Raw genomic sequence first — 56,738 nt, 5'->3', positions numbered from 1 at the left:
CCGAGCTGCGGGCGGTGGCCGCGGACCCGGGTGCCGGGCAGCTCGTGGTGGTGGAGCACGACAGCGCCGACGTGGCCCGGTGGATCGCGCTCGCCTGCACGGTGCTGCCCCGCGAACAGGCGCACCGGCTCACCTTCACGACGTACACCCGCGATCCCCGGCAGGCACGCCAGCAGCTCGTCGGCGTGCTGCCGTCCTCCGAGTCCGTCGGCGACGACGGGCGCTACCGCGTGCACGACTGCACCGGCCGCCGGCCGGCCGGGCCGGTCGCGGACACCTGGGCCGAGGTGTGCGCCCGCGTCTGGCGTGCGGGGCGCCCGGACCTGTTCCACAACAACCCCGAAGACCTGGGCCCGTTGGCGGTGGCCGCCCTCGTCGCGGGCATCGACCTGCGCACGGACGCCCGTGCGGTCGCGGCGAGTTGGGCGGCCGAGCAGGCGGGGACGCTGCCGGACGACACACTGACGGCGTTGGTCGCCGGGCTGTGCGGCGGCCCGGTGCCACATCTGGGCTCCCGCTCGACGACCCTGCCCGGTGAGGCCGAACAGGCCGCTCTGGCAGTCCTGTTGGCCCGGCTGGACGGGCGCGTACCGGCCTCGGTGTCGGCGCCGCTGGCCGCGCGCGTGCTGGCGTCGGCGGTCCTCGCCCGGGGACCGGTGCCCGTGCTGCGTGCCGGGTCCCTCACCGCGCGGGCCCATGACGACCTGGCCCGCGATCTCGCGCCCGCGCTACGGGCCGGTATCGCGGACACGGCCGAGCCGGCCGCCGGACGACCCCTCGCGCTGCTGCGCGCCGCCGACCTCCTCGACGTCGACTGCCAGGACGAACTGCCGGAGCTGGCCGAGCGGTTGGGGCGGGAGTTGGTGGACACCCCGGCCACGCACGCTACGACCACAGCACCGTCGGGCGGCGGGTCTCCCGCCGATGGCTGCCCGCCCGCGCTCCTCGACGCGGTGCACACCCACCCCGGGCTGCGGGTCGCCCTGTTCGGCTCGCTCAACACGCTGGCCGCCGCCGAACCGGCGGCCGTGGCACGGGTGTTGAAGGGTTCGGGGCTGCCGCTCGACCTCCAGCAGTCCGGTTTCCCGCATCTGCGGATGTGTGTCGTGCCCGCCGGATCGGACGACGACCGGCTCGACCGGTTCCATGGCCTCCTCCGCACAGCCGGGGTCTCGCCGCACGCCGATCCGGCCGTGCTGCGTACGGCTCTCCGCCTCACCTGGCCCGGTGGCGAGCTGCCGACCGGCCAGGAGGCGAGCCTGCTGCTGAAGGAGCTGGGTTCCGACTCCCACCGTGCCGCCGGTACCCGGGAGTTGCTGATCGAGGCGGCACTCGCCGCTTCCCCGGACGACCGTGACATACCGGCGCTCGCCGCCGACCTGCTCCGCTGCTTCAGCATGGAACTGGGCCCAAGTAGGCGTACGGCCCTGCTCCTTCTGGAGTTCACCGGAGTGCTCGGCACCGGGAGCGAGGGCGAGGAGTGGGTCGGCCGGGTGCTGGACCGGATGGCCGGTGCCGCCGCCGATCCGGTACCGGAGACCGTCGCCGAGCGCGCCTTCCAGGCCCTCGCGTGGCGGCTCCTGGAGGGGACGGCACCGGCGAACGAGCTGTACGCGCTGGCCCGTTCGGGCGAGCCGCGCCTGCTCGCGGCGTACGAGCGGGCGGCCCGCTCGGAGCGGGTGGGCGAGCGGTTGCGGACCGGGCCTGCGTATGTCGCCGACCGGTTCTGCGACTGGAGCGCGTTCCCGGGAACGCATCCGGCCTGGGACGAGACACGTACGGTACTGCTGGCCAAGGTTCTGCGGCCGGCCGTGCGGGCCCTGTCCGTCGAGCAGCAGGGCGAGGTCGAGGCAGCCCTCGACCGCGCGGGCCGCGGCAAACTCGACGCGTTCCGCACCTGGAACCGCCCCGGCGCACTGGGCCGCCTCGCGGGACGACTGTCGGGGCGGGGGCGGCGGGCCGAACAGCCCGACACGTGACCGCCGTTGCCCAAGACACGGCCGAACCCCGCCCGACCGTACCGACCGAGAAAACCCGACGCGTCCGCACCTGAAACCAACCTGGTGCACTGGGACGCCTCGCGGGACCTCTGCCGGGGCCGGGCCGACGCGCCGAACACCCCTACGGGTGACCGACGTCGGCCAAGACACGGCCGAACTCCGCCCAACCGCACCGACCGGGAAAACCCGACGCGTCCGCACCTGAAACCAACCCAGTTCGTTGAGCCGACCCGGGACACGGGTGAACATCCGGACGCGTGACCGGCGTTGGCATGACGCGGTCGACATCTCACTCCACCATGCCGACCGGGAGAAACCCGGCGCGTCCGCGCCTGAAGCCATCCCGATGTGCCGGGACGGCTGTCCGGGCGAGGGCGTCGAGCCGAACAGACCGGCGCGTGACCGGCCCGGCGGAAAGAACGGAGCGCGCCGTCCGAAGTCCGGCACTCCCCTGTGATGTCGGACCCGGACGGCCCGTCCGCAGCACGGCCCCCGCCGGCGTGAGCCTTGTCGCGGGGGTCGCTCTATGTACTGCGTCTGTCGCCGCGTTTATGTCACTGCGCGACGTCAACAGGCCCCGGTGTCCGTGTCCGGAGGCTCAAGTGCGGGTCGTCGCCGTGACCTTGACCGCGGGACTGGTGCCCGCCGCCGTGACCGTCGCGACGGTGACCGTGTACGCCGTACCGGGTGTCAGCCCGCCGATCACCCGGAACATGCCCTTCGCGGACGGCTGTCCGACCAGGACGTCCCGCCCGGTGACGGAGATCGGGTCCCGCCCGTCGGAGACGGTGACCACGTACCCGACGACCTTCGCGTCCCCCGTCGCGGTCGGCGGGGTCCAGGCCAGGGTGGCGGCCGTACGCGCCGTACGCAGCTTGGGACTTGAGGGCGCCGCGGGCAGTGCGGTCGCGGCGGTCGGCGTGAGCGGCGACGAGGCGAGGGAGGGCGCGCTGCTGCCGTGGGCGTTGGCCGCGGTGACGGTCACCGTGAACGGGCCGCCGGTGAGTCCGCCGATGCGCACGAGGGCTGTCTTCTTGAACTCCCCCGCGGTCACGGCCTGTTCGCCCACCTCCTGGCCCCCGGCGTCGTAGGCCCGAGCCGTGTACCCCGTCACCGGTGAACCCCCGTCGACGAAGCTCGGGTTGAAGGTCACGTACAGGGCGTCGGCACCGGCCGTGCTCGTCCCCACCCGCGAGGGCGCCTCAGGGACGGACACGGAGCCGATACGACGGTCCAGCAGTCCCCCGTACTGCGACTCAAGTCCGGCGTTCTCCAGCACACTTGACGGTACGTCGGACAGTCCCGCCATGATGGTGTTGCCGGTGGTCACCAGCCCCTTGTTGTCGCTGTCGGCCGTGCCCTCCTCCCACCAGTTGTCCTTGACGAGGGTCGGGTCGTTGTTGCCGAGGCCGTCGCGGTAGTCGGTGTGGCGGGAGGCGACGTTGGCGTAGGAGGCGTTGTAGAGGACGTTGCCCTCGACGGTCTCGTAGGTGCAGCCGTTGTCGGTGTAGACGTTCTTGCCGAGACCCCACTGGTCGTGGATGACGTTGCCGGTCACCTTCTCCCCGTCGGTCATCGAGGTACCGGTCAGGCCCTGGGTGTAGACGCCGCCGCCGTCGTCCAGCATCTGCATGTAGTCGAAGACGAGGTTGTCGGTCACGGCGTTGTCGTGGCTGGAGTTGGGGGTCGCCGGATCGCCGATCTTGTCGGGCCAGCCGCCCCAGCCCAGGGAGACGGCGCTGTAGCCGACGTGGTCGATCTGGTTGTGGGCGATGGTGTCGTGCTGGGTGTAGCCGTTGAGGACGGCGACACCGCCGTGGAACTCGCGGGGCAGGCCGTAGAGGTGATTGTCCGTCACCTGTACGCCGGAGGCCGGGGTTTGGCCGTCGACGCCGCCGATCTCCAGTCCGTTGCCGGAGATGTCGGTGAAGATACTGCCGTTGACCGTGGAGTCCTTCGTACCGGTCCCCAAGTCGAGTCCGGCGGCACCGAGATGGGCGAAGACGTCGTCGCCGAACTCGATCCGCTGCCCGTACGCGAACGACACGTTGCCGGGCATCTTGGTCCACGAGGCGAAGGGACAGGTCCCGCCCTCGACGTACTGGCACAGTCCCTGTGTGGCCCAGCCCTGGGCACCGGTGACGGTGTAACCGGCCTGGATCTCGGAGAAGCCCTCCGGCTGCGACGGGGTCAGCCAGGTGGCGTAGCTGAACTGCAGCCCGCGGAAGGCGACATCGTGGACGGGCGCGTCGGCCGTGCCCCGCCCGTCGATCAACTTCTCGGCGGCGGCGGCCTCGACGTCGGCGCGCGTGAGGTTCTCGCCCTTGCGCGGCAGGTAGTAGACCTTGCGGGCAGCCTTGTCGAGATACCACTCGCCGGGCTGGTCGAGGAGTTCGTAGGCGTTCTCGATGTACGTCGCCTTACCGCCGTTGGTGAGCTTGCCGGGCCCGACCATGCCGACCGTGCGGCCCGGGATGTCGGGGAACTCGACCCGCTTGTTGGAGTTGTCCCAGCAGGGCTGGACCATCGTGATCGTGGTGCCCTCGGCGGAGGCGATCCGGCAGCGCGGCTCGGTCCACTGCCCCAGGCCGTTGCGCTCGATGTTCCAGAGGGCCTCGCCGCTGGTGTAGACGAACTCGGCGTCGGCGGGGTGCTTCCAGTGCGCGAGGGTGTCGGAGGAGGCGGTGTATCCGGTGTCGGTCCGGGTGAGTTGGACCGGTACGGCTCCGCGGGCCCGTTGGGCGCGGACCCCGTCGACGTACAACTGCCGTGTGTCGGTGAGGCCTTGGGGCGCGGGCGCGGACCAGAGTCCCTTCCGGCCCGGCACTTGGCTCCAGTCGGTGACCTGTCGGCCGCCGCTGATGACGGCGGTGCCGTTGCCCTGCCACACGATCCGGTGGCCGTTGGTCCCCGAGTCGCGGGCGTCCAGGACCAGGGGTGTCGTCTGGCGGTAGGTGCCCGGCGCGAGGTGGACGGTCAGGTCGGCCGTGAGATGCGCGGCCCGGGCGCGGACCAGGTCACGGGCGCGTCGCAGGGTGCGTACGGGGTGGCGGGCGGTGCCGTCGGTGTGATCGTTGCCGAGGACAGGCGAGACGTAGAGGTCGGATGACGAGGCGGCGTAGGACGGGGTGGACAGAGGTGAGGTTCCTAGGGTTAAAAGGGCAGAAACGATGGCAACTAGGGCAGCTCTTTGACGTGCGGGCATGATCCCCTCCCGTGGGAAGTCGGTGCCGACACGGGAAAGGTTGGATGACTGGCGGGGTAGCGTCAATGAATCGGACCAGGTTCGCCGGTTCGCCCACGTCACCCGGTTCAGTCGAAGGACAGTCCGCCGGTGCGCGTCCGCTTCAGCTCGAACAGATCGGGGTGCGTGGCCAACACCCGGAAACTGTCGAAGAGTTCGGCCGCCTTCGCACCGCGCGGGATGGCCCGCAGCACCGGGCCGAACCACACCGTCCCGTCGACATGCAGGGTGGGCGTCCCCACGTATCCGCCCGACTCCTCCTCGACGCCCGCCTCATGACTGCGGCGCACGGCGTCGTCGTAGGACGGATCGTGGGCGGCGGCGGCCAGTTCGGCGGGGAGGCCGAGTTCGGCGAGGGATTCGGCGATGACGGCGTCGAAGTCGTCGTAGCGCCGCTCGTGGATGCGGATGCCGAAGGCCGTGTAGAGGTCCCGGAGGACCTTGTCGCCCCGCTGTTCGGCGGCGGCCACGGCGACGCGGACGGGGCCGATCGACTTGTCGACCAACTCCCGGTACCAGTCGGGGAGTTCGTTGCCGATGTTGTGGAGGTGGAGGCTCATCGCGTGGAAGCGGAGGTCGAGCGGGCGCTCGCGCTCGACCTCCAGCAGCCAGCGGGAGGTGATCCAGGCGAAGGGGCAGGCGGGGTCGAAGTAGAAGTCGATGCGGACCGGGTTGTCCTGCTTCGTGTCGTGGCTCATACGGAGAACGCTAGCCGCCGATTGGGCTGGCCACTCGACCCAATCGGCCCCTTTCTCACTGGTCCACTTTGCCCGTGGCCTTCTGTCGCGGGTCCCGTCCGCTGGACGCGAGGGCGCGGTCGAACACGGGGGCGTCGTCCGGCACGGGCACCGGGTCGGCGAAGCCGTCGTACTGGCGGTAGAGGTCGCCGTGCTTCTCGACCACGTCGAGGACGAGGCGCGCGGCGCCGTCCGAGACCCGGTACTCCTGGCCGGTGGCCGTGGCGACGTCCCAGCCGTGCACCGCCAGCTCCTTGATGATCATCGAGGCGAGTTCGTCGGCCGGCATCTTCGCCATGCCGAGGTCGACCTCGCCCTCCCACACGGCCGGGTCGGCCCAGGCGGCGACGGCCCGGTCCAGCTGGGCGGCGTACGCCTGAGCCCAGTCCGGATCGGCGGTGAAGTCGCGGGCGGTCAGTTCCTCGGAGAGCTGCTTGCGCAGGGCGCGGTGCTCCAGGCCGTGCGAGGTGTAGAGGACCCAGTGGTTGACCATCGCACGCACGTCCCAGTCGGGGCAGTGCGTCGGGTCGTCCAGCTGCGCCGTCGTGACACCGCGTGCGACGCGGGCCGCCTCGGCGGCGCATTCGATCATGTACGGGTGCAGGTCGTGGTTGCTCATGCGTCCCACGCTAGGGAGCGCGCCGTCAGGACTCTTGAACAAACGCGACAGCCTCGTCGGCGAGCCGGACCAGCTCGTCGAACGGCAGCGAACCGGCCGCCCTGCGCTCGCGGGCGAAGCCGTTCGCGAGCCGTTGCAGCAGGTCGTTGAGGGGGGTGGGGACGCCGTACAGCCGGCCCAGCAGGGCGATCTCGCCGTTGAGGTAGTCGGCCTCGATGGTGCCGGTGCCCCGGTTCAGCGACTGCCAGGAGGAGCCGCCGCCGCGCGGGGCGCCGTCGATCTCCACGAGCCGGATCCTGCCTCCGCTCGCCTCCTTCTCCTCCTCGGCGCTCGCGTACGCGATACCGGCCGCGTCGAGCACGGCGGCGCCCTCGGCCCGTACGCGCCGGTAGAGGGCCAGTCCCTCCTCGCCGCCGAGCGGTCCCGCGACCGCCTCCAGCGCGTTGACGAGGTTGCCCAGCAGTTTGGCGTACTGCCAGCGCGTCACGTCGGGTACGACCGGCGCCTCGAACCTCGACTTCTCCAGGTCGGCGGCGATCAGCCGGGCGGTCTCGTCCGTGCCGTGCGGATAGCGGCCGAGGTGCAGGATCCCGGTGAGCGGGGCGCCCTCGGCGGCGGCGACGCCTGGTTCGACGAAGGTCGCGGGCAGCCGGACGCAGACGCCGTAGACCCGGCGGAACCGGCGCAGCGCCAAGCGCTGGCTCTCCACCCCGTTCTGCGCGCAGACGACCGGCAGCCGCTCGGCAGCGCTACCGCCACCGGCCACCGGCGCCGGCCCCCAGACCGCGAGCGCGGCCTCGCTGTCCTGCGTCTTGACGGCGAGCACGAGGACGTCGCGGGGCTTCAACTCCCCCAGCTCGGCGGGTTCTTCGACCACCGGCAGCCGATACGTCGCCTCGCCGTCCGGCACCTTGAGCCGCAGCCCGTGCTCGGCCAGCGCCGCCCGCTGCGCACCCCGCGCGACCAGTACGACCTCGTGCCCCGACTCCGCCAGCCGGCCACCGATCGCACTGCCGACGGCCCCTGCTCCGATGATGATGTAGCGCATACCCGGGAGCCTCGCACAGCTGTGTGCAGCCCCCATTGACAATCTCGTGAACTCTCCACGGGCCGCTCACGGGCGCCTCGCCGGGATCGCGCTCAACTACCCGTCATCTCCACGAGTTTGAGAACCGTGTTCCAGTTGCGGGTGGTGGCGATCAGCCCCTTGTTCAGGCGCGGCCGGGACAGTTCCACGGCGAGCTTGGAGCGGCCGAGGCCGTCGGGGGCGTAGAGGTACAGGGCACGGTCGCCGAGGCGGAACTCCTCGGGGAGGTGGGCGGCTTGGTCGAGTTCCGCGAAGCGGTCCTCGCCGGGCGGTGCCGAGTAGTACGTGACGTGGAGCTGCTTGGCCTCCAACTCGGCAGCGGGGTATGGACAGTTCTCGGCGATCGCCTTCAGGTAGGCGTGGTCGCGGACGATGACGTCGACCGTGAACCCGAACCGCCCCTCGATCGCCTGCGCGAGTTCCACCGCGAGCGACTCCTCGTCCCCGCTGCCGCTCGCGAACACGGCCTGCCCGCTCTGCAGATAGGTGCGGACGCCGTCGTGTCCGAGGCCTTCCAGGAGCGTGCGCAGCTCGGCCATCGGGAGCCTCTTGTTGCCGCCCACGTTGATTCCGCGCAGGAGCGCCGCATACGTCGTCGTCATCCGCACACCATAGGGCGGCCTTCGTGCCCCATGGGGGTGGGCACGAAGGCCTCGGAAACTCTGTCCGATGAGGTGGGCGCGGATCAACACCCACAGGCACACCTCCAGGCACCTGTGACTTGTTCAACAAGGTTTCGTAATAACAAAGCGGGCCCAGGCCGACGCATCGGACACCCTGATCACCACCCCCGAGCCGCCCGGATAGATGTAAGGGGCCGCGGTCCTCCCCAGTGGTGAGGGCCCGGGGTCCGTGCGGAGGAGCCGCGCCCCCGGTACTTCACCGGTCAGCACGAGGAGACGTTCTTATCCCGCGCATACCTTCGAACCATGAGGTGGCGGCAGGGGGCTGTCACCGTGCACAAGGGGGCAAGCCCGTCATGGGGAACGGAGATTCGCGGGTGCGGGGCCTCGCCGCCCGAGCCGGCGGCTGGAGCGCCCGGCACCGGTGGGCCGCGGTCGGCATCTGGGTGCTGTTCGTGGTTCTGGCGATGGGAATCGGTTCGGCGGCGGGCCGTGTCGATGTCAACGAGAGCGACCAGCTGAAGGGCGAGACGCACACCGCCGCCACGATCATCGACGACGCCGGGATCAAGGAACCGGCCGGTGAGACCATCCTGATCCAGTCGAAGGACGGGTCGGTCACCTCCACGGACAGCGAGTTCCGCACCGCGGTCACCGCCGTCGTCACGGCCGTCGAGGGGACCGGCAGGGTCACCGACGTGACCTCGCCGTACGACACGAAGACGATCTCGAAGGACGGCCGGAGCGCGCTCGTCCAGTTCGACATGCGGGGCGACGCGGACACCGCCGGTGACCGGGTGGAGCCGGTGCTGAAGGCCGTGGCCGGGGTGCAGAAGGACCATGGCTCGCTGCGGATCGAGGAGATCGGCGGCGCCAGCATGGCGAAGCAGTACAAGGACGCGTTCGGCGACGACTTCAAGAAGGCGGAGTACTCCGCCGTCCCCGTGGCCCTCGGTATCCTCCTCATCGCCTTCGGCGCGCTGGTCGCGGCGCTGCTGCCGGTGGCGCTGGCCCTCACCGCGATCATCGCGACGATGGGCCTGATGGGCATCGTCAGCCATGTCCAGCCGATGAGCGACACCGCCAACTCCGTGATGCTGCTTGTGGGGTTGGCCGTCGGCGTCGACTACTGCCTGTTCTATCTGCGCCGCGAACGCGAGGAGCGCGAGGCCGGCCGCGACGCCGGGGCCGCGCTGCGCGTCGCCGCCGCGACCAGTGGCCGCGCCATCATCGTCTCGGGTGTCACGGTGTGCGTGGCGATGGCGGGCATGCTGTTCACCGGGCTCGCCCAGTTCGAGGCGATGGGCCTGGCCTCGCTGATGGTCGTCGCGGTCGCCATGGTCGGCTCGGTGACCGTACTGCCCGCGCTGCTCTCGCTGTTGGGCGAGCGGGTCGAGAAGGGCCGCATCCCGTTCCTGCGCCGGCGCAGCCGCCGGGGCAACGGCGAGAGCCGGTTCTGGACCGCCGTCCTGAAGGGCGTCCTCGCCAAGCCGCTCGTCTCCGTCCTCGTGGCGGCCGGCGCGCTGCTCGCGATCGCCGCGCCCGCGGTCGACATGAAGACCCAGAACCTCACCCTGGACCAGGAGTTCGGCAACTCCCTGCCGATCGTGGGGACTTACAACCGCGTCAACGACGCCTTCCCCGGCGGCTCCGAACCGGCCGAGGTGGTCGTCAAGGCGAAGGACATCAACGCACCCGAGGTCAAGCAGGCGTTGGCCGACTTCAAGGCCCAGGCGGTCAGTTCGGGTGCCTCGCGCGGCCCGGTCGACATCAAGCTGCACGACACGCAGAACGTCGCCTTCGTCTACGTCCCGCTCGTCGGCGGCTCCGACCAGGACAAGGCCGCGAAGAGCCTGGAGAAACTGCGCGACGACGTACGGCCCGCCACTCTCGGCAAGGTCGACGGCGTCCAGGCGCCGATCACCGGACAGGTCGCCGGTTCGCAGGACTTCAACGACCAGCTCCTCGGATCGGTCGTCCCGGTCTTCGCGTTCGTCGTGGTCTTCGCCTTCCTGCTGATGCTGCTGTCGTTCCGCTCACTGACGGTCGCGATCACGTCGATAGCCCTCAACCTCCTCTCGGTGGGCGCGGCCTACGGCATCCTCGTCGCCGTCTTCCAACACGGCTGGGGCGCCTCCCTGGTGGGCGCGGAGGGCGTCGGCGCCATCGTCACCTGGCTGCCGCTGTTCCTCTTCGTCATCCTGTTCGGCCTGTCGATGGACTACCACGTGTTCGTCGTCTCCCGCATCCGCGAGGCACACCTGCGGGGCCGTACGACACAGGACGCGATCCGGCACGGCGTGGTCACCACGGCCGGCGTCGTCACCAGCGCCGCCGTCATCATGGTCGCCGTCTTCGCGATCTTCGGCACGCTGTCCATGCAGTCCATGAAGCAGATGGGCGTCGGCCTCGCCGCCGCCGTCCTCATCGACGCCACGGTCATCCGGGGCGTCCTGCTCCCCGCGGTGATGGCCTTGCTCGGCGAACGCAACTGGTACCTCCCGAAGTGGCTCCACCGCCTCCCCGACCTCACCCACGACGAGTCCCCGGAGCCGATCCCGTCCGCGGTGGCGGGTGAGGGCGAGCGCCTGCGGGTGTAACTCCCTCCGACTGAGGGCCTGTTGGTATCCCCGGGGGAACCAACAGGCCCTCACCCCTGTCCTACGACTGTTCTACGACGCCTCCTACGACGTCAGCACCGCGTGGAGCCGTAGCCAGTGGTCCGGGGACACCTCGCCCACCAGGACGCGTGGATCGAGGCGCGCCGTACGGAACGCGGTGTCCACGTGCCGCCTCGGGTGTGCCCGGCGCAGCGAAGCGTGCAGCGAGCCGCCCAGCCCCGAGAACCCCAGCTCGACCAGGTGCCGCCAACTGCCCAGCGCGGCAGGTTCGATCAGCGGTGTCCGGCGCCGCTCGATCCGTACGATCCCGGCGTCGACGCGCGGCACGGGGCTGAACCGGCGCCGGTCGACCCGTCCGACCAGCCGCCACTCGTGGCGAGGCCAGCTGCGTACCGTCAGCAGGGTCCAACTCCCGTAGTCCCCGGTGCGTTTACGGGCGTACTCCAGCTGGGTGAGGAGGGTGGCGTCGGTGAGGGTGGGGGCGCGCAGGCACCAGTCGACGATGTCGGCGGTGCGCGAGAAGGGGACGTTCCCGGCGACGGAGAACGGGGTGCGTGGGGGCTGAGTGTCCATGAAGTCCCCGGCGATGACCTGGACTTGGGGTGTCGTGGCGAAGCGGGTGCGGAGCTTCGGGACGAGTCGGGGGTCGATCTCGTGGGCGTGGAGTTCGTGGCAGCGGGGGGCGAGCCTCGCGGTCAACGCGCCTTTCCCCGCGCCCACTTCGAGGAGGAGCGGTACTTGCCGTCCACGCGGGACGGCGAGGCGGGCGACGTATTCGGCGGTGGCGCGGTCGGCGAGGAAGTTCTGCGAGAGCGCGCGGGAAACGTGGGTGGGGCGGGCCATGGCCTGCGGTCCTTGTCTTCCGTGAAGGGCATAGGGGCAGACGAAGGCCCCGACCGGAAGAACAGGGAGAAGAGTCAGCGGGCGTGCGCGCCCGGGCCGGTCAGGGCACCGGGGCCGCGGCGCATGCGGATCGCATACGTGCAGCTCCGGCCGAGACCGGAGTTCGTGATCGCGTTGGCGGCTGACATGCGGGGAACGCTAGGGCGTTCGCGTGGGGTGTGGCAACGGGATTTCGTACTGGGAGGCGCCGTCCGGGGAGGGTGGTGCGGTTGTTCGGCGGGTGCGGGTCGGTGGGGGCTGGTCGCGCAGTTCCCCGCGCCCCTAAAGGCCTCATCTCACCGTTGGTATCTCGCCAGTACCAAGTTGCCGTCCTTCTGGAGGCGTTGGCGCAGCTCGGTCAAGGTGATCGCGCCGCTGTAGTACTCCTGGAACGCCGGAGTCGCCACCTTGTCCTTCCACTCCGGGTAGCCGCGTACGGACTGTGCGGGTGCGGAGGTGAGGTCGTCGGCGAGGGCGGTGCCGGTGGCCCAGTCGTCCTTGGTGGTGTGCAGGGCGGGGTCCTTCAGTGCCTCGGTGCCAGTGGGGAGCATCCAGTCGCCGAGGGCCAGTCGGACCATGTTCTTGGGCTGGAGCAGGAAGTCGACGAACTCGGCGGCCTCCTTCTTGTGCGGGCTGTCCTCCGCGATGGACAGGGTCTGCGGGCTGACGCCCTGGGTGAGTCCGTCGGCGCCGGCCGGGGCGGGCAGCACCTGCCAGCCGAAGCCCTTCGGCGCCTGCTGCACGATCTGCTGGCGGTAGGAGAAGCCGAGCGGGATCATCGCGTACTTCCCGCCGAAGAACCCGGGGAGCGTGTCCGAGCCGCCGCTCCCGAGGGTCGTGGGCGAGGCGCTGTGGTCCACGTCCACCTGGTCGTGGATGGTGCGCGGTACGACCTCGTCGGCCGCGTCGAAGCGGACGGTCACCTTGCCGTCCGCGCCCCGGTGGAAGAGTTCGCCGCCCGCCGACAGCGACAGGTTGAGCGTGGCGGACACGGGCTCCTTGAGCGGCCAGGCCACGCCGTACTTCCCGTCGCCGCTCAGCTGTCGGGTGATGGCTCTGAACTCCGTCCAGCTCCAGGGGTGTTCGGGGGTCGGGATGCGGACGCCCGCCTTCTTGAGCCAGGTCGCGTTGGCGATCAGCACCCTCGGCTCCTGGAGGAACGGCACGCCGTAGATCCCGTCCCCGAAGGTCGCCGTATCCCAAGTGCGCTGCGGGATCTCCGACTTGAGCCGGGCGGGGAGCAGGTCCCGAAGGTCGGCGAGGTAGCCGCCGTAGGCGAAGTCCGCGAGGTCGTCGGAGGCGTCGTGGATGATGTCCGGGGCCTCACCGCCCTCGAAAGAGGTGAGGAGTTGGTCGTGGACGCTGTCCCAACTTCCCTGTACGTACTCAACCTTGATGTCCGGGTGGGTCGCGTTCCACTCCTTCACCAACTCCTTGTTGGCGGTGACGGACTCCTCCTGCCAGGCCAGGGACTGGAAGCGGAGGGTGATCCGGCCGTTCGCCGAGCTGTTTCCGCCGCCGCCCGTGCAGCCGGCGAGGAGCAGGGTCAGGGTGAGGGCGAGGATCCATCGGGGGCGCATCAGCTCTTCACCGCCCCGGTGAGCATGCCGCCCGTGATCCGGCGTTGGATCAGCGCGAAGACGATCAGGGAGGGCAGGGTCGCGAGGAACGCGGCTGCGGCCAGCGGGCCGAGGTCGGCGACGCCCTCCGCGCCGATGAAGTGGGTGAGGACGACCGGCAGGGTCTGTTTCTCCGGGGTCTTCAGCAGGACCAGGGCGAAGAAGAACTCGTTCCACGCGGTGACGAACGCGAACAGTGCCGTCGCCACGATTCCCGGCGCGAGCAGCGGTGCCGTCACCGACACGAGGGTGCGGAGCCTCCCGGCGCCGTCGACCGCCGCCGCCTCCTCCAACTCGGCCGGTACCGCCCGTACATACCCGACGAGCATCCACAGCGCGAACGGCAGCGACCACACCACGTAGACCATCACCAGTCCGGCCAGGGAGTCGATCAGCCGCAGGTTCTTCAGCACCAGGAACAGCGGGATGATCACCAGCACGAACGGGAACGCCTGGCTGACCACCACCCACCCGGTGGCGGCCCGCGCGAGTGCCGTACGGCTGCGGGCCATGACCCACGCCATCGGTGTCGCGATCACCACGGCGATCAGCGCGGCCCCGAGCGCCGCGAGCAGGGAGTTCAACGCGGCGCGCAGCAGCGGCTGTTCGTCGAAGGCCTGGCGGAAGTTGGCGAGGGTGGGATGCCGGGGGATCCAGGTGGGGTGCAGACTGCCCAGCTCCTGCGGCGATTTGAAGGCCGTGGAGATCAACCAGAGGAGGGGGAAGGCGAGGAAGACGAGATACGCGAGCAGGGCTGCGTACTGTCCGGCGCGGGCCGTGACACTGGTCTTCACGAGTCCTGTCCTCCCCTCAGCCGGCCTACGAGGAAGACGGCCAGGAGCACCGAGATCACCGCGACCATCACGCATCCCATCGCCGCCGCGTACCCGAACTGGCCGTAGCGGAACGCCTCTTCGTAGGCGAAGAGCATGGGCAGCCGGGTGCGGCCGCCGGGTCCGCCGTTGGTCAGGACGTAGACCAGGGCGAACGAGTTGAAGTTCCAGATCAGGTTGAGCGCCGTGATCACCAGCGCCACGGGTCTGAGCGCGGGCCAGGTGACCGTGCGGAAACGGCGCCAGGCGCCGGCGCCGTCGACGGCCGCCGCCTCGTGGAGTTCGCGCGGGGTGTTCTGCAGTCCGGCGAGCAGGGCGACCGTCGTCTGGGGCATGCCCGCCCAGACGCCGACGACGATCACGGCGGGCAGCGCGGTCGTCAGGCTGCTGAGCCAGTCGCGGCCGTTGCCGAGGCCGAAGTCGTGCAGGGTCTCGTTGAGGATGCCCGCGTCCGGGTTGTAGACGATCCGCCACATGATGCCGACGACCACCTCGGGCATCGCCCACGGGACGATCGCCAGCGCCCGGGCGAGCCATCGCAGCCGCAGGTCCTGGTTGAGCAGCAGGGCGAGGCCGAGGGCGAGCAGGAACTGCGGTACGGTCACCCCGATCGCCCACGCCAGCCCGATGCGGAACGACTCCCAGAACAGCGTGTCGTGCAGCAGGTCCCGGAAGTTGAGACCGCCGATCCACTGGGTGGGCGCGGTGCGGCCCGACTGGGAGTCGGTGAAGGCGAGCAGGACGCCGTAGAGGAGCGGGCCGACGCTGAGCACGAGGATCGGGATCAGCGCGGGCAACACCAGGAACCAGGCCGCGTGGTCGGAGCCGTGCCGCTGCCGGCCCCGGCCCGGCGCGCGGCTCGACGGCCTCCTCACCTCCGTCACCGATACCCCCGTCACCGATGTCATGGAATCAGCCCCTTTGCGCGACCCGGTCGGGCCCCGTCATGGTCGTGAACCCCTTGTGCCTCGTCAAGGCACCTCGCATGCCGTCCCACCTGTGCGAATGGGACACTGGCCGTCGGATGGCGGGAACCCGACGCCGTACGCAGACGCACAGGAACCACACGGAGGCGGACGATGGACGAGGCACGGGCCCGGGACGTACTGGCCGCGGCGGACGTACTGCCCGGCCCGGCACGGGACGCGCGGCTCCTCGCCCTCGGCGAGAACGCGGTGTTCGCCGCCGGTGACCTGGTCGTCAAGGTGGGCCGCGACGCCGAACTCCTCGACCGCGCCCGGCGCGAGCTGGATGTCGCGCTGTGGCTGGCCGACGCGGGCGTGCCGGCGGTGCGGGCCGCCGACCCGAACCCGCGGCTGGTCGAGGGACATCCGGTGACCGTGTGGCACCGACTGGCCGATTCCGTACGCCCCGCCGAGGCCCGGGATGTGGCCGAACTGCTACGCCTCGTCCACGCGCTCCCCTCCCCCTCCTTCGAACTCCCGCCCCGCGAGCTGCTGGGCGGTGTGGAGCGCTGGCTGCGGCTGGCCGGTGACGCGATCGACCCGGCGGACGCGGCGTATCTGCGGGAGCGGCGGGACGGCTTCGCGGCTGCGGCAGCCGCCCTCACGCCGCACCTGTCGCCGGGGCCGATCCATGGCGACGCGTTGCCCCGCAATGTGCACGTCGGGCCGGACGGTCCCGTCCTGGTTGATCTGGAGACCTTCTCCGTGGATCTGCGCGAGCACGATCTGGTGGTGATGGCTCTGTCCCGTGACCGCTATGCCTTCCCGGCCCGGGCGTACGACTCGTTCACCGAGGCGTACGGGTGGGACGTGCGGGAGTGGGATGGTTGCTCAGTGCTGCGTGGCGCTCGGGAGACGGCCAGCTGTGCGTGGGTCGCGCAGCATGCGCCTGGCAACCCCGAGGCGTTGGGCGAGTTCGAGCGCCGGGTGGGGTCTTTGCGGGACGGGGACGAGACGGTGCGGTGGTTTCCGTTCTGAGCGCCTACTGAACAGGGATCACCTGTATTCGGGCGACCGCGGGTCCGTTGTGGCTGGTCACGCCCACGCGGCGGAGCCGCATATCGATACAGCCCCGCGCCCCTTTGGGGCGCTGCCCCTCGGGGCGCTCCCAGAAGGCCCCGGGTTCAGACCGTCTCGTCCGCCAACTCCCGCAGCGGCCACGTGCCGTCTACCACCGCGTCCTGGTCGCCCTTGCGGCGCAGGAAGCTCTGGAAGTCGGCGGCCCATTCCGCGTACCACTCGATCTGGCGGCGGTGCAGTTCCGCCGGGCCGAGGGCCGCGACCTTGGGGTGGCGGTCGGCTATCGCGCCGGCCAGCCGGGCGGCGGCGAGGGCGTCGGCGGAGGCGTCGTGCGCGGAGTCGAGGACCACGCCGTACTCCTGGCAGACCGCTTCGAGGTTGCGCTTGCCTCGGCGGTAGCGGTCGACGGAGCGGTCGATCGTGTACGGGTCGATGACCGGGGCGGGGTCGATGCCGCCCAGGCGGTCGCGCAGGGACGGCAGTCCGTGCCGGCGCAGCTCGGCGGAGAGCAGGGTGAGGTCGAAGGCCGCGTTGTAGGCGACGACCGGGACGCCCGTCTTCCAGTACGTCACGAGGACGTCCGCGATCGACTCGGCGACCTCGTCGGCGGGGCGGCCCTCGGCGGTGGCCCGCTCATTGGTGATGCCGTGCACCGCGACGGCGTCCGCCGGGATCTCCACGCCGGGATCCGCCAGCCACTCCCGGCGGCCTATCTGCCGTCCGCCCCTGACCTCGATGACCGCGCCCGTGACGATGCGCGCCTCGCGCGGCTCGGTCCCCGTCGTCTCCAGGTCGAAGCCGATGAGCAGCTCCTGGTGCCAGGCCATGACGGCCCCCCTTCTCGGTGGTGCTTTCCCCCAGTGGTCTCCACGATCGCATGAGCCACTGACAATCCGAGGACCGCGTTCCGCTTACGCCGGACCGGGCCCGGGACAGGTCAGGACACCGGTCGCGAATCCGCCCACATCTGCTCGAACTCATCGCGATAGGTGGGGAAAAGTGCGCTGTCATCCATTTCGTCCGACTTCACGAGCCGGCTTCCGTTCCGGAGCACGAGCACCGGCGCCTCCATGCCGCGCGTGCGGCGCAGATAGGACTGCACGACGGCTATGCCGTCCGAGCCGTCGCCGTCGACGAGGTACGCCGTGAAGCGGGGTGTCTCGTCGAAGACCTGGATCTCGAAGGCCCCGGGGTCACGCAGCCGGGACCGCACCCGGCGCATGTGCAGGATGTTCATCTCGACGGCGCGGCTCAACTCGCCCCGCTTGATGCCGAGTTCACGCTCGCGCCGCTTCACCGCGCTGGAGGCGGGGTTGAGGAACAGCAGGCGTACCCGGCAGCCCGACTCGGCGAGGCGGACCAGCCGGCGGCCGGAGAAGTTCTGCACGAGCAGGTTGAGGCCGATGCCGATGGCGTCGACGCGACGGGCCCCGCCGAAGATGTCCTCGGCCGGGAACTGCCGCATCAGCCGCACCCGGTCGGGGTGGACGGCGACCACGTCCGCGAACCGGTCGCCGATCAGCTCCTCGACGGCGTCGACGGGCAGCCGGCGCGCCGAGGGCACGTCGCTGCCGGCGCCGAGGGTCTCCAGGAGCTTCGCGGAGGCCCGCTCGGCCTGGTTGAGGACGGCCTCGGACAGGGCGCGGTTGCGGGAGACGACGTTGCGGGTCACTTCCAGTTCGTCCAGGGCGAGTTCGACGTCCCGGCGCTCGTCGAAGTACGGCTCGAAGCACGGCCAGTGCTGCACCATCAGCTCGCGCAGCTGCGGCAGGGTCAGGAAGCTGATGACGTTGTCGTCGGCCGGGTCGAGCAAGTAGCCCTTGCGGCGGCTGACTTCGCGTACGGCGACCGCGCGCTGCACCCACTCCTGGCCGGCCGGACCGGCCGCGGCGACCACCCACTCGTCGCCGTGGACGGGTTCGTAGATGGGACGCAGGACGGCGGCCACGACCGCGCGCAGCCGCTGTTCGACCAGGTTCAGCCAGATGTAGGCGCGGCCGGCTCGCTGGGCGCGCGTACGCACCTCGCGCCAGGCGTCGGCGTCCCAGTCCAACTCCGGCCCAATGGAACCAGCCGCGTCCATCGGACGTGCCAGGGACACCGCGCCGGGCGGGACTTCTGCGGAGTTCCCCTCGTGACCCTCGTCACCAGGGGGCAACTCCAGCCCTCCCGAGCCCACCCGTGCACCGCCTTCCGCTCCCCCGAGCTCTCCCCAGTCTCAACGATCAAGGAAGGGTACTCCGGGACCGGTCGGCGGTGCAGCCGGATGGACAGGGTCGTTTCTCAACTTCCGCCGTTCACATTGCCGTTCTGGTTCGCGAGCGCGGCCGGAGTGAGCGGATTCATAGCGGTGACGTCACGCGGGGCGATGGAGAATCCCTGCCAGTGGACCGGCATCGGCTGCTGGTCCTCGTCGCGGGCGATGTGGTGGAAGCCGACGTTCACCCAGACCACGGGCTGGGTGAGGGTCTGTCCGTCGACCCACTTGTCGACCGACTTCGGGTGCCCCGCACCGCAGTTGGGCAGGTTGTCGCTGGCGAACTGCTCGCACTTGTTGTACTGGGTGAAGTACACGTCGTGCTGGGTGAAGCTGCGGCCCGGGTACTTGGTGGTGGGGCCGGGGACTATCTCGTAGGACCGGGCGTGGTTGTCCTTGTTCTTGCCGGTCGCGCTGACAATGCGCCACCAGCGCATGTTCTTGGCGTCGCCCGCGAGTTCCTTGGTGACCTTGGTCAACGTGGTCTTGTTCGTGGGCGTGTTGGCGCCGTGCGTGGTGACCGCGGAGTCGTACTGCTCGACGCGGCCCTTGGAGGAGCCGTCCAGCGCGAAGTCCAACTTCCAGAAGACGTCGTGCTGGTGGCTCGTCGCGTACGCCGTGGCGCCCTTGCCGAGCGGCCAGCCGCGGCCGTCGCCCGCGTCGTAGTCGTAGGGCGAAAGGCTGCCGGTGGCACCGACGTTCATGTTGATGGTGCCGTCGTCCTGGAAGCGCCACTCGGTGATGTACTCGTACCAGCCGACCTGGTTGACGGTGTAGACGAGGAAGTCCTTGCCCTGGGTCTGGTAGACCTTGTTGGCGCTGTCGCCCTGCATGCGGAAGGCGTGGCCGCGCGAACGGGTCGTCGTACAGAGGCCCTTGACGTTCGGGTGGGCCGGGTCGATGGCGTCGGGGACCTTCACCGTCTTGACGGTGCCGCCGGGACACTCGCCGGGCGCCATGTTCATCAGGCCCGTGCCGAAGCCGTACTGGGTGAGGTCGCTGTACTCGTTCTTGCCGTCGTCGTACGGCACATGGATCTGGGCGAGCTTCGCGTCGGCGAGCACCTTGATGGGCGCGGCCTCGCCGGGCGGCTGGTAGGAGATGTTCTCCAGGACGAGGCCGGCCTCGCGCTCGTAGTGCCAGCACATCCGCCAGGTGGTGCCGGTGGAGAGCTTCTGCTCGATGGTGTAGGCGGCGCTGCAGCCGGGGGCGGCGGCGCTCGGGGCGGCCTTCGGCTGGGCGACGGCCGGGCCCGCGCCCGCGGTGGCACCGGCGGCCAGGGCGGCCACCGTGAGGGCCACGGCCCCCCGCCTGCGGGCACGGCTGACTCTGTTGACGCGCATGAAGAAGTGACTCCCTTACAGGAGAAGCAAGTTGAGAAGAAAGTGGACGGAGAGGTCGGCCAGTTCGGTGCGGCCGGATCGGTCGGCTCAGCCGGTGAGCTTGCCGACCTTGCGGGCGCTCAGGTCGATGACGAAGTCACGGGCGTCGATCCACGGCCCGTTCTTCACCTTCGGGAACAGCCGCACGCACCGGTGCTCGCCGCACTGGTCGAGGACGCCGGACTGGGCCCCAGGAGTGGCCTTGTAGATCATGGCCGTCAGCAACAGCTGCTCCGGCGAGGTGAGTTCGTTGCCGGTGGCGTCCTTGTAGTCCGCCTTCAGGCCCGCGCCCAGCGGGTCCGCGAGCAGCAGCTCGGCCGCCTCGACGTCCTCGGCATGACTCGCCGGCGGCTGCACTCCGTGCTGGGTGCCGGTCTGCTCGACCTTGCCGGTGTCGAGGTTGACGGTCTTGGTGACGACCGTGTCGTCCTTGTAGTCGTAGAACGTCACGTCCGCCCGCCGCGGCGCGTTCGGATTGTCCAGCTCATCGGGGTTCGGGTCGGCGAGTTCGATGTCGAGGCGCTGCGGTCCGCGCTTTCCGTCCACGTTCTCACTGGAGTTGAGGAACTGCTGGTTCACCGCGATCCGCTCGACGCGCTGGGTCTCGTCGTCGGTGAGCGGGTCGCGGCCCTTGCCCTTCTCGCCCTCGGCCGGGGCCTGTTGCACCACTCCGGGTGCCGCGCCCTGCCCGTCCGCCGCCGCCTGCTGGGCGGACCCGGCCGCCTGGCCGGTGCCCCCCGACTCGTCGGCCCCCGCCGTGCCCGGCAGGGTGACGGCGACCATCACGGCGGTCCCGGCCACCGCTATGGCCGCACCCGCCACCACTTTGCCCAGGTGGCGGTGCACTGTCTTCCGCACTTCTCCCCCTACTCCCCCTGGATCCTTCTCCCCGGATCGCTGGGAGTGGTGTCTGTCCCACTTGGTTCGGCATACGGCATACGTCGTATCCACTGGTCATTTGGTAAGAGGGATGTAAGTCATAGGTGGTTCCCTCACTTTCGGGGAGACTCAGGAGCAAGGCGCCCCGGCAGCGGGGCCCGGCTGAGAGAGTCGTGACCATGCAGGTCTGGCCTGGAGAGGCATATCCACTCGGTGCCACGTACGACGGCGCCGGCACCAACTTCGCGGTCTTCACGGAGGCCGCGGACCGAGTAGAGCTGTGTCTGCTGCACGACGACGGCTCGGAGACGGCGGTGGAGCTGCGGGAGAGCGACGCGTTCGTGCGGCACGCGTACGTGCCCGGCATCATGCCCGGACAGCGCTACGGCTTCCGCGCGCACGGCCCGTACGCCCCCGAGCGCGGCCAGCGGTGCAACTCCGCGAAGCTCCTGCTCGACCCGTACGCCAAGGCGGTCAGCGGAGCGATCGCCTGGGGCGAGGAGGTGTACGGCTACCACTTCGACGCCCCCGACAAGCGCAACGACCTCGACTCGGCGCCGCACGCCATGTCGTCGGTCGTGGTCAACCCGTACTTCGACTGGGGCGACGACCGGCTGCCCCGGCACGGGTACCACGAGACGGTGCTCTACGAGGCGCACGTGAAGGGCCTCACGATGCGGCACCCGGGGCTGCCCGAGGAGCTGCGCGGCACGTACGCGGCACTCGCGCACCCGGCGGTCATCGAGCACCTCGTGGGGCTCGGGGTGACCGCCCTGGAGCTGATGCCGGTGCACCAGTTCGTGAACGACCACCGGCTGGTCGACCTGGGTCTGAACAACTACTGGGGCTACAACACGATCGGTTTCTTCGCCCCGCACAACGCGTACGCCTCCTGGGGCGACCGCGGTCAGCAGGTCCTGGAGTTCAAGTCGGCGGTGCGCGCGCTGCACGAGGCCGGCATCGAGGTCATCCTGGACGTCGTCTACAACCACACCGCCGAGGGCAACCACCTGGGGCCGACACTGTCCTTCAGGGGCCTCGACAACCCCTCCTACTACCGGCTGGCGGAGGACCCCCGCTACTACATGGACACCACGGGGACGGGCAATTCACTGCTCATGCGGTCCCCGCACGTGCTCCAGCTGATCATGGACTCGCTGCGCTACTGGGTCACCGAGATGCATGTCGACGGCTTCCGCTTCGACCTCGCGGCCACCCTGGCCCGGCAGTTCCACGAGGTGGACCGGCTGTCGTCGTTCTTCGACCTCGTCCAGCAGGACCCGGTGGTCTCCCAGGTGAAGCTGATCGCGGAGCCCTGGGACGTCGGCGAGGGCGGCTACCAGGTGGGCAACTTCCCGCCCCTGTGGACCGAGTGGAACGGCAAGTACCGCGACACCGTGCGGGACCTGTGGCGGGGCGAGGGGCGCGCGCTCGCGGAGTTCGCGTCCCGGCTGACCGGCTCGTCCGACCTCTACCAGGACGACGGCCGCCGTCCCCTGGCGTCCATCAACTTCGTGACCTGCCACGACGGGTTCACCCTGAAGGACCTGGTGTCGTACAACGACAAGTACAACCAGGCCAACGGCGAGGACAACCGGGACGGCGAGAGCCACAACCGGTCCTGGAACTGCGGTGCCGAGGGCGACACCGACGACCCGGCCGTGCTGGAGCTGCGCGCGCGTCAGATGCGCAACTTCGTCGCCACGCTGATGCTGTCCCAAGGCGTGCCGATGGTCAGCCACGGGGATGAGTTCGCGCGCACCCAGAAGGGCAACAACAACGCGTACTGCCAGGACAGCGAGCTGGCCTGGGTGAAGTGGCCCGAGGACGACGGCGATCCGTCGGGGATGCTGGCCTTCACGCGCGCGTTGGTGTGGCTGCGCAAGGAACATCCCGTGTTCCGGCGCCGGCGCTTCTTCCACGGGCGGCCCGTGGAGGGCACCCACGACGAGCTGTCGGACATCGCCTGGTTCACCCCGGAGGGCAACGAGATGACACAGCGGGACTGGGACTCGGCACAGGCGTCCGCGCTGTCGGTGTTCCTGAACGGCAACGCCATCTCGGAGCCCGGTCCGCGCGGGGAGCGCATCGGCGACGACTCCTTCCTGCTGATGTTCAACGCCTCTCCGAAGACGCTGGACTTCGTCGTGCCGGTCAACCACGGCCGCCAGTGGGAAGTGGTCGTCGACACGGGTCGCGCCGAAGGGGTGCCGTCGGGCACGGGCGCGAAGGTGAAGGCCGGGGACCGGCTGACCCTGGTGGACCGCAGCATGACGGTGCTGCAACGGCCCGCCTAGGAGGGCACTCGGTCGGCGGACCGGATGCGGGGGCCGATGACACGAAAGACGGCCGGGCGGGTACGTAGGTCTGCATGACACCTGAGCGACCCGACCCGGCAGTGCCCACGGCCACCTACCGGCTGCAGCTGCAGCCCGAGTTCCCGTTCGCGGCGGCGGCGTCGGCCGTGCCGTACCTGGCGTCGCTCGGCGTCTCGCACCTGCACCTGTCCCCCGTCCTGGAGTCGGTGCCCGGTTCGACGCACGGCTACGACGTCGTCGACCACGCGCGCGTGCGGGACGAACTCGGCGGCGAGGACGGCCTGCGGGCCCTCGCGCACACCGCGCGGGAACACGGTCTCGGGCTGGTGGTGGACATCGTGCCGAACCACATGGCCATGGCCCCGCGCCACAACCACGCCCTGTGGGAGGTGCTCAGGGAGGGCCCCAAGTCGCCGTACGCGCGCTGGTTCGACATCGACTGGGACGCGCAGGGCGGGCAGGTGCTGCTGCCGGTGCTGGGCGGTCCGGTCGGCGCGGAGATCGACCACCTGGAGGTCGACGGCGACGTACTGCGCTACTACGACCACGTGCTCCCGCTGCGCGCGGGCACTGGAGAACTGCCGCTGCCGCGGCTCCTGGACGCGCAGTGGTACCGCCCCGTGTGGTGGCGGCTGGCCCGCACCGAGCTGAACTACCGGCGTTTCTTCAGCATCTCGGAGCTGATCGGCGTGCGCGTCGAGGACCCGGAGGTCTTCGACGCCACGCACGCGAAGATGCTGCAACTGCTGGACGAGGGCGTCGTCGACGGGCTGCGCGTCGACCACCCCGACGGCCTCGCCGACCCCGACGACTACCTCCGCCGGCTGCACGAGGCCACCGGGGGCCGTTGGACGGTCGTGGAGAAGATCCTCGCGGACGGGGAGCGCCTGCCGGCGTCCTGGCCCGTCGCGGGCACCACGGGCTACGACGCCCTGCGGCACGTCGACGGGCTGTTCACGGATCCCGCGGGCGCCGGTGAACTCCTGGGCCAGTACCGGAGGTTCGCGGCCCCGCAGACCGACCGGGGCGGGCACTGGGAGGCGACGGTGCGGCGGGCGGCGTACAAGGTGCTCTCGCACGAACTGGCCACCGAGACGGACCGGCTGACCCGGGCCGCGAGCCAGGTGTGCGTCACGTCCCCGGACCCCGCGCTGCGCGACCGGGCGCCCTGGGCGCTGCGGACCGCGCTGGTGGAGTTCCTGGTGCGCCTGGAGGTCTACCGGCCCTACACCTCGGGCGACTCCGCCGCCGTCGTCACCGAGGAGGCGGCGGCCGAGGCCCGGCAGGCGTTCGTCGTCGCGGAGGAGGCGGGCGCCGTCGACGTCGTACGGGATCTGCTGCTGGGGCGGTACGGGGACGGACCCGGGCAGGTCGAGTTCCGGACCCGGTTCGCGCAGACCGCGTCCGCGCTGCGGGCCAAGTCCGTGGAGGACACGGCCTTCTACCGCTATGTGCCGCTGCTGTCGGCGACCGAGGTGGGCGGGAACCCGGGGAGCCCCGCCGTGTCCCCGGAGGACTTCCACGCGTACTGCGCGCGCGTGCAGCGCGACTGGCCCGCGATGGGCACCGTCCTGTCGACCCACGACACCAAGCGCAGCGCCGACGTACGGGCCGCGCTGGCGGTGCTCACCGAGGTGCCCGAGCGGTGGGCGGACGTACTGGCCGAGGTGACCCGCAGCGGGGAGGGCGTGCCGGACGCGCAACTGGCGTGGGCTGCCTGGCAGACGGTGTTCGGGCTCGGCCCTGCGGACGCGGAGCGCGTCCAGGAGGCCCTGCTGAAGCATGTGCGCGAGGCGGGCCTGTACACGAGCTGGACGGAGCAGGAGCCGCCGTACGAGGAGGCGGTGGCGGCGTTCGTCGCGGCGGGCCCGTGCGGGGCGCCCGGCGGGCACGTGACCGCCTTCCGCGCGGCACTGGAGCCGCACATCCGGGCGAACACGCTGGGCGCCGCCCTGCTCCACCTGACGATGCCGGGCGTACCGGACCTCTACCAGGGCACGGAGGCCGAGTACCTGGCCCTGGTCGACCCCGACAACCGCCGCCCCGTACCGTTCCCGCCCCCGCACCCCGGCGACAAGGGCGCGCTGACGGCCGCCGCGCTGCGCCTGCGCGCCCGACGCCCCGAGGCCTTCGGCGACGCGGCGACGTACGCCCCGCTCGCCGCGGCGGGCCCGGCGGCGGCGCACTGTGTGGCGTTCGCGCGCTCCGGTGCCGCGGTCACGGCCGTGACCCGGCTGTCGTCGCGGCTGGCGGAGGCGGGCGGCTGGCGCGACACGTTCCTCCCGCTGCCGCCGGGACGGTGGGTCGATGTGCTGGCTCCGGAGCGGGAGTTCACGGGGCACGCACGCGTGGAGGAACTTTTCGGGGTGTCGCCGGTTGCGCTGCTGGAGGTCGCGGGCTAGGTGCGCACCGGGAGGGTCCGCGGCGGACGGCGGACCAGGTCGTCGGGCACGTGCCGGGCGCCCGGCGCGCGGCGCAGACCCGGGAGGGCGGTCAGGAGGGCCCGCAGGCCGTGTTCGGCCGCGAGGCGGGCGAGCAGGGCCCCCGGGGCGGGCGGTCCGGGGTCGGGGCGGAACGCGTCGTAGCGGTCGGGGTCGGTGAAGCGGTCCGGGTCGCGGCCTGCGGCGCCGAGGAGGCAGGCGACGGTGGCTCCGGCGGGTATCGCGCCGACGGGTTCGACGGCCCGGCGCAGCACGACGTGCAGCGGCGGATCGCGGCGCAGGGACTCCGCCCAGGCACCGGACGTGAGGTCGGGGCGGGCGCGGAGCACCTCCAACTGGCGTGGATGGTCGAGGAGGTTGGCGAGGAAGGAGGCGAGTGCCCGCGCGGTGGTCTCCCCCGCCGTGCCGAGCAGCGTCCCCACCAGCCCTGTGACGGTGTCGTCCGGCAGGGGGCCGTCGTCGGTCCGCGCGGCGCACAGGACGGACAGCAGGTCACCGCCGGGGTGCGCGCGCCGCCGGGCCGTCAACGGCCCCAGGAAGGCGCCCAGTTCGGAACGACCGCCCCCGGAGCGGCCGAGTCCCGTACGGCACCAGCGGTGCACCCGCGCGGTCTCCTCGTACGGCAGCCCGAGCGCGGCCACTGCCGTGGCGGTGGGCAGCCAGTCGCAGAACTCGGCCACCAGGTCGGCCTCTTCGCGTGCGGCGAGCCGGCGGGCGAGGACGTAGGCGCTGCGTTCGACAGCGGCGGTCAGGGCGGCCAGGGCGGGCCCGTGCAGCGCCCGGTCGAGGAGTCGGCCCGCCTCGGGTGGCCCGTCACCGGGCAGGGCGACGAGTCGCGGGTCGGCGAGCGCGGCACGGACATCGCCGTAGCGGCTGATGAGCCAGGCGCCGACCCCCTCGTCGTACACGAGGGGGTAGTGGGTGCGGAGGGTGCGGTAGAGCGGATACGGGTCCCGTACGGCCGTCCGTAGGCTCGGTGGGCCCGGTGGACGGGCCGGGGTGCCCGCGGTCCGCGTGACGAGCACGTCCGTGAGACACAGCACCGCCGTCCGCTCCCGTGGTCGTCGCTCCGCCGCGCACCCTGGAGGCGCGGCCGGTCGTCCGCGCCATGCGCACACGCGGATGCCCCCAGCGGACCACCGCACCGCGCGGACCGCAGCCCCCGTACGGCCGTACGGGTGAAGCGGGCATCGCGACGGCCCCAGGGGCGTACGCGGGCCGTCGCACGCCGTAGGGCCGTCGTGGCCACCGGCTCGCACCCGCGTGCGGACCCGGGGTGCGTGCCGGAGGGACGGCGTGTGGTGGCGGAGTACGACACCTGGGGTGTTGGCGAAGGGGCACGCGCGCGTGGGTGCGGAGTGGCGGTCGCCGGTCGTGGGGGTCGGTGTCCGCGAAATCCCTGGAGGCCCAGGGAAGCCTCGGGCACCCTGCTGGCACCAACTCCCCTACCGGCTGCCGGTAAATGCGCCCGGGCGCCCCCTGTAGCCTCCCCCATGGTCGTCTTGACAGTTCACAGAGCCCGTGGGGTACTGCGGTTGCGAAGCCGGGGCTGACTAGTCGGGGGTGAGTCTCCTGCCGGAGTTGCGATACCCCAGTGTGACCGAACTGGTCTCGTCCGCGAGGGCGTTGGCCGCGCACCGGCCGACGCTGTGCACACTGAGGCAGGTGGGTGTCTCCCGCGCGGGCAGACCACTCCAGCTGCTGTCCGTGGGGCACGCGCGGCGGGCCGTGCTGGTGGTCGCGGGCGCCCACGCCAACGAGCCGACCGGTGGTTCCACACTCCTCGCCCTCGCCGAACGGGTCGTGCGCGAACGGGAGTTGAGGTCGGACACGTCCTGGCACTTCCTGCTCTGCGCGGACCCGGACGGGGCGAGCCTGCACGTCACCCCGGCGCCGCGCAGCCTGTTCGACTACCACCTGGGTTTCTACCGCCCGGCCGGTCCTGAACAGCCCGAGTGGTCGCCCTCCGTGCTGCCGCCCGACCGGCTGCCGCCGGAGACCCGCGCCCTTACCCGGGTGATCGACGAACTGCGGCCCTACCTCCAGGTGACGCTGCACGGGACCGATCTCGGCGGCAGCTGGGTGCAGTTGACGAAGGACATACCGGGGCTCGCCGAACCGTTCGCCAAGTCGGCGGCGGAGCTGCACATCCCGGTGGAGACGGGCGCCTCGGACGCGGCCGGCTGGCCCGCCTCGGGACCCGGGGTGCACGTGATGCCGGCGCCCGGTTCGGACGCGGCGTACCCGAGCATGCCGGACGACGCACGGCACAGCACCTGGTACCACGCCCACCGGTACGGCGGTCTGACCGCGGTCGTGGAGGTGCCGATGTGGGCGAGCGACCTGGTGGACGACCCGGCACCGCATCCCGCCCCGGCGGCGGCGATACGGCGGCTGGCGCGCCGTCTGCTGCGGGACACGCGGGAGGTGGAGCGGGTGCTGGCCGAGGCGCTGCCGCGCCTCCAGGGCGTCGACGGACCGTTGCTTCGGGCCGCGAAGTGGGCGCTGGAACTGGTGCCCGGCCTGGCCGCGGACTGGATGCACACCCCGCCGGCCGACACCACGATGGCGTACGTCGGCAGCGTGGACGCGTTCGGGCGCCGGTTGCCGTTGCGGGCGGCGGCGATGCTGCTGCGGGTCCTGCGGGAGACCGACGACCGTGCGGCACCCCTGCTCGAACACCTCGTCGCGTCCTGGAGCGACGCCTTCGCGGAACGCTTCCGCGCCCGCTGGGTGCCGTTGGAGCACCAGGTGGAGCATCAGTCCCGCACGGTCGTGGCGGCGGCGCTGTACGCGCGCGAGCGGGCGGGGGAAACCGGGGACGCCCCACGCGCGCGTGCCCGACGCCCGGCCTGACCCGCCCGTCCACGCTTCAGCCGTCCAGCGCGAAGACCTCTCCCGTCCGGGCCGCCATGACGCACACGTTCGAGAAGGTCCTCGTGTAGTCGACCTGGCGCCCCTTCCACTCCCCGCGCGCGTGGGCGGTCACCGGGGCGTAGATCATCGGGCAGAACACGCTCTCGGCCGGGATGGCGTCGATGTCCCCGCCCGCCGCGCCCAGTTCGGCACAGGCCTCGGCCGCGTGGGCGTGGCCCTGGGGCGGGTCGCACAGCAGCAGGGTCCCCCGGGTGTCACTGGACCGGCTGTCGCCGCGCGTGACGGTGAGGTAGAGCCAGTCGCCCTGGGCGGCGTGCCGGGGCGCGGCCTGGGCCGGAGCCTGGCCGGCGGCGAGGAGCGCGACGGCGGCGAGCAGGGCGCCTCGGAGCGCACTCGCTTTCAGGGAGCGACTCTTGGAGATGTACGGCTTACGGATGTACGTCATTCCCGATGCATCGGCACCGCGGTCTCCGTACCCCAGCCCGGCTCACCCGAACGGGAGCGCACGGGCGCGTGCCGCAGGGCCAGTTCGAACGCGCTGAGCACCACCCGCGACTGGTACTCGACCTGGCGCGCGACCGAGATCCAGCGCGCTCCGCAACCGTCACGGTAGTCGGCGCACCACTCGTCGATCAGCCGGTCCAGCTCCGGCAGCACACCGGCCGGATCACGCCCGGAGGCCACCACGAGCTGATAGAGCAGCCCGGCCGTCCGCAGGGCCAGCCGCCGCCCCGCGATGCGCAGGGCCGCCAAATGAGCCGAGTTGAGCGGCGGCAACGGGCGCGCGGCACCGGTGTCGACATCGGGATCCCACGCGTCGGCGAGCCCGGGGCACACCAGTAAATAGTCGTCCACGGGAGCGAGCAGCCGCGCGGCATCGGGCACGACGAGGGTGCGGGGTCGTGCGGTGGACGTGACCCTGGGCATCGGGTCGGTCGTGTCCCGCGTAGGCATGCCGGCCGGCTCGGCGACCGGCTGGCGGCGGCTGTCGCTCAGGGGAACCGTCGGTGGTCCGGCCACACCGACGCCCGGCTGAGCGACTGCTGGTGAGCCCACCACACCCGCACCCGGAGCGGCGGCCGTCGACGTGCCCAGCCCGCCGGCACCGGAATGACTCCCGCCGGACTCCCCCGCCGCGTCCACATCAGGCCGCGGACGACCCTCCACTGTGTCCCACGTGGGCGGTCCCACCGGGTCGGCGGCGGGCCTGGGCCGGGCGTCCAGCCCCCAGGCGCCCAGCCCGACGCCCGCGTCCGCCCCCGCGTCCGTTCCCGTCTCGGCCCCGCCCTGCACGTACGGCCTTATGCGGGCGAGGAGTTGTTCCAGGATGTGGGTGTCGTGGCGGAGGGTGTGGCTCACGGTGCGCAGGATCGCGTTCGCGTCGGCGGGCGGGGCGCCGTTCTCGACGGCGGCGACGCCCCACATCGGGGCCTCCACCACCGCGGTGACCGTGCCGTGGCGGTGCGGGTGGTACCAGGTCGACTCGACGGCGGCCTCGGTGATGGCGGCGGCGAGGTCGCCCCGGCGTGGTGGTGGGATGCGGTAGACGGCGGGGCCGAGGCTCGGCCAGTACAGGGTGTCGTAGGGGCCGAGTTCGCGGGGGATGCCGAGGCGGGTCGCGGTGTGGGCGACGCGTCGGGCGAGGCCCGGGAGGTCGCGGGTCAGTTCCACGAAGCCGCCGCCCACGTCGACGCCGTGCAGGGAGCACTGGAGGAACGGCCGCAGTTCGTCCTGCACCGCCAACAGGGCGCGCGTTTCCGGGAGTCGGGCACCGGCCGCGCCGTCCGGCAGCCACTCGGGCTGTTCCAGGAAGCCGGGCCGGAAGAAGTTCCGGAAGTAGCGGCCGAGGCTGTAAGGGCCGGACAGCCAGCCCTCGTTGCGGCGCGAGCCGTCGGGGTCGAGGCACAGCAGCAGGTTCCAGGTGGCGTCGGCGCCCTCGCTCAACCGGGGGTCGGCGAGGACCCGTTCGGCCAGGCGCAGTGCCGTCGCGCCGCCCACGGGCTCGTTGGCGTGCGGTCCGGCGACCACGAGGGCCTGGCGGCTGCCGTGGCCCACGGAGAGCAGCCACAGGGGCGTACCGGCGCGGGAGGTCCCGACGCGGCGCAGCCGGGCGTCCTGGGGGCGGCGGGCGACGAGCGCGGCAGCCTGGGCGGCCAGCTCGTCCACGGACGGGTAGCGGAGGAGTGGCGGCAGGGCACACCTCCACGAATATGGTGCCGTCGGTTCACCTGGTGTGCATGGTGTACGCACAGTCAGTCACGGCATCAGGGGTACGTCAACACCGCCGTACGCAAAGGGATTTGGTACGTACCGGCGGTCGCCACATCGGGTAATGCCCAGGCCAGAGGTGAGGCAGGGCTGTGTCGGGGCCTTGTCGGGGCCTTGTCGGGGCTCAGTTCGCGGCGAGCCGGAACGCCATCCGTCCGAAGCCGATCTGGTCGCCCTCGCGGACGACGGCCGCTCCGATCACCCGCCGGCCGTTGACCGTCGTGCCGTTGGTCGAGCCGAGGTCGCGCAGGACCCACATGCCGCCCTGGCGGCTGAGTTCGGCGTGCACCCGGGACACCGTCTCGTGGGTCAGCCGCAGCCCGTTGGCGGGGTCGCGGCCGATGCGCAGCGCGTGTCCGTTGCCCGGGTGGGGCAGCAGCAGCTTGGGGAGCCGCTCGGCCTGCCACGCCCTGCGCAGCCGTACGGTGAAGCCGGAGACGGCCTCCACGGTGCCGAACAGCGCCCGGGAGAGGCGGCTTTCGGTGGGGAGGTCGGCGGTGAGCGCCACGAGTTCCTCGGACCGGCGGGCGGCGAGCGCCAGTTCCATGCGCCGGATGAACGTGTCGTGGGAGAGGCGGCCCATGGCGACGCCGTCGTGCAGGACCTTCAGCGCCTTGTCGCGCTCCACGTCGGACAGGCGCGCGGGGTACGTGTGGAACTCGAAGGACGACGTCACGCTCGTGATTGTCGGGCAGTGAACCCCGGGTGTCCAGAAGACGCGGAAACGGCCCGCACGCGCGCGAAGATGACGACACCTGCGCCAAAGGGGTGGATTCAAAAGCGGATTGATCTCGTTTGACGCACGATGGACGGGCTACATCCCGGTGAGCAGACGAAGGGGAACCGTCCGTGCAGTTCGAGGTGTGGGCACCAGAAGCAGACCGTGTGACGCTCCATCGTGAGGGCGCCACACGCGCGTTGGAGCGCGATCCCGAGCGCGCGGGGTGGTGGAGCGGCGAGGCGGAGGCGGGCGACGGCACCCGGTACGGGTTCGCCGTGGACGACGGCCCGCCGCTGCCCGACCCGCGCTCGCGCCGGCAACCGGACGGCCCGGACGGGCTGAGCGCGGTCGTCGACCACGAGCGGTACGCGTGGCGTGCCGCGTGGTCCGGACTCCCGCTGCCCGGCGCGGTGCTCTACGAGCTGCACGTCGGCACGTACACCCCCGAGGGCACCTTGGACGCGGCGGCCGGCCGGCTCGGCCATCTCGCCGAACTGGGCATCACGCACGTCGAGTTGATGCCCCTGTGTCCGTTCCCCGGCCGGCACGGCTGGGGCTACGAGGGCGTCTCCCTGTGGGCCGTGCACGAGCCCTACGGCGGCCCCGAGGCACTCAAGCGGTTCGTCGACCGCGCCCACGAACTGGGCCTGGGCGTCGTGCTCGACGTGGTGCACAACCACCTTGGCCCGTCCGGGAACTACCTGCCCGCGTTCGGCCCCTACTTCACGGACACGCATCAGACCCCCTGGGGCAGCGCCGTGAACCTCGACGCGCCCGGCTCCGACGAGGTGCGCGCCTTCCTGCGGGGCAGCGCCCTGGCGTGGCTGCGCGACTACCGCATCGACGGGCTGCGGCTGGACGCGGTGCACGCGTTGAAGGACACGCGCGCGTGCCACTTCCTGGAGGAACTGTCCGCCGCCGTCGACACGTTGGCCGCCGAGACGGGCCGGCCCCTGTTCCTGGTCGCCGAGTCCGACCTGAACGACCCGCGCGTGGTCACCTCCCGCGCGGAGGGCGGTCTGGGTCTGCACGCGCAGTGGAACGACGACTTCCACCACGCCCTGCACGCCGCGCTGACCGGTGAGTCCCAGGGCTACTACGCGGACTTCGCCCGGGCCCCGCTCGCGGCGGTCACCAAGACGCTGACGGACGGCTACTTCCACGACGGCACCTATTCAAGCTTCCGGGACCGTCACCACGGCCGCCGCCTCGACCGCACGCGCGTGGCCGCCCACCGGCTGCTCGGCTACAGCCAGACCCACGACCAGATCGGCAACCGCGCCCAGGGGGACCGCCTTTCGGCGTCCCTCTCCCCCGGGCTGCTGGCCTGCGCCGCCGCCCTGGCGCTGACGGGCCCCTTCACGCCGATGCTGTTCATGGGCGAGGAGTGGGCGGCGGGCACGCCCTGGCAGTTCTTCACCGACCACACCGACCCGGACCTCGCGGATGCCGTACGGCGGGGCAGGCGGCGGGAGTTCGCGGCGCACGGCTGGGCCGAGGAGGACGTACCCGATCCCCAGGACCCGGCGACCCGCGACCGCTCCTGCCTCGACTGGTCGGAGCCCGAGAGGGAGCCCCACGCGCGCGTGCTGGCCTGGTACCGCCGGCTCATCGCGCTCCGGCACGAACAGCCCGACCTCACCGACCCCGACCTCACCGACACCAAGGTGGCCTACGACGAGGACGCCCGCTGGCTCGCCCTCCGTCGCGGCGACGTACGCGTCGCCGTGAACCTCGGCAAGGAACCGGCCGCGATCCCCCTGGGCCCCCGCCCGGCGGAAGTACTGGCCGCGTGGGAGCCCGTGGAGGCACCGGGGGCGGAGGGGTTGCTGCGGCTGCCCGGGGAGTCCTGCGTGGTGCTGCTGCAGGCGTAAACGCTTGCGTAATCGTTTACGCGGACCGCTGACGTAAACGCTCGCGCAAGCGCTTGCGTAAACGCTTGCGCAAGCGTTTACGTCCCCGCCACCGCAGCCTCCCTACAGCTCCGCGTCCCCGCCCCCGTCCCGCAGCTCCGTCACCCGTTCCAGCAGGATCGCCTCCCAGGTGCGCCGGAGTCGGGTCCTGAGGAGAGGCAGCGGGGCGGTGTCACGGCCTGCGAGTTGGTCGGCGAGGCGGATGACGGTGTCGCAGCGGGCGAGCCAGAGGCCGCGCAGGCAGGGGCGGGCGCCGTAGCCGGCGAGGGTGGCGGCGCGTACGGCGGCGGGGGAACCGACGGCCAGGGCGAGTCCGGCGATGTCCTCGGCGGGGTCGCCGAGGGCCGCGTCGGTCCAGTCCAGGACACCGCGCACCCGGCCGTCCGCGCTCACCACGAGGTGTTCGCCCCTGAGGTCGTGGTGGACGAGGACCGCGGTGCCGGGCTGGGCGGCGAGCTGGACCGCGCCGGGCTGGGTGAGCTGGTGGAGGCGGGCGGCGTCGAACTCGTCGGCGGCGGCCAGTCGTCCGGCGGCCTGCTCGGCGGCGCGGCGCAGTGCCTCCAGGGAGCGTGGGGCGGCACGCGGGACACCGAGCGTCTCGGCCTGCCGGGCGGGCACCTCGCGCAGCCCGGTGAGCAGCCCGGCCAGGTCGGCCTCGCCGACGGCGGAGACGTCCTGGTCCTCGCCGGACCGGCCGGGCACCCTGGTGTCCAGCGTGTAGGTGAGCCCGGGCGCCCACTCGCCGTGCGCCACGCTCGTCGGCACCGCGACGGGGAGGTACGGCCGTACGAGGTCGCGCAGGCGCAGTTCGCGGCGCAGGCGCGGGGCGGCCCCGCGGTCCGGGGCGAGGCGCAGCACATGGCGGGTGCCGACCCACCACGTGGAGTGCCCGCCGTCCTCGGCCACGGGCCGGATCTCGGGTCCGGAACCGTCGGCGGCGCCGTCCTTGAGCAGGGAACGGACCAGCTGTCGGACGGTGTCCGCGGTGGGTGTCGGTGCCTGGGTCATGGTCGCGCCGCTGCCGTTCGGGGTGTCGGGGCTCCTGGTCGTCGTCAGTCCACCAGGGCCATCTCACGGGCCGTGTTGTTGAGCCGCCGACCGCCGTCCTCGGTCACCGTGACGATGTCCTCGATGCGCACCCCGAAGCGGCCGGGCAGATAGATCCCGGGCTCCACGGAGAAGCACATCCCGGTTACGAGGGGCTGTTCCTCGCCCTCGATCATGTACGGCGGTTCGTGCGTGGTGACGCCGATGCCGTGGCCGGTGCGGTGGATGAAGTAGGGGCCGTATCCGGCGTCGTCGATGACCGCGCGGGCGGCGCGGTCCACCTCCTGGCAGGCGACTGAGGGCCGCACCGCGCGGAAACCGGCCTCCTGGGCCTCGCGGACGAGGTCGTGGACGCGCTGTTCCTCGTCGCTGGGTTCGCCGACGTGGACCGTGCGCGAGGTGTCGGAGCCGTAGCCGTCCTTGAGGCCGCCGAAGTCGAGGACGATCATGTCGCCCCGCTGGATGACGCGGTCGCCGACCTCGTGGTGCGGGTTGGCGCCGTTGGGGCCCGAGGCGACGATGGTGAAATCGACCTGGGAGTGCCCGAACTGCCGTAGCAGATCGGCGAGATCGGCGCCGACGTCGGACTCGCGACGGCCGGCGAAGGGAACCTTGCGGATCTCCTCGTAGGCCGCGTCGGCTGCCGCTCCGGCGGCAGCCATGAGTTCCAGTTCCGCCGTGTCCTTCACGGCGCGCAGCATCGGCAGCGCGTCCGTGAGGGAGGCGTAGGTGGTGTCGGGCAGCGTCTTCTGGAGTCCCAGCAGGTGCATGGACCAGGCGTTGTCGCTGATGCCGAAGCGGCCCGTCGCGTCGAGGAGGGCGGCGGTGGCGGCGTAGGGATCCTTGCCGTCGGTCCAGTCGCGCAGGGTGAGGGCGTCGGCGCCGGGCGCCTTGGCGGCGTCAGGGGCCTCCAGGGTGGGGACGACGAGGACCGGGGAGCGTCCGGGGGCCAGGACGAGCACGGTGAGCCGTTCGGTGACCGCGGTGGGCGCGTAGCCGGTGAGCCACACCAGGTCCGGTCCCGGAGCCACCAGCAGCCCCGCGAGGCCGGCGTCGGCGGCGGCCCGTGCGGCGCGGTCCATGCGGGCCCGGTAGTCGGCGGCGGTGAAGGGCGCGGGCGTGCTACCGGTCATTCAGGCCTCCGAGAGCGGGCGAAAGGTGGCTACGGGCAGCATCCTGCCCGCACCCGGAGGGCGACGCGAGCCGGTCGGCGGCTCTTTCGGCCCCGGGCGCGGTCACGGCGTCAGCTCTCCAGGGCCATGCGGGCCCTCAGGGGCGGCAGCGCACCTCAGTGCTTTTCGTGACCCGCCCCGAGGAGGCGGGACCACTCCTTTTCCTGGTGCACGCGTTCGTCAGACGACGTAGCCGGGGATCACGGTGAACTGCTGGAAGCCGCCGCTGTGGTGGCGCACCGTGACGGTGACCTCCTTCCCGGGGTGGGCCTGGGCCACTGCGCGCGCGAGGTCGGCCGCCGAGTCGATGCGGGTGCCGCCGAACGTGAGCAGGACGTCGCCGCGGATCAGGCCCGCCGTGTAGCCGGGGCCGGGGAGGTGGACGCCGACGATCAGGGCGCCCGCCCTGTCGGCGTCCACGGCCTCCACACCGAGGGTCGCGGCGGCGGGGGTGGCGGACGTGGGCGACGGTGTCGGGCTGGTGGAGGACGCGGACGGGCCGGGCGGGTGGGCCGTCCGCGCGGGTTGGTGGGCCGTCTGGCGCTGCATCTCGGCGAGTCTGCTAATGCCGATCACCGTGGCGCCGACCGTGCCGAGTCCGATCCCGGACAGGACCAGGACGGTGCCGACGCACAGGCTGAACAGCAGGGTGATGAGCCGTCGGCCGCGACGCCGCGCGGCGTGCGGGCGCCGACCGGTGGCGGGCTTGGTTCCGTCGCCGGGGTCCTGACCGGGCATCGGCTTGGGACGCAACGCAGTCTGTTCCATGGATCGCCTCCGGCAGGTGCTCTACCCGGCGCACCGGCGCCCGACGTGCCACGAACGAGTGAGACTGACCGACGGTCAGGAGCGGGAAGCCGTGCGCGTCGCACGCGCGCGTGGCGTCTCAGGAGCGGATGGCGGCCTCCGGGCAGTCGCCCGGACGCTTCGCACACGCGCGTGGCGCTCGTCACCGTTCCTGCGTCACCAGGCGCCCCACCAACCGCGCCGCCGCTCCTCGCGGCGCACCCCCGTGCACCAGTTCCGTACGGTGCACGACACGCGGTTCGGTGAGCGGGACGGCGACCGCGCCCGGTACGCCGGTGGCCGCCGAGAGGGGCAGCAGGGTCAGGCCGTGGCCTGCGGCAGCGAGGGCGGTGAGGACGCGGACGTCGGTGCCGTCGTAGCGGAGGGCCGGGCGGAAGGCGCCGCCGCCGTTCGCCGCGCGGAGTCGCGCGAGGGGCACGCCCGCGTCCGGGGCGTCGAGCCAGCGGGCGGCGGCGAGGTCGCCGAGGCGCAGGGCGGAGCGGCCGGCCAGGGGATGTGTGTCGGGGAGGAGGACGCAGACGGGTTCCTCGGCGACGCCGTGGGTGGTCAGCGGGGCCACGTCGGGCAGCCGTAGCGGGTCGTTGGGGGCCGCGATGCCGTCGACCAGGCCCAGGTCCGCGGTGCCGGTGGCCACGGCGGCCGGGATGTCGTCGCGGGCGAGCACCCGGAGAGTCACCCCCGCGCGCGGGAGGGCGGCCAGGACGCGCGGCCCGAGCGCGGTCGGCGCGACGGCGAGGGTCAGCCCGCGTTCGGGGGCGGCGGCCATCCGGGCGACGTCCGCGCGGGCCGCGTCCAGGCGCAGCAGCAGCGGGCCCGCGTGTTCCAGGAGCCGCTCGCCCGCCGAGGTGGGCGTGACGGGGCGGCGGGTGAGCAGCGGGGCGCCGAGGTCCTGTTCCAGGGCGGCGATGTGCTGGGACACCGCGGACTGGGTGTAGCCCAGCTCGCGTGCGGCCTCGGAGAAGGAGGCGAGCCGGGCCACGGTGACGTACGTACGCAGGAGGTGCGGGTCCACGCAGGACAGCATCGCATCAGTTCTGCTTATCGAGGGTGCAGGAATCATCGTTGGACGTGAACACCGGGTCGCGCCCAGGATGAACGGCATGACGAACACCGCGGATCAGACCGCTCGCACCGCCCGTATCGCCCTGGTCGGCGACCGCTCCCCCAACGTCGTCTCGCACGCCCGCCTCCCTCTCATCCTGGACGTCCTCGCCGAACGCGAACGGCTCGTCCTCGACGCCTACTGGATCCCCTCCGAGGACGCCGAGGCCGAGGACGCGGTGCGGGGGTTCGACGCCGTGTGGGTGCTGCCGGGCAGCCCCTACCGCAGCGAGGCCGGTGTCCTGTCCGCGATCCGCACCGCGCGCGTGGAGGGCGTTCCGTTCCTCGGCACCTGCGGCGGCTTCCAGCACGCGCTCCTCGAGTACGCCCGTGACGTGTGCGGGCTGACCCGGGTCGCGCACGCCGAGAACGACCCCGACGCCGAGGACCTCCTCATCGAACCGCTGGCTTGCTCCCTCGTCGGCCACGAGGCGGCCGTCACGATCGCACCGGGCTCGCTCGCCGAGTCCGTGATCGGCTCGGAGCGCACGGTCGAACGGTACTTCTGCGCCTACGGCCCGACCCGTCACCTCGACACCCTGCGCGCCCACGGCCTGCGCTTCTCCGGCCATGACGAGGACGGTCACGTCCGGATCGCCGAACTCCCCGGCCACCCCTTCTTCCTCGCCACCCTCTTCCAGCCCGAACTGTCCGGCGACGGCACCCGCCCGCACCCGGTGGTCCGCGCACTGGCCCGGGCAGCGGTCGAGCACGCCGCACGCACCGAGCACCAGCCCGCCTGACGAGGGGTGTCCGCGGCGGCTCGCTCCCGTTGTCAGTGGCGGCTGTTACGTTCTGTGACATGACCGATCACGCCCTGCGGCTGCTCCGGCAGAACGCCCACCTGGCCGAACTGGCCGCGTTCCCCTTCGACTTCGACCTGGACCGAGCGGACCACTGTGAGCCGGTCCGCCTCGCCTCGGGCGGCCCGCTGCTGCCGGTCGCGGGCGACGGCACGGGCGGTACGTACTTCGTGTGCGCCGACGGGTCCGTGCTGTACGCCGGCTCCGAGGGCGCGGCCGGGATCATCGGCTCCAGTGTCGACGAGGCGCTGGAGATCCTGGTCGGTCTGCCGGGCTGGCGCGACCATCTGGACCTGTCCCCGTCCGACGGCCCGGAGAAGATCCTGGCGGCGGTCAGGGAGACGGAGGACGAGTTCCGCGAGGACTACGGCCTGGACGAGGCGCGGCCCGAACTCCGCGCCGCCCTGGGCCTGCCCGAGCGCTCCCCCGTCGAGCTGATCGGCATGCTGCACACCGCCCTGCTGCGCACCGAGCCCGACTTCCTGCTCCTCAACGCCGAGGAGGGCGGCGCCTACGACCTTCTCGACCGGCATCCCCGCCCGCCGCTCCGGGAGCCGGTGCTCGCCAAGGGGCGGACGGATCTCGCAGCGCTGCGCGCGGGCGACCGTACGGTGTGGGACGCGGTGGCCGCGGATCCCGTACGGCGCCGACTCGCGCTGCGGGCCGCGCAGTTCGACCGCGCGGACGGCGATCTGGAGTTGCTGCGGCATCTGCTGCGGCACGAGACGGAGTCGTCGATGACGGACGAACTGCGGCTCGCCGCCGTGCTGGTGGGCCTGCGCGGGCACACCGAGGATCTGCCGCTGCTGCACGAGGTGCGGGAGACGGACTTCGACACGGCGTGCGGGCTGGGCGGGATGCCGGGGCCGGACGCGGACGGGGCGGAACTGCGGGAGTGGGCCCGGGAGTTGGACGAGTCGCTCTTCGGCACGGACCCGTCCGACGAACCCCTGTTCACCTGGACGGAGTTGGCGGCGGACCAGGGGCTCACCGAGTTGGCCAGGGTGGCACTGATCCGCCGGCTGGACGAGATCGAGCTGGACCAGGACCTGTTGCGGCTGCCGAGTGCGCCGAAGGCACTGGATCCGTCCCCGCTGCGGACGCTGGCCCACGAGTTCGAGCAGCTGGGCGACCGTGTCCAGGCGCTGCGCGCCCAGTGCCTCTACGCCTCCCTCCGGGACACCGTAGGGGACCGCGTCTCGGCGCGGCTGACACAGGCCCGACTGGAGCGCGAGACAGGGCAACTCGCGGACGCGACAAGGACGTTGGCGGCCCTCCGGGGCATCCTGGCCGCCCCCGCCGACGACTCGCTGAGGCAGTGGCAGGGCACCAACCTCGGCCGGTTCATCGCCGAGGAGCACTACGCCCTGACCCGCGCGCTGGCCGACGCGGACCTCACCGAGGAGGCCCGCGCGGCGCTGGCCGCCGCCGAGGAGATACGCGGCCGGCTCACCGGGGCCGCCGCGACGGCCGTACGGGAGCCGGCCGAGGAAGTGGCCGAGCAGGTGCGGGACTTCAGCTGAAGGGCAGCGCCGGGGCGCGGTCCGGGAGGAAGCCGTGCGAGCGCCGGGCCAGGTACTCGGGCTTGTAGCGGTCGACCTCGCGGTGCCAGTTCAGGATGCCCGCCATCCAGTGCTGGAGGTCGGTCACATAGCCCCGCATGATCTCGCGTGCCTCGTCCGAGAGGTCGAAGTCGTCGTAGACGACGGGCAGTTCGTTCGCGGCGACGTGCTCGAACTGGCGCATGCGCTGGGTCATCAGGTCGTGGACGACGCCGAGCGCGGTCGGGTAGTCGATGCCGAAGAAGTTCTGGACGACAAGGATGGCGTTGTGGACCTCACCCTCGTACTCGATCTCCTTCTGGTAGGAGAAGACGTCGTTGATGAGGCAGCCGTAGTCGATGGCCGCGTTCTCCAGGGCGCGGACCGGGCCGGTGCGGTAGACCTCGGGCGGGACCTTCGGGCCGTGGCCCATGCGGCACATGCTGAGGGTGAGGTCGGAGCCGAAGGTGGCGCGGCGCATCTCCAGGTAGTCGACCGGGTCGGGGATGCGGTGCTGGATCTGGTTGGACAGTTCCCAGACCCAGCTCTCGGTCATCTCGTTGATGGCGTCCTTCAGGGTGTGCCGGTCGTCGACGGGCATCTCGGCAGTGGTGAGGGCCCAGAGGTCGACGAGTCCGCGTTCCATGCCGTTGACCGGCACGATGACCGCCGGTCCCTCGACGGGCATGCAGTCCGAGAGGCGTGCCGTGGTGACGCGGGCGGCGGCCAGGTCGCCGCGGACGCCGTAGACGAGGGGGTAGTAGTCGTCGCCGTAGGTCCCCCAGGCGAGCCAGCGCGAGCTGAGGTCGAGGGCCTCCTCGGTGGCGTCCGGGTCGATGCCGGCCGAGCAGAGCGGGAGGTCGGCGGCGGCGAGTTTCTCCTCGTCCCAGACGCCCTCCTCCAGCATGCCGACGGAGTGCATCCAGTCGACGAGGCGGAGGCGGGCGCCGTCCAGGTGCGGACTCAGTTCGACCTCGAACGGCATGGAGAAGTCGGGGAGTTGAGAGGGGCCGACCTTCTGGAAGGGGACGTGGGTGTAGGCGCGCAGCCGTTCGGCGCCGGCCGAGGCGAGGAGAGCGCCGATGTCGGCGGCGGAGGTGCCGAGGCCGGTCGGTCCGTTCAACGGCGAGTTGTCGAGGGCGCCTTCGTTCATGTAGCGGCTGGAGCGCAGGTGCCACTCGTGGCCGCCGGACTGCCAGTCCTGGAGGCCCTGGGTGTAGGCGGCGACGGCCCTGACCTCGTCCGGGGTGAGACCTTTCTCCAGGGCGACGGCGGGCACTTCGGTGAACGCGGTGTGTTCGAACTGGTGGAGCCGGGAGGTCAGGACGTCGTTGACGGTGTCGGCGGCCTCCTGGGTGGTGCAGCCGAAGAAGGTCTCCAGGACGAGCACGCCGTTGCTCAACTCGCCCTCGTCCTCGACCTCCCGCTGGTAGGAGAAGAGGTCGTTGCGCAGGTGGACGCCGTCGGAGAAGGTCTCCATCAGCACCCTGAGCGGCCTCGACCCGGCGACGGACGCGGGCACTTCGGCGGTCGCGTACTCGACCAGCCCCGCCGACCAGGGCGCCCCGCCGACCTTGCGGCGCATCTCGATGTACTCGACGGGGTTGGCGATCCGCCCCTCGTTGATGTTGGACAGCTCCCACAGGGACTCGTTGAGCAGATGCTCGGTGGCGACGGCGAAGCGGCGGCGCCAGTCGACGGACATCGACGGCACCGTGCGCGCCCACAGGTCGGCGAGTCCCGCCTCGACCGGATTCTCCGGCTCCGGCACGGGAGTCGCCAGGTCGAGCGGCATGAACAGCGGCAGCCGGTCCAGGTAGGCCTTGCCGCCGGCGCGGTCCTGGCTGCGTTTGAAGGTCTCCAGGAAGTGGTCGTCGAAGAAGAACACCCACACGTACCAGTCGGTGATCAGCGAGAGCGCGGGCCCGTCGCAGTCGGGGTGGGTGTAGGCGCAGAGCAGGCCGTAGTCGTGCGCGTCGAGGTCGGCCTGCTCCCAGATCCCGGAGCCCTCCAGCATGCCCATCTCGCGCGCCCACGTCGACGAGTGGGCGCGGGCCTCGTCCAGATGCGGGTTGAGGCGTGCGGGATACGGCATGTAGAAGTGCGGGAGTTCGAACGGCTGGGTCATGGCCGGGCCCTACCCGTGCCTCTCAACAACCATCCCGGGCAGGGGACATGATCACACCATCGCGTGAATCGGCGGTGAACCCATGAGTTTTCCCGGCATCTTGTGGCGTTCACTTCTCCGCGCGCAGGCTACGGGGGTTCACGTGTCCCCTGCCGCACCGGAGTCCCGATGAACCGTTCCGGAGCCTTCTCCCGTCGCACCGCGCTCGGCTCCCTGGCCGGGGCGGCGCTGTCCGGTACCGCCGCGTTCCCGGCGTCGGCGTCCGGGCGGTCCGTGCGGTTCGCCACGTTCAACGCCTCGCTGAACCGCGGTACGCGGGGCGCGTTGGTCACGGACCTGTCGACACCCGACAACGCCCAGGCGCGGAACGTCGCCGAGACGATCCAGCGGGTGAACCCCGACATCCTGCTGATCAACGAGTTCGACTACGTCGAGGACGGTACCGCGGTCCGCCTGTTCCTCGACAACTACCTGTCCCGGGGCCACAACGGCTCCCGCCCGATCCACTTCCCGCACCACTTCACCGGCCCGGTGAACACGGGCGTCCCCTCGGGCGTCGACCTCGACGGCAGGAACGGCGTGGTGACGACGCCGGGTTCGGACGCGTACGGGCAGGACGCCTTCGGCTACGGCTTCTTCCCGGGCCAGTACGGCATGGTCGTCCTGTCCAAGTTCCCGGTCGACACGCGTGCGGTGCGCACGTTCCAGCACTTCCTGTGGAAGGACATGCCGGGCAACGTGATCCCGCCTGGCTACTACAGTGACGCGGCCCGCGCGATCCTCCGGCTCTCCTCCAAGAGCCACTGGGACGTGCCGATCCGCCTCGGCCACGAGACCGTGCACTTCCTGGTCTCGCACCCGACGCCGCCCACCTTCGACGGCGCGGAGGACCGCAACGGCCGTCGCAACCACGACGAGATCCGCCTGTGGGCCGACTATGTCGGCGGACATGCCCGCAGCGCCTGTCTCTACGACGACAAGGGCGTCCGGGGCGGCCTGCGGCCCGGCTCCCGGTTCGTGATCGCGGGCGACCAGAACGCCGATCCGTACGACGGGGACAGCTACGACCACGCCGTACGACAGCTCCTCGGCCACCCGGCGATCAACCTCCCCGCCACGCCGCCCGCCAGCGCCGGCGGGGTCGAGGCGGCGCGGCTCCAGGGCGGCGCCAACGTGGGGCAGACCGGCGATCCGGCGTACGACACGGGCGACTTCAGCGACACGGCGCCCGGCAATCTGCGGGTGGACCACGTCCTGCCGTCCAAGGGGCTGGTCCCCGGGAGGAACGGCGTGTTCTGGCCGACCTCGGACGACCCGCTGTACCGCCTGGTCGGCGACGGCAGGACGGTCGTCACGTCCGACCACCGGATGGTGTGGCAGGACGTGCGCCTGGGTTAAGGCTGTCCGGCGAGATGCGAGCCGAGTTCCCCGGCGGTCCACGCGAGCGCGTCCGGCAGCGCTTCCGTGGCGACCGGCAGCCACAGGGACGCGGAGACGAGCCCGGCGTCGGACAGCCGGCCCAGCTCGTCCCGTACGCTCTCGGCGGTCGCGTCGGCTCCGCCGAGGAGTCGTCCCGGCACCTTCACCACGGGCGCGAACCCGGGCGGCACGAGGAACAGGCCTGCGGTCAGGGCCAGTTGGTCGGGATCGCGCCCCACCTCGTCGCCGAGCGCGCCGAGCCGCGCCCGTACCTCCGCGAGCCCCTCGGCATCGACGCCGGAGCCGTGCCACGCGTCGCCGAAGCGCAGGGCCCGGCGCAGTGCCGCGTCGCTCCGGCCGCCGATCCAGACGCGGGGACCGCCCTCGGTGCGCGGCAGCACCCCGAGCCGTGGCGAACCCTCGCCGCGCCACAACTGCCGTACAGCGGCGAGCTGTTCGTCGGTGCGGCGGCCCCGGCCCGCGAAGGGAACGCCGACGGCCGCGTACTCCTCGGTGTCCCAACCGGTGCCCACGCCCAACGTGAAACGACCCCCGGAGAGCCGGTCCAGGGTGGCGGTCTGGTGGGCCAGGATCACCGGGTTGTACAGCGGCGGCACCAGCACGCTGGTGACCAGCCCGATCCGCCGGGTCGCCCCGGCCACCGCGGCCAGCAGGATCAGCGGGTCCGGGGTCACGCCTGTCGCACCGGCCACCGCGTGGCCGCTGGCGATGACATGGTCGAACCCCAACTCCTCGGCCCTGACGGCGGTTGGGAGGACGGCGTCCAGCTCCCCCTCCCGGTCGGGCCACAGACGGTGCGGTGCCACTCCGATACGCATCTCGGTCGTACTCCCCTCGTGCGACGACAACGTCCGACAGGAACGTCAGTGCCCGACCCGACTACACCCGAACCTGGATCAGCGCATGCGTGCCACCGGTGCGCCAGCGCTGCTCCTCCGCCGCGACCAACGCGGCCTCGGTACGGGCGTCGAGGCCGGCGATCACGTCCGACTTGAGGGTGCGGAGCGCGGCGACCGGGCCCGGGAAGTCGGCGGTGACATCCGCGAAGGGAGTGGTCGGGGCCCAGAGGCGATCGCCCACCAGGCGACGGTAGTTGAGGTCGCCCTTCACGATCGTCAGCGTGGCCGCGGCGAACTCGGCGCGGAGGTCGGCGGGCATGTCGGCGTACGGCAGCGGGGCGCAGGAGAAGGCGTGGGCGCGCACGGCGAGGCGGCCGTCGGCGATGGCCGACCAGAGGCGGCGGCCGTACGTCGATGCCGCGCCCGGCGCTGCGGTCAGGCGGTGCAGGGCGTCGACGACGTCGGCGGTCGTGGCGTCGGAGACGTAGTACGGGTGGGGCTTGATGTGCAGGACCGCCCGCTCGATGCGGCCCTCGGCGAGGAGGTGGGCGATCAGCAGCAGGTCGGGGACGAGTTCGCGGCCCGCGTTGTCGGCGACGAGGCAGACGGTGCCCGTGCCGGAGAGGAGTGACCACAGTCGCTCGCTGTCGTCGGCGACCAGGGCCGGGGCGGGGGCCCGCGTGGCCGACTCCGCTCCCGCGGCGGAGAGGCGGAAGCCGAGGTCCGCGCGGTTGCCCCACAGGGAGCCGTGCAGCAGGGCCCGGTCGCGTTCCTCGGCCGGCCTGCCCTCCAGGTCGTCGAGTGCGGCGAGTTCCTCGTCCGTCTCGGGGGCGTCGAGTTCGGCGCGTTTGAAAGGGCGGAACGGGTCGATGCCCTGCCAGGCGCCGGGGCCGAAGTAGCCGACGGCGTCGAGGAGTTGGCGGTAGAAGTAGCTCTCGGACCAGAGCCAGGGGACGTCGTACCAGGAGTGTCCCGCGTACGTGTCGGTTCCCCAGGCGGCCCACTGTGCGCGGTCGGGGGCGTCGGTGGGGAGGGGTTCGATCGTGCCCTCGGTGCAGTTCTTCAGGAGGGCGTCGAGGGCGCGGTGCCGTTCGGGGTCGTAGGGGAAGGCGTCGCGGACCTGTTGGATGATCGCGGGGTGCCGTTCGGCCAGCACGCTGCGGGGGAACGAGCCGGGCTCGTCGCCGAGGATCACGGGCGCGATGGGGGTGTCGGGCATGCGGCTCACCGTACCGGGCGGGTCAGCCGGCTGCGATCTCCCGCTCCAGGCGGGCGGCGAGGCTGAGATAGCGGGCGCGGCGGGGAACGGGGACCAGGCCGCGGATCACCAGGTGCCACATCTCGGCGGTTCTTCGGGGCTGTAACGCCACCGGTTCCAGCGTGCGGCCCAGGACGCGGATGCCGACAAAGAGGCCGACGAGGGTGCGGGCCACGGCGTCCACGTCGATGTCGGGGTGGGCGTCCGCTTCGGCGACCGCCCCGGCGAGTTTGCGGGAGGCGATGTCCAGCCACTCGGTGAAGGGGTGCGGGGTCGGGGGCCGTACCTCGATCTCCCCTGCGGCGAGCCGGAGTCCGGCCCGGGTGATCGGGCCCTCGACGGCCAGCCGTGTCATGCCGAAAGTGACACGTATCAGCGTCTCCAGTGAGGAGTAGCCGCGGCTGTCCATGTCCTGGGAGATCTGGCGGGAAGCCTTGGCCTGGAGTTCCAGGATCGTGTGGGCCAGGTCCTCCTTGGCCGCGAAGTGGAAGTACAGGGCGCCTTTGGTGACTTGGGCGTGGTCGACTATGTCGCTCAGGCTGGTGGATTCATAGCCCTGCCGGTCGAACAGCTCGGCGGCGGCCGTGATGATCGTTGTGCGGGTCTGTTCGGCCCGTAGCTGCCTCACCATCGACTGGCATACTCCCGTGAAGGAAAAACAACGGCCCGTGCCGTTTTTTATTACCCCCTGTAGACAGTAGCTCACCGTGCGGCGGTGTCGACCTTGCACCCCAAGACTGCGAACAGCCCTCACGTTCCCATCACTTGCGTCTCTGTGTCACGCCTGCCTCGACTGTTGACCACTTTCGGTATCTGTGGCACGTGTCAGCACCGATTCCCGGCCATACGAAAGACCGACCACCGCGGAGAGGCGCACCCGGGGGTGCGCCTCTCCTTACCGGTCAGTCGGTCTGTTTCTGTGCAAGGCCTGTGTGCCCAAGTGTGCGATCAGAAGGTGAGCTTCCAGCTGTTGAGGGTTCCGGTGTCCTGTGCGGCCGTGTCCTGGACCCGCAGCTTCCAGGTGCCGTTCGCGGTCTCGCTGGAGGCGTCCACCGCGTAGGTCGCCTTGACGTCGTCGGCGGAGTCCGAGGTGCTCGCGGCCTTCAGACGGTACGTCGAACCGTCGGGCGCGACCAGGTCGACGACGAGGTCGCCGCGGTAGGTGTGGGTGATGTCGACGCCGACCTGGAGGGCGGCGGGCGCGTTGCCGCTCCGGCCGCTGACGGTGATCGAGGACTCGACGGCCGCGCCCGCGTCGGGGACGGCCACGGCGGCGGTGCTGGAGAAGGTCGCCCCCGTCGTCGTACCGCCGCCGCTCACGGCCTGGACGGTCTTGGCCGCGTCCGCGAGACCCGCGCCGCAGCCGCCGGAGCAACTGCCGGGCAGGGCACGGGCATTGGTCTTGATGGCCGACTCGATCTGGGCCGGGGTGAGCGAGGAGTTGGCCGACTTCATGAGCGCGACCAGGCCCGCGATGTGCGGGGTGGCCATGCTGGTGCCCTGGTAGTAGGCGTACGACTCGGTGGACGGCGTCGTGGTGCCGGAGTTCAGCGTGGAGTAGATGCCGTTGGCGGTGCCGGTGCTGGTCTGGCCGCCGGGGGCCGAGATGTCCACGCCGGAGCCGTAGTTGGAGTAGGACGCCTTGGCGCCGGCGCGGTTGGTGGCGGCGACCGAGATCACGTTGGCGCAGTTGCCCGGGGAGTGGTTCGCGACGTTGTCGTTGTCGTTGCCGGCGGCCACGACGACCGTGGTGCCGCGGTTCACGGCGGCGGTGATCGCGCTCTGGGTGGCCGAGGTGCAGGCGCCGTCGCCGCCCAGGCTCATGTTGATGACCTTGGCGACGTTGCCGTTGGCGGGGACGCCGGAGACGGTGCCGCCGGACGCCCAGGTGATGGCGTCGATGATGTCGGAGTCGTAGCCGCCGCACTTGCCGAGGACGCGGAGCGGGGAGATCTTCGCGCCGTAGGCGATGCCCGCGATGCCCTTGCCGTTGTTGGTGACCGCGGCGATGGTTCCGGCCACATGGGTGCCGTGCCAGGAGGAGTTGCTCGCCCCGACGCCCGAACCGCACTCGTTGGCCGCGTAGTGGTCGCCGGGGTCGGCCGGGTTGCTGTCGCGGCCGTCGCCGTCGACCGAGACGGCGGTGTCGGCGATGAAGTCGTAGCCGGCGACGATGTTCGCAGCGAGGTCGGAGTGCGCGACGTAACCGGTGTCGATGACGGCGACGGTCACCCCGCTGCCGGTCGAAGTCGGCCACGCGGCGGGCACGTTCATGCCGGCGGTGGACTCGAACAGGTCCCACTGCTTGCCGTACTCGGTGTCGTTCGGGTCGGCCTGCGGGGTGTTCAGCCGGTCCGGTACGACGTAGGCGACCTGCGGGTCGGCCTTGAACCCGGCGATGACGTCGGCGACTTCGGTGGTGCTCTTCGCGTCGCCGAGGCCGACGAGGGCGGCGCCGGTGCCGAGGCGGCGCTGGAAGTCGACGTCCTCGCCGGTCTCCTTGCCCTTGGCGGTGGCGTCGGCCGCGGCGGCCTGGTTCGAACTGGCCTCCGCGGCACCGGACTTGTAGCCGACGATGAGGCGTTCGGCGAGGGTGCCGGGGGCGGCCTCGGTCTGTCCGGGCAGAGCCGGGGCGGCGGCCTGGGTGGGGGGTTCCTGGGCGACGGCGACCGAGGTGGCGGCCGTGGCGAGGAGAGCCGCGGAGACCGCGGCGACGGATATCAGGGTCCGTCCGGTGGGGAATGCCGTGGGAGTGCGCAAGGGCTTGCCTTTCGTGGCCGTACTCCAAGCAGCGCGGAGCGGCGGTCGATTCGCTTCGTCGTCGAAGCGGCGGGGGGTCGATCCAGAGAGCGCCGGGCGCGGGCAGCCGCCTCACCAGGGGTTGCCTGTGGGTCAGCTGTGGCAAAACGATAGGCAAAGAGAAGGTCATATGGATACGGGGGAAACCCTCGATCCGGCTGGAAACCACCCCTAAATATCGGGCAGTTGACCGGAAATCTCCCGATTCGGGGCGAGGGGGCGAACTGAACGCGCCGGGTCCGGTTCGCGTATTGCACGGACAGACCGTTCCCGCCCCCGGCCGAGGAGACGTTCCGGATGTCCCGGATGACCGCACATCGCACCGCCATGGCGGGCGCCGCCATGGCCCCGCTGCTGCTCACCGTCTGGGCGGCGGGTCCGGCGCAGGCGCACGGGGCGCCGACGTATCCGGTCAGCCGGGTCTACGCCTGTTCGCCCCAGGGCGGCAGCACGGCCGGCTCGGCGGCGTGCAAGGCCGCCATCGCCGCGAACGGGGCGCCCTTCACCTACTGGGACAACCTCCGGGTGCCGGACGTGAACGGCCGCGACCGGCAGGTGATCCCGGACGGGAAGCTGTGCAGCGGTGGCCTGTCCGGCTACAAGGGGCTCGACCTCGCCCGTACCGACTGGCCGTCGACACGGCTGACTCCGGGGGCGAAGCTGACGATGACGTACGTGTCGACGATCGCGCACACCGGCACGTTCAAGTTGTATCTGACGAAGGCCGGTTACGACCCGGCGAAGCCGCTCACCTGGTCCGAGCTGCCGACGCAGCCGTTCGCCGAGGTGAAGGACCCGCCGCTGACCGGCGGCGCGTACCGCATCGAGGCGACGCTGCCGACGGGCCGGACCGGGCGCCAGCTGATCTACACCATCTGGCAGAACAGCAGTACCTCGGACACCTATTACTCGTGCTCGGACGTGGTGTTCCCCGGGGGCGGCACCGCTTCGTCGGCGTCCTCCGCGGGGGCGGCCGGTGCGAAGGACAAGGCCGCGAGCCCGTCCTCGTCGGCCGCCAAGTCCCCTGCCGCCGCGAGCCCTTCGGCCCGGGAATCGGATACAGCGCAGAAGTCCTCGGCGTCCCCGACCGAGGAGAGCACGGCGCCGGGCAGCAGTCCGGTGTCGGACGCCACCGACGCCGCTTCGGGCGGCCCGTCGGCGCCCATGATGGCGGGCGGCGCCGCCGCGGTGCTGGTACTCACCGGGGGCGCCGCCCTGGCCCTGCGACTGCGCCGACGCTAGCTCGGCGCGAACAGGCCCTGCTTACTTCCTAGTTGGTGTAGACCGCCGCGCCGTTGTCCGTCACCGGGGCGTACTTCGCGGTGAAGTAGCCCGCGCTGAAGCACAGGGACGAGCCGGAGGTCTTGGTGAAGGCCTGGCTGGTGAAGTTGATGCTGGTGTCGGTGTTGCTCGCCGTGCCGCTCAGGCTGGGGGCCTGGTAGACACAGGTGATGCTGCCCAGCAGGGTGGTCAGCTTGACCGTAGTCTGGATGGTGGAGCCGCTGGCCGGGGTGACGGTCAGGGTGCCGTCCGAGACCGCCGCCGTGCTGTACGGCAGGTTGTCGACGGTGATGCTGGAGACGCCGAGGACGCCCAGGACGTTGCTCGTGCAGCTGCTGCTGCTGAAGGTCTGCCCGGAGACGGACTCGGTGGCGGTGCCCGGCGCGGTCGGGTTGTCGGTGACGGTCGCGGTGAACTGCGACGAGGTGCACTTGATGCCGCTGGTGCCGGTCGCGCTGGAGTACAGGGTGGCGCTGGTACCGGAGGCCAGGGGCGCGGTCAGCACATCGCCGACGGCCACGGGCGTACCGCCGAGGCTGCCGGTGGTGAGCACGGGGGTGTCGGCCGCCGAGGCGGGGACGGTGAAGGGGAGGGTGAGCGCGGCGACGGAGCCGACGAGGGTGAGGACGGTGCGAGTGCGCATGCGGGTGTACCTCTTCTTCGAGATGGAGGGTCGAACCGGGGGGTTCTTTGGGGGGTGGGGGAACTTGGGGGACTTCCGAGGATGGGTCGACGGCGGCTTGGGGGACTTCCGAGGGGGAGGCAACCGCGCCTTGGGGGACGCGAGTTCGCCGCCGCCGGCCCGTTACGCCTTCTCCGTACGTGACGGGCCGGGGCGGTGGCCGGCCGGTCACCGGCCGGAGGCCCGCGGGGGTTGGGGGTCTCCGGCCGGGCCGGGCGGTAGGGCGGACGGCACGGGCCAGGGGGAAAGCGGCCGTGCCGGACCGCGGAGGGTTCGGACTCTGGAGGCGGTGAAGTGCCCCCGTAGACAGGGAAGTCCGGGAACGCGGCTTGAGCCGCGCGGCGGATCCGGCGCCACGGATCCGGCAAACAAGGGAGAGTTGTAGACCTGAGTGTCCGTCAACGTCAAGAGATGCAGGGCAAGTTGATGTACAAGTCGAGGCTTTGCGGAAGTCCGGGAAGGGCTTGCCTCACAGGTGGCGCATGACCAACACTCTTTTTTCACAACTCCCTTGACCCTCGAATGTAACCCCCGGTAACTTCTTCGACGGCTACTGCTGCGTAACCTGAAAGCCCTTGCACCTGCCGGGAGTTGCGAGGAGAGCTGCGCCGCACTCGCTGTCCGCGCCAGGACAACGCGCCACTTCGATATCAACTCGCGTTGAACCAGAGCAGCACATGGGAGCAGACATGGCCGAGTCCCCGGACGTTCCGTCCGCCGACAACACGCCTGAGAACCCGGGAAGCGGTTCTCTTTCCGAAACACCAGACACCACCGGGGGCACCGGAGGAGCACCGAGACGAGGACGGGTCCGGGGCCGCCGGGCCGCCATGATGGCGGTGCCGGCCACCCTGGCTCTCGCCGGTATCGCGGTCCTGACCGCCCAGGGGGCGCTGGGGGTGACGCTCTACATCTCCGGCATGCCCTTCACGGTCACCGCCAAGTCGCTCGACGGCACCGGCTTCGAGCAGTTCGGCGCGCTCGACACCATGGCCGACGGCAGCCCGAACGCCGGTGACACCGGCGGCCAGGTGCTGGTCGTCACCTCCGCGATCAAGAAGGCGACCCTGGACAGCCTGTGCCAGAGCGTCGACCTCGGCGGCACCAACCTGCTCATCAAGGCGGGCAGCGGCTCGTCGAAGGTGCAGGCGACCGATCTGACCACCGACTCGACCCTGCTGACGGGCGACGCGTCCTTCAACAACATCGAGATCGGCAACGACGCGAGCACCCTCACCAAGGCCGGGGTCCAGGGCCCCATCGGCGTCTTCAGCCAGCAGGCCGACACCGTGCACATCGACAACCTGCGGCAGACCAACTACAAGACCACCGCAGGGACGTTCACGCTTCCCGGCCTGAAACTCAGCTTCAGCGACACGGGTTGCTGATGTCCGGCACAGACACTCCACATCAGGGGTGGCGGCCCGCCTTCCGCGGTTGGCGGGCCCGTCGGCCGTTCCTGGGCGGGCTGCTGCTGACCCTGGGCGGCGGGTGGATCCTGCTCACCGTGAAGGCCTCGTTGAAGGTCGTCATCCATGTCGGCATGCAGGGTGTGGCGGGCTATCTGCTGCCGGCGGTCATGGTGCTGTGCGGCCTGCTGACCCTCTTCAGCCCCTCGCAACGCCTCTTCTACTCCGTCGTCGGCATCCTGTGCTCCCTGGGCAGCTGGGTCACCTCCAACCTGGGCGGCTTCTTCGTCGGCCTCATCCTCGGGGCCGTCGGCAGCTGCATGATCTTCGGCTGGCTGCCGGACCAGGAACCGCGGGTGAGCCGACGCCAGCGCAAGAAGCAGGCGCGGGCGACGGACGCCGTGCACGCACAGTGAACGTGTGAAAGGCGGCCTCTGTGCCCTCTCCGCCGGTCGGTGGGGTGGGGTGCGGAGGCCGCCTTCCGTGCGCGACAACTCGCCTGGGCTCAAACCCGGTTGAGAATGGGACGGGCGGTGCGACGGCCGCCGAGGAGGCGGGCATGCGCCGGTTCTTCGATGTCGGCGCCGGCCCGGAAGTCATGGCCTGGGCAGGTCCGGCTCCCAAGCACACTCACCTCGATCACGGCTGTGCCGGCACGAGGGAGTGACGCTTCGGCCAGGCCGGCAGCCAGTCCGTGGCGATCTGCCCGGTGAGGGCCTGGCGCAGCCATTCGAGCAGCGTCAGGTCCGACTCCTACCAGTCCGCCCAGTTACGCCGGAAGGCGGCGACGGTCCATCGGCCGTCGCCCCGGTCCACCAGGAACAACTGGTCGCCCTCGACCGTGTTCCCCCACAACAGCATGCCGCCCTTGGTGGGAAGCACCTCCCCCGGCACGAAGGGGCTGCGCTCCATCCTCGGCCCCATCCTCTCGGCGTACGACTCAAGGGTCCGCGGGCCGCAGACGAAGATGAAGTCCGAGATCGTCGCGTCCCCATAGGCACGCCCGAAGTCCACGTACTCCTCGGGGAGGGTCACCCCCCATTCCCTTTCCAGAGTTTCGAAGGTATCCGCGGCCTGCCGCGGGGGCGGACCGAGAACGGGGGTAAGGACATCTGCGGCTGACACGGCAACGGCCTTTCTCTGTCTAGGTGCAATGGGCACCGCCCGTGGACGTGTTCTCGATGACACACTCCAGGTCGGTGGTGCCGAAGGCGACGAAGTGCACCTCGGTCGGAATCGGCGAGGACGGATTACCGTACACGGGGGTCACCTCCACGAACTCGTGCCCGCCGCCCTGAATAGCCTTCAGGACCGGCGCTTCCGCGTAGTCGAACATGTCCTGGTTGGCGACCTGGTACATGGGGACGAAGTTCCGGGTGTCCTTGTTGGAACCACCGAACGCGTACCCGATGAGATGCCCTCGCGCGCGGTTGTCGGACGGCAGGGTCGTCAACCCCGGCAGGCCGAATCTGAGGTTCGGTCTCGGTGGTGGCGTGTAGTCGGACTGGTCGAGGCTGGCGAAGGCTCCGGTGGCCACGCACTGACCCGCCTGCAGATGGCGTGGCAGATAGGCGATGTTGCCCTTGCTGTTGAATCCCGCCCCTGTGTCGCAGCGGTCGTCGCGTCCATTGCCGGAGCCGCCGCCCAGTCCTCCGCCGTCGGCCGTGGCGGTGTCCGTGTCCTGCGCCGCGGACGAACTGATCGCGTCGTGTCCCGCCGCGGCGGCCGCGTCCTCATCCGGTGTGGTGCCGATGACCGGTGTGGTGTTGACGCCGCCGAGGTTCTGGTTCTTGGGGCGGGTCGGAACTCCGTGGGCGCCGCAGTCGTCGGCTGCCGAGGCGGCGAGGACGAGGCCGAAGAGGAGTTCCTCGGCGCCGGCGGAGGCCAGTTCCTCCCAGATGACGTCGCCGACCGCCTCCAGGCCCCCGGCGGCGGCCCCGCCGCTCGCGGAGCCCGCGGCGCCGTAGCCGTAGGACAGCGCGCCGCCCAGCGCGACTCCGTAGTAGAGGGACGAGTAGTTGCCCCCTGAGGAACCGTAAGAGCCGTACGAGCCATAGGAGTTGCCGTAGGAGACGCTGCCCGATCCCGAGCCCTGGCCGGTCGAGTGGGTCGACGGCTGCCAGTTCATGGCGTCGTTGAACTCGTTCTCGAACTGCCGCTCCTGGTCGGCTATCTGCTGCTGCAGGGCCCGTTCGTCGGCCTCGTTGCGGGCCACCTCCCGGGCGTGCTCGCGCTCCCATGCCTTGAGCTGGTCCTGGGAGTACTTCTCCATCCGGTCCCAGGCACCCGCCTGCCACTGCTTGAGATAGGCCTGCTGCGCCTCGTACGCCTCCTCCTGGGCCTTGATGTCGTCGCTGGTGCAGGCGTCGTGGGAGGGGCTGCGGGGGCGGATGAGACTGGTACCGTCGGGCGCTTTACGCGCCTGCGCATACGTCGGCCTGCCGCTGCTGCTCCTCCTGGGCACCGCACCCGCGGCCACCGCCGGGCCGCCCGCCGCACCCACGCCGCTCAGTGCCGAATGGCCGCTGGACGCCCAGCACTTCGACGCCTCCCGGATCTGGCGGCTCAGCCAGGGGGCCGGCGTCACGGTCGCGGTGGTCGACACCGGGGTGAACGCCCGTCACCCCGACCTGGCGGGCCGGGTCCTTCCCGGTACCGATGTCACCGGCCAGGCCACCGACGGCCGGGTCGACGTCTCGGCCGACTCGCACGGCACCTCGGTCGCCGGGGTCATCGCGGGCTCCGGCACCACCGGCAAGGGCATGGCCGGACTGGCTCCCCGGGCGACGGTGCTCCCGGTCCGGGTCAGCGCCGACAACGCCGCGGATCCGCTCGCCCTTGCCCGGGGCATCGTCTACGCCACCGACCACCGGGCCTCGGTCATCAACATCTCGATGGTGACCACCGACCCCGACCCCCAGATCCGGGACGCGGTCGCCTATGCGCGCCGCCATGACGCCGTCGTGGTCGCGGCGGCGGGCAACAACGGCCTGACGGGAAATCCGGTGGGGTATCCGGCCGCCTTCCCCGGCGTCCTGGCCGTCTCCGGCACCACCCGCGACGGCGGGTTCTGGTCCTCCGGCGAATCGGGTTCCTATGTCGCGTTGGCCGCCCCGGCGGTGGACATCTACTCGACGAGGAACAGCGGTGGCTACCTCACCAAGGACGGAACCAGCTATTCCGCTCCCTATGTGTCCGCCGCCGCCGCACTGCTGCGAGCCGCGTACCCGTCGGAGAGCGCCGGTCAGATCATCGCCCGGCTCATCGGCACCGCCGACCGCCCCGGCGGGGGTTCCGGCCGTGACGACCGCTTCGGCTACGGCATCGTCGACCCCCTGAAGGCCCTGGGCGCACCGGCTCCGGCCTTCAGCGCCAATCCGCTGCTCACCGCCTCCGGCGACGGCGTCCCGAAGGCAGCCGCCGATACGACGGGCGGCGTTCCAGGCGGAACCGTCGCGGTCGTCGGCGCGGCGGCCGTGGTGACCGCCGCCGGGGCGGGTGGCCTCCTCGTCCGCCGCCGCTCCCGTCGTCGTACGTGATCCAGTCCTCGTACATGATCCACAGGAGGAACCCGATCAGCATGCGGCTCACCACGATCACCGCACGCCCCGTCCACCGCCTCACGGGTCTCGTCCGCGGCCACCCGGTCGTCACGGCCGTCACGGCCGCCGTCCTCGTGGTGGTCCTGTCGCTCACCGCTCTACTCACCGGAGGCGGGAGCACTCAGCCCCGGGCCGCCAACGTCTCCCGCAACTTCCGGGCCTGTCTGCTCGTCTCGCCCGCGGGCGCCACCGACGCCCGGCTCAGCCAGGCGTCCTGGCAGGGCATGCAGGACGCGGCGCGCTCCGGCCGGGTCAACGCCCAGCGTTTCCCCGCCCCCACCATCGACGTCAAGGCGGCGCTGCCGTACTTCAACGGCGCCGTGCAGCACCACTGCGAGCTGATCGTCACCGTCGGCACCGTCGGCACCGTCGGCACCGGCATGAAACCAGCGACCGAGGCCGCCGCGCGCGCCAACCCACACCAGGAGTTCGTGATCATCGGCGCCACCTCGGCACGCCCCCGCATCTCGGCCATCACTGCGCCCGACGACCCCGCGAAGGCACAGGCCGGAAAGAAGTTGGCCGACAAGGTCAGCGCCTTCATCGCCGCCCGGCACTGATCGTCCGGAGCGGGTCCGGCTGCCCGGGGGTGGTGCCGATCCCCGGGGCCGACCGGAGCGCTGGGCCCCGGCCGGTCCCACCGGACGCGTCAGCTACCCGCGAAGCACGGGGCCGGAGGCCTCAGCCAGCCGTGCCGGTCGGCTCGGGGACCGTCCTGGGCTCCGGCTGTGCGGGGGTCGCGGCCGGCTCCGTCGCCATCTGCACCGACGTCGGCTCCGCCGGCGCCGCGGTGGCCAGGTCGTCGGTCTTCATCGCCTTCGCCTCGCTCTTGAGGATGCGCATCGACTTGCCCAGCCCGCGCGCGGCCTCCGGGAGCTTCTTCGAGCCGAACAGCAGGATGACGACGATCGCCACGACCAGCAGGTGCCAAGGTTCCAGTCCGTTGCGGAGCATGACCTCGCCCTCTCTTCCCCGATAACAGTTGCTATGTTGCGCAACTGTACAACCCTGGGGTGGATCGGAGTCCCCTCAGGGCCGGGGCACGAGCGGGCGGGGATGCCGATGGGCTGCGGTGCCGGTGGACGGCCCTCGCGGCGGGACCTGACCAGGCCCGCGAGCTTCAGTTCGGTCAGGTGCCGGCTCACCGCGGGCAGCGCGCCGCCGACCCGCTCCGCGAGCCCCGGGACATCGCTCTCGCCCTGGGCCGGCGCCCACCCGATGTGCAGCCGCACGGGCGAGGCCGGCAGCCCGAAGGCCGCGGCGGCGTCCGCGAGCACCTCGGCGGACGGGTCGCCGGGGCCGTCGCCGGCTGTCCGCACCGTCGTCGCCTCCCGTCCCCGGCCGTTCCTTTCGTACGGACCGCACCAGTCCAGGCGGCCGGAACTTCTCCCCGGTGCGGGGAGTTTCCACGGTGCTGCAGCCACGAATTCGTATACGCACGACTACGCACGACTACTACGCATGGAGTTCGCATGGCCCTGTGGGACCGCTTCAAGGAGTCCGCGTCAACGATGCAGACCCAG

The 56,738-nt window shown here is 71.4% G+C and carries 46 protein-coding genes and 1 pseudogene (2 of these 47 cut by a window edge); 16 read left to right on the top strand and 31 right to left on the bottom strand.

What is annotated here, in order from left to right; all coding sequences use genetic code 11:
• Positions 1–1,979, top strand: partial view of a GTPase-associated protein 1-related protein gene (locus ACIQBL_RS07565; RefSeq protein ID WP_401937953.1) — the 3' portion only. 526 nt of this gene lie to the left of the window's left edge; only the last 1,979 of its 2,505 coding nucleotides appear in the window; its start codon lies beyond the left edge, outside the window; the stop codon is at positions 1,977–1,979.
• Positions 1,980–2,598: 619 nt separating this feature from the next.
• On the opposite strand, the gene ACIQBL_RS07560 is transcribed toward ACIQBL_RS07565, so the two are convergent.
• The 5 genes from ACIQBL_RS07560 to ACIQBL_RS07540 form a co-directional block, all read right to left on the bottom strand.
• Positions 2,599–5,205 (bottom strand): right-handed parallel beta-helix repeat-containing protein, encoded by a 2,607-nt coding sequence (locus ACIQBL_RS07560; protein ID WP_401937950.1) that lies wholly within the window; start codon positions 5,203–5,205, stop codon positions 2,599–2,601.
• A gap of 107 nt (positions 5,206–5,312) precedes the next feature.
• A complete protein-coding gene (locus tag ACIQBL_RS07555) occupies positions 5,313–5,942 on the bottom strand; it encodes a DsbA family protein (RefSeq protein ID WP_401937948.1) in 630 nt (209 codons plus the stop codon).
• A gap of 55 nt (positions 5,943–5,997) precedes the next feature.
• Positions 5,998–6,600, bottom strand: a complete 603-nt coding sequence (locus tag ACIQBL_RS07550) for a TIGR03086 family metal-binding protein (protein WP_401937945.1) — start codon at positions 6,598–6,600, stop codon at positions 5,998–6,000.
• 25 nt (positions 6,601–6,625) lie between these two features.
• Entirely contained in the window at positions 6,626–7,648 is a 1,023-nt protein-coding gene (locus tag ACIQBL_RS07545) for a ketopantoate reductase family protein (protein WP_401937943.1), read from the bottom strand.
• 92 nt (positions 7,649–7,740) lie between these two features.
• Positions 7,741–8,289 carry a DUF1697 domain-containing protein gene (locus ACIQBL_RS07540; RefSeq protein ID WP_401937940.1) on the bottom strand — a complete coding sequence of 183 codons (549 nt, stop codon included), beginning with the start codon at positions 8,287–8,289 and terminating at the stop codon, positions 7,741–7,743.
• Between the two features lie 377 nt (positions 8,290–8,666).
• Between ACIQBL_RS07540 and ACIQBL_RS07535 the strand changes: the two genes are divergently transcribed.
• Positions 8,667–10,910 (top strand): MMPL family transporter, encoded by a 2,244-nt coding sequence (locus ACIQBL_RS07535; protein WP_401937938.1) that lies wholly within the window; start codon positions 8,667–8,669, stop codon positions 10,908–10,910.
• A gap of 84 nt (positions 10,911–10,994) precedes the next feature.
• Here the strand turns inward: ACIQBL_RS07535 and erm are convergent, their stop codons facing one another.
• The 4 genes from erm to ACIQBL_RS07515 form a co-directional block, all read right to left on the bottom strand.
• Positions 10,995–11,774: an ErmE/ErmH/ErmO/ErmR family 23S rRNA (adenine(2058)-N(6))-methyltransferase gene (gene erm, locus ACIQBL_RS07530; RefSeq protein WP_401937935.1), complete on the bottom strand. Its 780-nt coding sequence runs from the start codon at positions 11,772–11,774 to the stop codon at positions 10,995–10,997.
• Between the two features lie 335 nt (positions 11,775–12,109).
• Positions 12,110–13,393 (bottom strand): ABC transporter substrate-binding protein, encoded by a 1,284-nt coding sequence (locus ACIQBL_RS07525; RefSeq protein WP_401937933.1) that lies wholly within the window; start codon positions 13,391–13,393, stop codon positions 12,110–12,112.
• On the bottom strand, positions 13,393–14,226 hold the full coding sequence (locus ACIQBL_RS07520; RefSeq protein WP_401937931.1) for a carbohydrate ABC transporter permease: 834 nt from the start codon (positions 14,224–14,226) through the stop codon (positions 13,393–13,395). The genes ACIQBL_RS07525 and ACIQBL_RS07520 overlap by 1 nt, the downstream gene beginning before the upstream one ends.
• Entirely contained in the window at positions 14,223–15,173 is a 951-nt protein-coding gene (locus ACIQBL_RS07515; protein ID WP_401937929.1) for a carbohydrate ABC transporter permease, read from the bottom strand. Before ACIQBL_RS07515 ends, ACIQBL_RS07520 begins: the two co-directional genes overlap by 4 nt.
• A 171-nt stretch (positions 15,174–15,344) precedes the next feature.
• On the opposite strand from ACIQBL_RS07515, the gene ACIQBL_RS07510 reads away from it, so the two are divergent.
• Positions 15,345–16,208 carry a phosphotransferase enzyme family protein gene (locus ACIQBL_RS07510; RefSeq protein ID WP_401937927.1) on the top strand — a complete coding sequence of 288 codons (864 nt, stop codon included), beginning with the start codon at positions 15,345–15,347 and terminating at the stop codon, positions 16,206–16,208.
• 146 nt (positions 16,209–16,354) lie between these two features.
• Here ACIQBL_RS07510 and ACIQBL_RS07505 read toward each other — a convergent pair whose 3' ends face one another.
• The 4 genes from ACIQBL_RS07505 to ACIQBL_RS07490 all read right to left on the bottom strand — a co-directional run bounded on the left by ACIQBL_RS07505 (position 16,355) and on the right by ACIQBL_RS07490 (position 20,747).
• Positions 16,355–17,077: a 3'-5' exonuclease gene (locus ACIQBL_RS07505; RefSeq protein ID WP_401937924.1), complete on the bottom strand. Its 723-nt coding sequence runs from the start codon at positions 17,075–17,077 to the stop codon at positions 16,355–16,357.
• A 110-nt stretch (positions 17,078–17,187) separates the two neighbouring features.
• Complete coding sequence (locus tag ACIQBL_RS07500; RefSeq protein WP_401937921.1) at positions 17,188–18,429, bottom strand: SAV2148 family HEPN domain-containing protein; 1,242 nt, start codon at positions 18,427–18,429, stop codon at positions 17,188–17,190.
• 104 nt (positions 18,430–18,533) lie between these two features.
• Positions 18,534–19,850, bottom strand: a complete 1,317-nt coding sequence (locus ACIQBL_RS07495) for a copper amine oxidase (protein WP_401937919.1) — start codon at positions 19,848–19,850, stop codon at positions 18,534–18,536.
• Positions 19,851–19,937: 87 nt separating this feature from the next.
• Positions 19,938–20,747, bottom strand: coding sequence for a Tat pathway signal sequence domain protein (locus ACIQBL_RS07490; RefSeq protein WP_401937916.1), 810 nt, complete (start codon positions 20,745–20,747; stop codon positions 19,938–19,940).
• A gap of 200 nt (positions 20,748–20,947) precedes the next feature.
• Between ACIQBL_RS07490 and glgX the strand changes: the two genes are divergently transcribed.
• Both glgX and treY read left to right on the top strand, forming a co-directional pair.
• Positions 20,948–23,065, top strand: coding sequence for a glycogen debranching protein GlgX (gene glgX / locus ACIQBL_RS07485; protein ID WP_401937914.1), 2,118 nt, complete (start codon positions 20,948–20,950; stop codon positions 23,063–23,065).
• Between the two features lie 74 nt (positions 23,066–23,139).
• Positions 23,140–25,488: a malto-oligosyltrehalose synthase gene (treY, locus tag ACIQBL_RS07480; RefSeq protein WP_401937911.1), complete on the top strand. Its 2,349-nt coding sequence runs from the start codon at positions 23,140–23,142 to the stop codon at positions 25,486–25,488.
• Here treY and ACIQBL_RS07475 read toward each other — a convergent pair.
• Complete coding sequence (locus ACIQBL_RS07475; protein ID WP_401937908.1) at positions 25,485–26,570, bottom strand: cytochrome P450; 1,086 nt, start codon at positions 26,568–26,570, stop codon at positions 25,485–25,487. The two genes, treY and ACIQBL_RS07475, sit on opposite strands and share 4 nt — an antisense overlap.
• A gap of 520 nt (positions 26,571–27,090) precedes the next feature.
• Between ACIQBL_RS07475 and ACIQBL_RS07470 the strand changes: the two genes are divergently transcribed.
• The gene (locus ACIQBL_RS07470; protein ID WP_401937906.1) at positions 27,091–28,383 is read left to right on the top strand and encodes a M14 family zinc carboxypeptidase; all 1,293 of its coding nucleotides are present in this window, start codon (positions 27,091–27,093) and stop codon (positions 28,381–28,383) included.
• A gap of 16 nt (positions 28,384–28,399) precedes the next feature.
• Here ACIQBL_RS07470 and ACIQBL_RS07465 read toward each other — a convergent pair whose 3' ends face one another.
• From ACIQBL_RS07465 to ACIQBL_RS07455, 3 genes are all read right to left on the bottom strand, one after another.
• On the bottom strand, positions 28,400–28,849 hold the full coding sequence (locus ACIQBL_RS07465; RefSeq protein ID WP_401937903.1) for an SSI family serine proteinase inhibitor: 450 nt from the start codon (positions 28,847–28,849) through the stop codon (positions 28,400–28,402).
• Complete coding sequence (locus ACIQBL_RS07460; RefSeq protein WP_401937900.1) at positions 28,846–30,570, bottom strand: M14 family zinc carboxypeptidase; 1,725 nt, start codon at positions 30,568–30,570, stop codon at positions 28,846–28,848. The genes ACIQBL_RS07465 and ACIQBL_RS07460 overlap by 4 nt, the downstream gene beginning before the upstream one ends.
• Before the next feature lie 226 nt (positions 30,571–30,796).
• Complete coding sequence (locus tag ACIQBL_RS07455; protein ID WP_401937898.1) at positions 30,797–31,348, bottom strand: FHA domain-containing protein; 552 nt, start codon at positions 31,346–31,348, stop codon at positions 30,797–30,799.
• A 173-nt stretch (positions 31,349–31,521) separates the two neighbouring features.
• Here ACIQBL_RS07455 and treZ point away from each other — a divergent pair, with 173 nt between their 5' ends.
• Positions 31,522–33,267, top strand: a complete 1,746-nt coding sequence (gene treZ, locus ACIQBL_RS07450; protein WP_401937896.1) for a malto-oligosyltrehalose trehalohydrolase — start codon at positions 31,522–31,524, stop codon at positions 33,265–33,267.
• A 102-nt stretch (positions 33,268–33,369) separates the two neighbouring features.
• On the opposite strand, the gene ACIQBL_RS07445 is transcribed toward treZ, so the two are convergent.
• The 4 genes from ACIQBL_RS07445 to ACIQBL_RS07430 all read right to left on the bottom strand — a co-directional run bounded on the left by ACIQBL_RS07445 (position 33,370) and on the right by ACIQBL_RS07430 (position 37,344).
• Positions 33,370–34,314, bottom strand: a complete 945-nt coding sequence (locus ACIQBL_RS07445) for an aminoglycoside phosphotransferase family protein (RefSeq protein WP_401937894.1) — start codon at positions 34,312–34,314, stop codon at positions 33,370–33,372.
• Between the two features lie 44 nt (positions 34,315–34,358).
• Complete coding sequence (locus tag ACIQBL_RS07440; protein WP_401937891.1) at positions 34,359–35,486, bottom strand: M24 family metallopeptidase; 1,128 nt, start codon at positions 35,484–35,486, stop codon at positions 34,359–34,361.
• A gap of 219 nt (positions 35,487–35,705) precedes the next feature.
• The gene (locus tag ACIQBL_RS07435; RefSeq protein ID WP_401937890.1) at positions 35,706–36,293 is read right to left on the bottom strand and encodes a PDZ domain-containing protein; all 588 of its coding nucleotides are present in this window, start codon (positions 36,291–36,293) and stop codon (positions 35,706–35,708) included.
• 181 nt (positions 36,294–36,474) lie between these two features.
• A complete protein-coding gene (locus ACIQBL_RS07430; RefSeq protein ID WP_401937887.1) occupies positions 36,475–37,344 on the bottom strand; it encodes a LysR family transcriptional regulator in 870 nt (289 codons plus the stop codon).
• 88 nt (positions 37,345–37,432) lie between these two features.
• Here ACIQBL_RS07430 and ACIQBL_RS07425 point away from each other — a divergent pair, with 88 nt between their 5' ends.
• Entirely contained in the window at positions 37,433–38,176 is a 744-nt protein-coding gene (locus ACIQBL_RS07425) for a hypothetical protein (RefSeq protein WP_401937884.1), read from the top strand.
• A 59-nt stretch (positions 38,177–38,235) separates the two neighbouring features.
• Entirely contained in the window at positions 38,236–39,759 is a 1,524-nt protein-coding gene (locus ACIQBL_RS07420; RefSeq protein ID WP_401937882.1) for a hypothetical protein, read from the top strand.
• Here ACIQBL_RS07420 and cyc2 read toward each other — a convergent pair.
• Entirely contained in the window at positions 39,752–41,905 is a 2,154-nt protein-coding gene (gene cyc2 / locus ACIQBL_RS07415; protein WP_401937880.1) for a germacradienol/geosmin synthase Cyc2, read from the bottom strand. The two genes, ACIQBL_RS07420 and cyc2, sit on opposite strands and share 8 nt — an antisense overlap.
• Positions 41,906–42,073: 168 nt before the next feature.
• Between cyc2 and ACIQBL_RS07410 the strand changes: the two genes are divergently transcribed.
• Complete coding sequence (locus tag ACIQBL_RS07410) at positions 42,074–43,303, top strand: endonuclease/exonuclease/phosphatase family protein (RefSeq protein WP_401937877.1); 1,230 nt, start codon at positions 42,074–42,076, stop codon at positions 43,301–43,303.
• Here ACIQBL_RS07410 and ACIQBL_RS07405 read toward each other — a convergent pair.
• The 4 genes from ACIQBL_RS07405 to ACIQBL_RS07390 form a co-directional block, all read right to left on the bottom strand.
• On the bottom strand, positions 43,300–44,163 hold the full coding sequence (locus ACIQBL_RS07405; RefSeq protein ID WP_401937875.1) for a TIGR03619 family F420-dependent LLM class oxidoreductase: 864 nt from the start codon (positions 44,161–44,163) through the stop codon (positions 43,300–43,302). The genes ACIQBL_RS07410 and ACIQBL_RS07405 overlap by 4 nt on opposite strands.
• Before the next feature lie 61 nt (positions 44,164–44,224).
• Positions 44,225–45,403: a damage-control phosphatase ARMT1 family protein gene (locus ACIQBL_RS07400; RefSeq protein WP_401937872.1), complete on the bottom strand. Its 1,179-nt coding sequence runs from the start codon at positions 45,401–45,403 to the stop codon at positions 44,225–44,227.
• Between the two features lie 22 nt (positions 45,404–45,425).
• Positions 45,426–46,073 (bottom strand): ScbR family autoregulator-binding transcription factor, encoded by a 648-nt coding sequence (locus ACIQBL_RS07395; RefSeq protein ID WP_401937870.1) that lies wholly within the window; start codon positions 46,071–46,073, stop codon positions 45,426–45,428.
• Positions 46,074–46,390: 317 nt separating this feature from the next.
• Complete coding sequence (locus tag ACIQBL_RS07390; protein WP_401937867.1) at positions 46,391–48,202, bottom strand: S8 family peptidase; 1,812 nt, start codon at positions 48,200–48,202, stop codon at positions 46,391–46,393.
• 336 nt (positions 48,203–48,538) lie between these two features.
• Between ACIQBL_RS07390 and ACIQBL_RS07385 the strand changes: the two genes are divergently transcribed.
• Positions 48,539–49,483: a lytic polysaccharide monooxygenase gene (locus ACIQBL_RS07385; protein ID WP_401937865.1), complete on the top strand. Its 945-nt coding sequence runs from the start codon at positions 48,539–48,541 to the stop codon at positions 49,481–49,483.
• Between the two features lie 28 nt (positions 49,484–49,511).
• On the opposite strand, the gene ACIQBL_RS07380 is transcribed toward ACIQBL_RS07385, so the two are convergent.
• Entirely contained in the window at positions 49,512–50,165 is a 654-nt protein-coding gene (locus ACIQBL_RS07380) for a Tat pathway signal sequence domain protein (RefSeq protein WP_200717713.1), read from the bottom strand.
• A gap of 728 nt (positions 50,166–50,893) precedes the next feature.
• Between ACIQBL_RS07380 and ACIQBL_RS07375 the strand changes: the two genes are divergently transcribed.
• Positions 50,894–51,592 (top strand): DUF6230 family protein, encoded by a 699-nt coding sequence (locus ACIQBL_RS07375; RefSeq protein WP_401937861.1) that lies wholly within the window; start codon positions 50,894–50,896, stop codon positions 51,590–51,592.
• Positions 51,592–52,029, top strand: coding sequence for a DUF6114 domain-containing protein (locus ACIQBL_RS07370; protein ID WP_401937859.1), 438 nt, complete (start codon positions 51,592–51,594; stop codon positions 52,027–52,029). Before ACIQBL_RS07375 ends, ACIQBL_RS07370 begins: the two co-directional genes overlap by 1 nt.
• Before the next feature lie 337 nt (positions 52,030–52,366).
• Here ACIQBL_RS07370 and ACIQBL_RS07365 read toward each other — a convergent pair whose 3' ends face one another.
• Together ACIQBL_RS07365 and ACIQBL_RS07360 are read right to left on the bottom strand one after the other, a co-directional pair.
• Positions 52,367–52,648 (bottom strand): hypothetical protein, encoded by a 282-nt coding sequence (locus tag ACIQBL_RS07365; RefSeq protein ID WP_401937857.1) that lies wholly within the window; start codon positions 52,646–52,648, stop codon positions 52,367–52,369.
• Positions 52,649–52,757: 109 nt separating this feature from the next.
• On the bottom strand, positions 52,758–54,077 hold the full coding sequence (locus tag ACIQBL_RS07360; protein WP_401937855.1) for a DNA/RNA non-specific endonuclease: 1,320 nt from the start codon (positions 54,075–54,077) through the stop codon (positions 52,758–52,760).
• Between ACIQBL_RS07360 and mycP the strand changes: the two genes are divergently transcribed.
• Both mycP and ACIQBL_RS07350 read left to right on the top strand, forming a co-directional pair.
• Positions 54,004–55,152, top strand: a complete 1,149-nt coding sequence (mycP, locus tag ACIQBL_RS07355; RefSeq protein WP_401937854.1) for a type VII secretion-associated serine protease mycosin — start codon at positions 54,004–54,006, stop codon at positions 55,150–55,152. The two genes, ACIQBL_RS07360 and mycP, sit on opposite strands and share 74 nt — an antisense overlap.
• Before the next feature lie 14 nt (positions 55,153–55,166).
• Entirely contained in the window at positions 55,167–55,775 is a 609-nt protein-coding gene (locus ACIQBL_RS07350) for a hypothetical protein (RefSeq protein ID WP_401937852.1), read from the top strand.
• A gap of 121 nt (positions 55,776–55,896) precedes the next feature.
• Here the strand turns inward: ACIQBL_RS07350 and tatA are convergent, their stop codons facing one another.
• Positions 55,897–56,169, bottom strand: coding sequence for a Sec-independent protein translocase subunit TatA (gene tatA, locus ACIQBL_RS07345; protein ID WP_401937849.1), 273 nt, complete (start codon positions 56,167–56,169; stop codon positions 55,897–55,899).
• 128 nt (positions 56,170–56,297) lie between these two features.
• Positions 56,298–56,534, bottom strand: a pseudogene (locus tag ACIQBL_RS07340) (transcriptional regulator); the annotation flags it as partial.
• A gap of 153 nt (positions 56,535–56,687) precedes the next feature.
• On the opposite strand from ACIQBL_RS07340, the gene ACIQBL_RS07335 reads away from it, so the two are divergent.
• Positions 56,688–56,738: the 5' portion of a tellurite resistance TerB family protein gene (locus ACIQBL_RS07335; RefSeq protein ID WP_043686538.1), read on the top strand. 405 nt of this gene lie beyond the right edge of the window; 51 of the gene's 456 nt are visible here — the first part of the coding sequence; its start codon is at positions 56,688–56,690; the stop codon falls past the right edge of the window.

It is taken from the genome of Streptomyces sp. NPDC088350 (assembly GCF_044753545.1).
Taxonomy (GTDB): Bacteria; Actinomycetota; Actinomycetes; order Streptomycetales; family Streptomycetaceae; genus Streptomyces.
The sequence above is the reverse complement of the archived record's forward strand: the minus strand, read 5'-3'. Positions and strand labels throughout refer to the sequence as shown.

Excerpts from the sequence above, each read along its gene's own strand:
- ACIQBL_RS07560 (WP_401937950.1), bottom strand. The coding sequence starts at position 5,205 with ATGCCCGCACGTCAAAGAGCTGCCCTAGTTGCCATCGTTTCTGCCCTT.
- ACIQBL_RS07555 (WP_401937948.1), bottom strand. The coding sequence starts at position 5,942 with ATGAGCCACGACACGAAGCAGGACAACCCGGTCCGCATCGACTTCTAC.
- ACIQBL_RS07550 (WP_401937945.1), bottom strand. The coding sequence starts at position 6,600 with ATGAGCAACCACGACCTGCACCCGTACATGATCGAATGCGCCGCCGAG.
- ACIQBL_RS07545 (WP_401937943.1), bottom strand. The coding sequence starts at position 7,648 with ATGCGCTACATCATCATCGGAGCAGGGGCCGTCGGCAGTGCGATCGGT.
- ACIQBL_RS07540 (WP_401937940.1), bottom strand. The coding sequence starts at position 8,289 with ATGACGACGACGTATGCGGCGCTCCTGCGCGGAATCAACGTGGGCGGC.
- ACIQBL_RS07535 (WP_401937938.1), top strand. The coding sequence starts at position 8,667 with ATGGGGAACGGAGATTCGCGGGTGCGGGGCCTCGCCGCCCGAGCCGGC.
- erm (WP_401937935.1), bottom strand. The coding sequence starts at position 11,774 with ATGGCCCGCCCCACCCACGTTTCCCGCGCGCTCTCGCAGAACTTCCTC.
- ACIQBL_RS07525 (WP_401937933.1), bottom strand. The coding sequence starts at position 13,393 with ATGCGCCCCCGATGGATCCTCGCCCTCACCCTGACCCTGCTCCTCGCC.
- ACIQBL_RS07515 (WP_401937929.1), bottom strand. The coding sequence starts at position 15,173 with ATGACATCGGTGACGGGGGTATCGGTGACGGAGGTGAGGAGGCCGTCG.
- ACIQBL_RS07510 (WP_401937927.1), top strand. The coding sequence starts at position 15,345 with ATGGACGAGGCACGGGCCCGGGACGTACTGGCCGCGGCGGACGTACTG.
- ACIQBL_RS07505 (WP_401937924.1), bottom strand. The coding sequence starts at position 17,077 with ATGGCCTGGCACCAGGAGCTGCTCATCGGCTTCGACCTGGAGACGACG.
- ACIQBL_RS07495 (WP_401937919.1), bottom strand. The coding sequence starts at position 19,850 with ATGCGCGTCAACAGAGTCAGCCGTGCCCGCAGGCGGGGGGCCGTGGCC.
- glgX (WP_401937914.1), top strand. The coding sequence starts at position 20,948 with ATGCAGGTCTGGCCTGGAGAGGCATATCCACTCGGTGCCACGTACGAC.
- treY (WP_401937911.1), top strand. The coding sequence starts at position 23,140 with ATGACACCTGAGCGACCCGACCCGGCAGTGCCCACGGCCACCTACCGG.
- ACIQBL_RS07465 (WP_401937903.1), bottom strand. The coding sequence starts at position 28,849 with ATGACGTACATCCGTAAGCCGTACATCTCCAAGAGTCGCTCCCTGAAA.
- ACIQBL_RS07445 (WP_401937894.1), bottom strand. The coding sequence starts at position 34,314 with ATGACCCAGGCACCGACACCCACCGCGGACACCGTCCGACAGCTGGTC.
- ACIQBL_RS07440 (WP_401937891.1), bottom strand. The coding sequence starts at position 35,486 with ATGACCGGTAGCACGCCCGCGCCCTTCACCGCCGCCGACTACCGGGCC.
- ACIQBL_RS07435 (WP_401937890.1), bottom strand. The coding sequence starts at position 36,293 with ATGGAACAGACTGCGTTGCGTCCCAAGCCGATGCCCGGTCAGGACCCC.
- ACIQBL_RS07425 (WP_401937884.1), top strand. The coding sequence starts at position 37,433 with ATGACGAACACCGCGGATCAGACCGCTCGCACCGCCCGTATCGCCCTG.
- ACIQBL_RS07420 (WP_401937882.1), top strand. The coding sequence starts at position 38,236 with ATGACCGATCACGCCCTGCGGCTGCTCCGGCAGAACGCCCACCTGGCC.
- cyc2 (WP_401937880.1), bottom strand. The coding sequence starts at position 41,905 with ATGACCCAGCCGTTCGAACTCCCGCACTTCTACATGCCGTATCCCGCA.
- ACIQBL_RS07410 (WP_401937877.1), top strand. The coding sequence starts at position 42,074 with ATGAACCGTTCCGGAGCCTTCTCCCGTCGCACCGCGCTCGGCTCCCTG.
- ACIQBL_RS07405 (WP_401937875.1), bottom strand. The coding sequence starts at position 44,163 with ATGCGTATCGGAGTGGCACCGCACCGTCTGTGGCCCGACCGGGAGGGG.
- ACIQBL_RS07400 (WP_401937872.1), bottom strand. The coding sequence starts at position 45,403 with ATGCCCGACACCCCCATCGCGCCCGTGATCCTCGGCGACGAGCCCGGC.
- ACIQBL_RS07395 (WP_401937870.1), bottom strand. The coding sequence starts at position 46,073 with ATGGTGAGGCAGCTACGGGCCGAACAGACCCGCACAACGATCATCACG.
- ACIQBL_RS07385 (WP_401937865.1), top strand. The coding sequence starts at position 48,539 with ATGTCCCGGATGACCGCACATCGCACCGCCATGGCGGGCGCCGCCATG.
- ACIQBL_RS07380 (WP_200717713.1), bottom strand. The coding sequence starts at position 50,165 with ATGCGCACTCGCACCGTCCTCACCCTCGTCGGCTCCGTCGCCGCGCTC.
- ACIQBL_RS07375 (WP_401937861.1), top strand. The coding sequence starts at position 50,894 with ATGGCCGAGTCCCCGGACGTTCCGTCCGCCGACAACACGCCTGAGAAC.
- ACIQBL_RS07370 (WP_401937859.1), top strand. The coding sequence starts at position 51,592 with ATGTCCGGCACAGACACTCCACATCAGGGGTGGCGGCCCGCCTTCCGC.
- mycP (WP_401937854.1), top strand. The coding sequence starts at position 54,004 with ATGAGACTGGTACCGTCGGGCGCTTTACGCGCCTGCGCATACGTCGGC.
- ACIQBL_RS07350 (WP_401937852.1), top strand. The coding sequence starts at position 55,167 with ATGATCCACAGGAGGAACCCGATCAGCATGCGGCTCACCACGATCACC.
- tatA (WP_401937849.1), bottom strand. The coding sequence starts at position 56,169 with ATGCTCCGCAACGGACTGGAACCTTGGCACCTGCTGGTCGTGGCGATC.